Origin of the sequence: Micromonospora sp. NPDC050417 (assembly GCF_044458865.1) — a bacterium.
Taxonomy (GTDB): domain Bacteria; phylum Actinomycetota; class Actinomycetes; order Mycobacteriales; family Micromonosporaceae; genus Micromonospora_G.
On sequence record NZ_JBITIH010000015.1, the window covers coordinates 57,672 to 113,461 of the forward strand.

At 69.4% G+C, this 55,790-nt stretch carries 58 protein-coding genes, 1 tRNA gene and 1 pseudogene (2 of these 60 cut by a window edge); 21 read left to right on the forward strand and 39 right to left on the reverse strand.

What is annotated here, in order from left to right:
• From ACIBF5_RS20035 to ACIBF5_RS20045, 3 genes are all read right to left on the reverse strand, one after another.
• Nucleotides 1–554 carry the 5' portion of an alpha/beta fold hydrolase gene (locus ACIBF5_RS20035; protein WP_396813688.1) on the reverse strand. It extends 358 nt beyond the left edge of the window, so only the first 554 of its 912 coding nucleotides appear in the window; its start codon is at nt 552–554; the stop codon falls past the left edge of the window.
• A complete protein-coding gene (locus tag ACIBF5_RS20040; RefSeq protein ID WP_396813690.1) occupies nt 551–1,603 on the reverse strand; it encodes an alpha/beta fold hydrolase in 1,053 nt (350 codons plus the stop codon). Before ACIBF5_RS20040 ends, ACIBF5_RS20035 begins: the two co-directional genes overlap by 4 nt.
• Before the next feature lie 118 nt (nt 1,604–1,721).
• Nucleotides 1,722–2,267 carry an FHA domain-containing protein gene (locus ACIBF5_RS20045; protein WP_396813691.1) on the reverse strand — a complete coding sequence of 182 codons (546 nt, stop codon included), beginning with the start codon at nt 2,265–2,267 and terminating at the stop codon, nt 1,722–1,724.
• A gap of 265 nt (nt 2,268–2,532) precedes the next feature.
• Here ACIBF5_RS20045 and ACIBF5_RS20050 point away from each other — a divergent pair, with 265 nt between their 5' ends.
• Nucleotides 2,533–4,032 (forward strand): aldehyde dehydrogenase family protein, encoded by a 1,500-nt coding sequence (locus ACIBF5_RS20050; RefSeq protein ID WP_396813693.1) that lies wholly within the window; start codon nt 2,533–2,535, stop codon nt 4,030–4,032.
• Between the two features lie 81 nt (nt 4,033–4,113).
• Entirely contained in the window at nt 4,114–4,773 is a 660-nt protein-coding gene (locus ACIBF5_RS20055) for a class I SAM-dependent methyltransferase (RefSeq protein WP_396813695.1), read from the forward strand.
• 81 nt (nt 4,774–4,854) lie between these two features.
• Here the strand turns inward: ACIBF5_RS20055 and ACIBF5_RS20060 are convergent, their stop codons facing one another.
• Nucleotides 4,855–5,127: a hypothetical protein gene (locus tag ACIBF5_RS20060; RefSeq protein WP_396813697.1), complete on the reverse strand. Its 273-nt coding sequence runs from the start codon at nt 5,125–5,127 to the stop codon at nt 4,855–4,857.
• 164 nt (nt 5,128–5,291) lie between these two features.
• Here ACIBF5_RS20060 and ACIBF5_RS20065 point away from each other — a divergent pair, with 164 nt between their 5' ends.
• Nucleotides 5,292–6,164 carry a helix-turn-helix domain-containing protein gene (locus ACIBF5_RS20065; protein WP_396813699.1) on the forward strand — a complete coding sequence of 291 codons (873 nt, stop codon included), beginning with the start codon at nt 5,292–5,294 and terminating at the stop codon, nt 6,162–6,164.
• A 15-nt stretch (nt 6,165–6,179) separates the two neighbouring features.
• On the forward strand, nt 6,180–6,386 hold the full coding sequence (locus ACIBF5_RS20070; protein ID WP_396813701.1) for a DUF397 domain-containing protein: 207 nt from the start codon (nt 6,180–6,182) through the stop codon (nt 6,384–6,386).
• Between the two features lie 159 nt (nt 6,387–6,545).
• On the opposite strand, the gene nucS is transcribed toward ACIBF5_RS20070, so the two are convergent.
• Nucleotides 6,546–7,205: an endonuclease NucS gene (gene nucS, locus ACIBF5_RS20075; protein ID WP_396813703.1), complete on the reverse strand. Its 660-nt coding sequence runs from the start codon at nt 7,203–7,205 to the stop codon at nt 6,546–6,548.
• Between the two features lie 151 nt (nt 7,206–7,356).
• Between nucS and ACIBF5_RS20080 the strand changes: the two genes are divergently transcribed.
• From ACIBF5_RS20080 to ACIBF5_RS20100, 5 genes are all read left to right on the forward strand, one after another.
• Nucleotides 7,357–7,974: a DUF4126 domain-containing protein gene (locus tag ACIBF5_RS20080; protein WP_396813704.1), complete on the forward strand. Its 618-nt coding sequence runs from the start codon at nt 7,357–7,359 to the stop codon at nt 7,972–7,974.
• Nucleotides 7,975–8,093: 119 nt separating this feature from the next.
• Entirely contained in the window at nt 8,094–9,092 is a 999-nt protein-coding gene (locus tag ACIBF5_RS20085; RefSeq protein ID WP_396813706.1) for a polysaccharide deacetylase family protein, read from the forward strand.
• Nucleotides 9,093–9,169: 77 nt separating this feature from the next.
• The gene (locus tag ACIBF5_RS20090; RefSeq protein ID WP_396813707.1) at nt 9,170–9,691 is read left to right on the forward strand and encodes a levansucrase; all 522 of its coding nucleotides are present in this window, start codon (nt 9,170–9,172) and stop codon (nt 9,689–9,691) included.
• A gap of 64 nt (nt 9,692–9,755) precedes the next feature.
• A complete protein-coding gene (locus tag ACIBF5_RS20095) occupies nt 9,756–10,601 on the forward strand; it encodes an ABC transporter ATP-binding protein (protein WP_396813709.1) in 846 nt (281 codons plus the stop codon).
• Nucleotides 10,601–11,437, forward strand: coding sequence for an ABC transporter permease (locus ACIBF5_RS20100; RefSeq protein ID WP_396813712.1), 837 nt, complete (start codon nt 10,601–10,603; stop codon nt 11,435–11,437). Before ACIBF5_RS20095 ends, ACIBF5_RS20100 begins: the two co-directional genes overlap by 1 nt.
• 23 nt (nt 11,438–11,460) lie before the next feature.
• Here the strand turns inward: ACIBF5_RS20100 and ACIBF5_RS20105 are convergent, their stop codons facing one another.
• Together ACIBF5_RS20105 and murA are read right to left on the reverse strand one after the other, a co-directional pair.
• Nucleotides 11,461–12,309, reverse strand: coding sequence for a 3-hydroxyacyl-CoA dehydrogenase family protein (locus ACIBF5_RS20105; protein WP_396813714.1), 849 nt, complete (start codon nt 12,307–12,309; stop codon nt 11,461–11,463).
• A 161-nt stretch (nt 12,310–12,470) separates the two neighbouring features.
• A complete protein-coding gene (murA, locus tag ACIBF5_RS20110; protein ID WP_396813952.1) occupies nt 12,471–13,952 on the reverse strand; it encodes a UDP-N-acetylglucosamine 1-carboxyvinyltransferase in 1,482 nt (493 codons plus the stop codon).
• 145 nt (nt 13,953–14,097) lie between these two features.
• On the opposite strand from murA, the gene ACIBF5_RS20115 reads away from it, so the two are divergent.
• Both ACIBF5_RS20115 and ACIBF5_RS20120 read left to right on the forward strand, forming a co-directional pair.
• Complete coding sequence (locus ACIBF5_RS20115; RefSeq protein ID WP_396813716.1) at nt 14,098–14,670, forward strand: cob(I)yrinic acid a,c-diamide adenosyltransferase; 573 nt, start codon at nt 14,098–14,100, stop codon at nt 14,668–14,670.
• Nucleotides 14,671–14,806: 136 nt separating this feature from the next.
• Nucleotides 14,807–15,457 carry a class I SAM-dependent methyltransferase gene (locus tag ACIBF5_RS20120; RefSeq protein ID WP_396813718.1) on the forward strand — a complete coding sequence of 217 codons (651 nt, stop codon included), beginning with the start codon at nt 14,807–14,809 and terminating at the stop codon, nt 15,455–15,457.
• 155 nt (nt 15,458–15,612) lie between these two features.
• Here the strand turns inward: ACIBF5_RS20120 and ACIBF5_RS20125 are convergent, their stop codons facing one another.
• The 16 genes from ACIBF5_RS20125 to prmC form a co-directional block, all read right to left on the reverse strand.
• Entirely contained in the window at nt 15,613–16,068 is a 456-nt protein-coding gene (locus ACIBF5_RS20125; protein WP_396813719.1) for a DUF2550 domain-containing protein, read from the reverse strand.
• A 12-nt stretch (nt 16,069–16,080) separates the two neighbouring features.
• The gene (locus ACIBF5_RS20130) at nt 16,081–16,365 is read right to left on the reverse strand and encodes a F0F1 ATP synthase subunit epsilon (protein WP_396813720.1); all 285 of its coding nucleotides are present in this window, start codon (nt 16,363–16,365) and stop codon (nt 16,081–16,083) included.
• 142 nt (nt 16,366–16,507) lie between these two features.
• Complete coding sequence (locus ACIBF5_RS20135; RefSeq protein ID WP_396813954.1) at nt 16,508–17,635, reverse strand: LCP family protein; 1,128 nt, start codon at nt 17,633–17,635, stop codon at nt 16,508–16,510.
• A 191-nt stretch (nt 17,636–17,826) separates the two neighbouring features.
• Nucleotides 17,827–19,263, reverse strand: coding sequence for a F0F1 ATP synthase subunit beta (gene atpD / locus ACIBF5_RS20140; RefSeq protein WP_396813722.1), 1,437 nt, complete (start codon nt 19,261–19,263; stop codon nt 17,827–17,829).
• A complete protein-coding gene (locus tag ACIBF5_RS20145; protein WP_396813724.1) occupies nt 19,263–20,192 on the reverse strand; it encodes a F0F1 ATP synthase subunit gamma in 930 nt (309 codons plus the stop codon). The genes atpD and ACIBF5_RS20145 overlap by 1 nt, the downstream gene beginning before the upstream one ends.
• Before the next feature lie 9 nt (nt 20,193–20,201).
• A complete protein-coding gene (gene atpA, locus ACIBF5_RS20150) occupies nt 20,202–21,854 on the reverse strand; it encodes a F0F1 ATP synthase subunit alpha (protein ID WP_396813726.1) in 1,653 nt (550 codons plus the stop codon).
• Nucleotides 21,855–21,920: 66 nt separating this feature from the next.
• The gene (locus tag ACIBF5_RS20155; protein ID WP_396813728.1) at nt 21,921–22,742 is read right to left on the reverse strand and encodes a F0F1 ATP synthase subunit delta; all 822 of its coding nucleotides are present in this window, start codon (nt 22,740–22,742) and stop codon (nt 21,921–21,923) included.
• Nucleotides 22,742–23,278 carry a F0F1 ATP synthase subunit B gene (locus ACIBF5_RS20160; RefSeq protein ID WP_121156753.1) on the reverse strand — a complete coding sequence of 179 codons (537 nt, stop codon included), beginning with the start codon at nt 23,276–23,278 and terminating at the stop codon, nt 22,742–22,744. The genes ACIBF5_RS20155 and ACIBF5_RS20160 overlap by 1 nt, the downstream gene beginning before the upstream one ends.
• Before the next feature lie 32 nt (nt 23,279–23,310).
• Nucleotides 23,311–23,541 carry a F0F1 ATP synthase subunit C gene (locus ACIBF5_RS20165; RefSeq protein WP_396813730.1) on the reverse strand — a complete coding sequence of 77 codons (231 nt, stop codon included), beginning with the start codon at nt 23,539–23,541 and terminating at the stop codon, nt 23,311–23,313.
• Between the two features lie 68 nt (nt 23,542–23,609).
• Complete coding sequence (atpB, locus tag ACIBF5_RS20170; RefSeq protein ID WP_396813731.1) at nt 23,610–24,404, reverse strand: F0F1 ATP synthase subunit A; 795 nt, start codon at nt 24,402–24,404, stop codon at nt 23,610–23,612.
• 12 nt (nt 24,405–24,416) lie between these two features.
• Nucleotides 24,417–24,659 (reverse strand): hypothetical protein, encoded by a 243-nt coding sequence (locus ACIBF5_RS20175; RefSeq protein WP_396813733.1) that lies wholly within the window; start codon nt 24,657–24,659, stop codon nt 24,417–24,419.
• A 149-nt stretch (nt 24,660–24,808) separates the two neighbouring features.
• The gene (locus ACIBF5_RS20180) at nt 24,809–25,222 is read right to left on the reverse strand and encodes a hypothetical protein (RefSeq protein WP_396813957.1); all 414 of its coding nucleotides are present in this window, start codon (nt 25,220–25,222) and stop codon (nt 24,809–24,811) included.
• A gap of 106 nt (nt 25,223–25,328) precedes the next feature.
• Nucleotides 25,329–26,606: a serine hydroxymethyltransferase gene (gene glyA, locus ACIBF5_RS20185; RefSeq protein ID WP_396813735.1), complete on the reverse strand. Its 1,278-nt coding sequence runs from the start codon at nt 26,604–26,606 to the stop codon at nt 25,329–25,331.
• Nucleotides 26,607–26,730: 124 nt separating this feature from the next.
• Nucleotides 26,731–27,354: a phosphotyrosine protein phosphatase gene (locus tag ACIBF5_RS20190; protein WP_396813737.1), complete on the reverse strand. Its 624-nt coding sequence runs from the start codon at nt 27,352–27,354 to the stop codon at nt 26,731–26,733.
• Complete coding sequence (locus ACIBF5_RS20195) at nt 27,355–27,999, reverse strand: L-threonylcarbamoyladenylate synthase (protein WP_396813960.1); 645 nt, start codon at nt 27,997–27,999, stop codon at nt 27,355–27,357.
• Entirely contained in the window at nt 27,999–28,976 is a 978-nt protein-coding gene (gene prmC / locus ACIBF5_RS20200) for a peptide chain release factor N(5)-glutamine methyltransferase (RefSeq protein WP_396813739.1), read from the reverse strand. Before prmC ends, ACIBF5_RS20195 begins: the two co-directional genes overlap by 1 nt.
• A gap of 74 nt (nt 28,977–29,050) precedes the next feature.
• Between prmC and ACIBF5_RS20205 the strand changes: the two genes are divergently transcribed.
• Nucleotides 29,051–30,613, forward strand: coding sequence for a GGDEF domain-containing protein (locus tag ACIBF5_RS20205; RefSeq protein WP_396813740.1), 1,563 nt, complete (start codon nt 29,051–29,053; stop codon nt 30,611–30,613).
• 54 nt (nt 30,614–30,667) lie between these two features.
• Here the strand turns inward: ACIBF5_RS20205 and prfA are convergent, their stop codons facing one another.
• Together prfA and rpmE are read right to left on the reverse strand one after the other, a co-directional pair.
• Nucleotides 30,668–31,756 (reverse strand): peptide chain release factor 1, encoded by a 1,089-nt coding sequence (prfA, locus tag ACIBF5_RS20210; protein ID WP_396813742.1) that lies wholly within the window; start codon nt 31,754–31,756, stop codon nt 30,668–30,670.
• A gap of 137 nt (nt 31,757–31,893) precedes the next feature.
• The gene (rpmE, locus tag ACIBF5_RS20215; protein WP_121156762.1) at nt 31,894–32,118 is read right to left on the reverse strand and encodes a 50S ribosomal protein L31; all 225 of its coding nucleotides are present in this window, start codon (nt 32,116–32,118) and stop codon (nt 31,894–31,896) included.
• A gap of 213 nt (nt 32,119–32,331) precedes the next feature.
• Here rpmE and ACIBF5_RS20220 point away from each other — a divergent pair, with 213 nt between their 5' ends.
• Both ACIBF5_RS20220 and ACIBF5_RS20225 read left to right on the forward strand, forming a co-directional pair.
• Nucleotides 32,332–33,423, forward strand: coding sequence for an RNA ligase (locus tag ACIBF5_RS20220; protein WP_396813744.1), 1,092 nt, complete (start codon nt 32,332–32,334; stop codon nt 33,421–33,423).
• Nucleotides 33,424–33,427: 4 nt separating this feature from the next.
• Nucleotides 33,428–34,324 carry an AAA family ATPase gene (locus ACIBF5_RS20225; RefSeq protein WP_396813746.1) on the forward strand — a complete coding sequence of 299 codons (897 nt, stop codon included), beginning with the start codon at nt 33,428–33,430 and terminating at the stop codon, nt 34,322–34,324.
• Between the two features lie 187 nt (nt 34,325–34,511).
• On the opposite strand, the gene rho is transcribed toward ACIBF5_RS20225, so the two are convergent.
• From rho to ACIBF5_RS20255, 6 genes are all read right to left on the reverse strand, one after another.
• Nucleotides 34,512–36,497: a transcription termination factor Rho gene (gene rho / locus ACIBF5_RS20230; RefSeq protein ID WP_396813748.1), complete on the reverse strand. Its 1,986-nt coding sequence runs from the start codon at nt 36,495–36,497 to the stop codon at nt 34,512–34,514.
• Between the two features lie 298 nt (nt 36,498–36,795).
• Complete coding sequence (gene thrB / locus ACIBF5_RS20235; protein WP_396813750.1) at nt 36,796–37,833, reverse strand: homoserine kinase; 1,038 nt, start codon at nt 37,831–37,833, stop codon at nt 36,796–36,798.
• Between the two features lie 81 nt (nt 37,834–37,914).
• On the reverse strand, nt 37,915–38,121 hold the full coding sequence (locus tag ACIBF5_RS20240; RefSeq protein WP_396813752.1) for a hypothetical protein: 207 nt from the start codon (nt 38,119–38,121) through the stop codon (nt 37,915–37,917).
• Nucleotides 38,122–38,135: 14 nt separating this feature from the next.
• On the reverse strand, nt 38,136–38,993 hold the full coding sequence (locus tag ACIBF5_RS20245; RefSeq protein WP_396813754.1) for an SPFH domain-containing protein: 858 nt from the start codon (nt 38,991–38,993) through the stop codon (nt 38,136–38,138).
• Nucleotides 38,994–39,074: 81 nt separating this feature from the next.
• Nucleotides 39,075–40,322: an MFS transporter gene (locus ACIBF5_RS20250; RefSeq protein ID WP_396813756.1), complete on the reverse strand. Its 1,248-nt coding sequence runs from the start codon at nt 40,320–40,322 to the stop codon at nt 39,075–39,077.
• Between the two features lie 99 nt (nt 40,323–40,421).
• Complete coding sequence (locus tag ACIBF5_RS20255; protein WP_396813758.1) at nt 40,422–43,661, reverse strand: efflux RND transporter permease subunit; 3,240 nt, start codon at nt 43,659–43,661, stop codon at nt 40,422–40,424.
• Nucleotides 43,662–43,755: 94 nt separating this feature from the next.
• On the opposite strand from ACIBF5_RS20255, the gene ACIBF5_RS20260 reads away from it, so the two are divergent.
• Nucleotides 43,756–44,325, forward strand: coding sequence for a MarR family transcriptional regulator (locus tag ACIBF5_RS20260; protein ID WP_396813760.1), 570 nt, complete (start codon nt 43,756–43,758; stop codon nt 44,323–44,325).
• 12 nt (nt 44,326–44,337) lie between these two features.
• Here the strand turns inward: ACIBF5_RS20260 and thrC are convergent, their stop codons facing one another.
• The 4 genes from thrC to argS all read right to left on the reverse strand — a co-directional run bounded on the left by thrC (nt 44,338) and on the right by argS (nt 49,917).
• Entirely contained in the window at nt 44,338–45,387 is a 1,050-nt protein-coding gene (gene thrC, locus ACIBF5_RS20265) for a threonine synthase (protein ID WP_396813762.1), read from the reverse strand.
• A 137-nt stretch (nt 45,388–45,524) separates the two neighbouring features.
• Nucleotides 45,525–46,862: a homoserine dehydrogenase gene (locus ACIBF5_RS20270; RefSeq protein WP_396813764.1), complete on the reverse strand. Its 1,338-nt coding sequence runs from the start codon at nt 46,860–46,862 to the stop codon at nt 45,525–45,527.
• On the reverse strand, nt 46,859–48,244 hold the full coding sequence (gene lysA / locus ACIBF5_RS20275) for a diaminopimelate decarboxylase (protein WP_396813766.1): 1,386 nt from the start codon (nt 48,242–48,244) through the stop codon (nt 46,859–46,861). Before lysA ends, ACIBF5_RS20270 begins: the two co-directional genes overlap by 4 nt.
• 5 nt (nt 48,245–48,249) lie before the next feature.
• Nucleotides 48,250–49,917, reverse strand: coding sequence for an arginine--tRNA ligase (gene argS, locus ACIBF5_RS20280; RefSeq protein ID WP_396813768.1), 1,668 nt, complete (start codon nt 49,915–49,917; stop codon nt 48,250–48,252).
• A gap of 94 nt (nt 49,918–50,011) precedes the next feature.
• Here argS and ACIBF5_RS20285 point away from each other — a divergent pair, with 94 nt between their 5' ends.
• The 5 genes from ACIBF5_RS20285 (at nt 50,012) to ACIBF5_RS20305 (ending at nt 53,574) form a co-directional block, all read left to right on the forward strand.
• The gene (locus ACIBF5_RS20285) at nt 50,012–50,830 is read left to right on the forward strand and encodes a DUF3105 domain-containing protein (protein ID WP_396813770.1); all 819 of its coding nucleotides are present in this window, start codon (nt 50,012–50,014) and stop codon (nt 50,828–50,830) included.
• An 11-nt stretch (nt 50,831–50,841) separates the two neighbouring features.
• Nucleotides 50,842–51,591, forward strand: coding sequence for a DUF305 domain-containing protein (locus tag ACIBF5_RS20290; RefSeq protein WP_396813772.1), 750 nt, complete (start codon nt 50,842–50,844; stop codon nt 51,589–51,591).
• A 103-nt stretch (nt 51,592–51,694) separates the two neighbouring features.
• A complete protein-coding gene (locus ACIBF5_RS20295; RefSeq protein ID WP_396813774.1) occupies nt 51,695–52,375 on the forward strand; it encodes a winged helix-turn-helix domain-containing protein in 681 nt (226 codons plus the stop codon).
• A gap of 155 nt (nt 52,376–52,530) precedes the next feature.
• Nucleotides 52,531–52,605: transfer RNA gene (locus ACIBF5_RS20300), tRNA-Arg, on the forward strand.
• 471 nt (nt 52,606–53,076) lie between these two features.
• Nucleotides 53,077–53,574, forward strand: a complete 498-nt coding sequence (locus tag ACIBF5_RS20305; protein ID WP_396813776.1) for a hypothetical protein — start codon at nt 53,077–53,079, stop codon at nt 53,572–53,574.
• A 26-nt stretch (nt 53,575–53,600) separates the two neighbouring features.
• Here the strand turns inward: ACIBF5_RS20305 and ACIBF5_RS20310 are convergent.
• From ACIBF5_RS20310 to ACIBF5_RS20320, 3 genes and pseudogenes are all read right to left on the reverse strand, one after another.
• Nucleotides 53,601–53,883, reverse strand: a pseudogene (locus ACIBF5_RS20310) (hypothetical protein); the annotation flags it as partial.
• Nucleotides 53,884–53,913: 30 nt separating this feature from the next.
• Nucleotides 53,914–54,105, reverse strand: a complete 192-nt coding sequence (locus ACIBF5_RS20315; RefSeq protein ID WP_396813778.1) for a helix-turn-helix transcriptional regulator — start codon at nt 54,103–54,105, stop codon at nt 53,914–53,916.
• Complete coding sequence (locus ACIBF5_RS20320; RefSeq protein ID WP_396813780.1) at nt 54,102–54,521, reverse strand: hypothetical protein; 420 nt, start codon at nt 54,519–54,521, stop codon at nt 54,102–54,104. The genes ACIBF5_RS20315 and ACIBF5_RS20320 overlap by 4 nt, the downstream gene beginning before the upstream one ends.
• A gap of 107 nt (nt 54,522–54,628) precedes the next feature.
• On the opposite strand from ACIBF5_RS20320, the gene ACIBF5_RS20325 reads away from it, so the two are divergent.
• Nucleotides 54,629–54,820, forward strand: coding sequence for a hypothetical protein (locus tag ACIBF5_RS20325; RefSeq protein ID WP_396813783.1), 192 nt, complete (start codon nt 54,629–54,631; stop codon nt 54,818–54,820).
• Nucleotides 54,821–54,993: 173 nt separating this feature from the next.
• Here ACIBF5_RS20325 and ACIBF5_RS20330 read toward each other — a convergent pair whose 3' ends face one another.
• Nucleotides 54,994–55,790 carry the 3' portion of an erythromycin esterase family protein gene (locus ACIBF5_RS20330; protein ID WP_396813785.1) on the reverse strand. It continues 406 nt past the right edge of the window, so only the last 797 of its 1,203 coding nucleotides appear in the window; its start codon lies off the right edge, out of view; it ends in the stop codon at nt 54,994–54,996.

The window sequence follows — 55,790 nt, forward strand, 5'->3', positions numbered from 1 at the left end:
CCGCGCCACATCGTGCGATAGGACTCACGGTCCGGGAAAGTCATGGTCAACCGGGTGAAGGCCGGTCCCACCGTCGCCGCGATCGCCGCCGAGACGGCCTGCTCGTCGGCCGAGCTGTCGAGTCCGGGCGGGGCGGGCAGCGGGGCGCCGCCGTCGACCAGCACCAGACGCCGGACCAGTTCCGGGTGACGGTGGGCCAGCTCGACGGCGACGAATCCGCCCATCGAGTGGCCGAGCACGACCACCGGGCCGCCGCCGTACGCCTCGATCACCCGGACCAGGTCGGCCGCGTGCCGGGCCATGCCGTACGGGCCGGGCAGGTCCCGGCTGCCGCCCCGGCCGCGCAGGTCGACCGCGACCAGCCGGTAGTCGACACCGAGCCGTTCCCCCACCACCGACCAGGCCAGGTGGGAGGAGGTGATTCCGTGTACGGCGAGCAGCACCGGTCCGCTGTCGCGTCCCCACTCGCCGACGGTGAGCTCTCCGCCGTCGACCGGCACCGTCCGCCGCAGGTACGGCACGGCCCGGTCCGACCCGTGGTGGCCGCCGCTCATCCGATCAGGTCCAGCAGTGCGGCGGCGAACTCGGTGGGGCGCTCCACGTGCGGCGAGTGTCCACATTCGGGGTAGACGACCTCGCGGTACGTCCCGCCCGCCGCGGCGTAGCGCTCCAGCACGGCCCGGGTCTGGCCGACCATCGGCTGCGGCGGGCACGCGTCGGCGCCGGGCCAGCCGGGGACCAGGCCGAGCGAGCCGAGGTACGCCAGGTCGAAGAGCGAGGTGTCCGAGACGATCGCGTCGACGTCACCGCGTACCCAGGTGATCGGGGGTTTGACAGGTACGGCGACCAGGTCGTCGGCGACCCGGAAGTGGTTCGGTGCCATGGTGTTCAGCACGCCCTGGCGTCCCGGCGCGGTTCCCGGCCAGGTGGCGGTCGTGGTGGCGTCGCCGGGATAGTTCGCCTCACCGGTGGCGGTGCTCAGCATGCTCTCCAGCAGCAGGTCTTCGTCGTCGCCGAGGGTGACCGGGTTGGCCACGTACACGGTCCGCATGACGTTGCGCGGGCTGGTTGGTGCCTGGACGCCCCGGTCCTTGGCTGCCAGCCGGGCGACGAAGTCGGGGTTGGCCGTGCCGGCGCCGGTGCCGGCGAAGTCCGCGCTGATCGGGGTCCCGTCCTCGTCCCGGGTGCCACCGAACCCGTACGGCGAGACCGGTGCCTCCAGTAGCAGCGCGCGGATCCGGTCCGGGTGGTCGATCAGGAGTTGCATGGCGACGCCACCGCCCATCGAGTGTGCGGCCACCACTGGCCGGGCGCCGGGGGCGCCGAAGAGGCCCGGGGCGTCGAGGAGCGCGGCGATGTCGTCGGCGAAGTCACGCAGGCCCCGGGTGGCGTCGACCGGCGCGGCCTCGGTGGTGCCGTAGCCGCGAAGGTCGGGAGCGACCACGCGGAGGGTGGGCGGCAGGTGGCGCAGGAGTGGGCGCCAGAAGTCGGCGGACGAGCAGTTTCCGTGGATCAGCAGCACCGGGCTGCCGTCCGCCGGCCCGGCGACGAGCACGTTCTGGGTGATGCCCCGGGCGACGATGTTCACCTGTTCGGTTTCCATCCCCGCGATGGTGCCACTGCGCGTCTGGTCGGGCAGTGTGGCATCCCCACATAAGCCGGCGGGCCCGATATGGCGGCACCACCCGCCCTTGGGCACCAGGACGATCAGCGCATTTCCATCAGTTCAGCACCAGGTATGCCCAAGCCGCCCATCCCGCCAAGACCGCCCCGCCGCCGAAGAACCAGAGCAGCCGACCAGGACCCCTCCCGGTCGCCATCGCCTGGGTCGGTGCGCCGAGCGCCGCGGCGGTCGCCCGGGCCGATGCCTGCGACGGCTGGTCCGCCGGCCGGAACGCGGGCGGCGGCGAGGTCTGCGTGTACCGGATCGCGCCGACCGGGTCGGTGAGCGCCGCCGCCGGGTCGAAGAAGCGCAGCTCCACGTTCCCGACCCGGATCCGGTCGCCGTCACGCAGCTCCGCCGTACGGGAGATCCGCTGGTCGTTGTGCCAGGTGCCGTTGGTGGAACCGGTGTCGGCCAGCACGGCGCGCCCCTGCGCCAGCTCCAGCATCGCGTGTCGCCGGCTCACCTTCCGGTCGTCGATCACGATGTCGACGCCCTCCTCACGGCCGATCCTGCGGGTGCCGGGGCGCAGCCGGAAACTGGCCCCCCGCATAGGTCCGTTCACCACCGTCAGCAGTGGCAACAGGTGCAACTCGTCCGACATCGACTCTCCGCACAGCTCGCTCACCCCGACCGGCCTCCCCCGGATGCCGGCCACCACGCCCCCCTCGGCGCCCTGATCCAGCCTGACATCGAGCGGTTCCCATCTCCATTAACCTCAGGATGGAGTTGCTCGTCCGGTAGGTGAATTCGGGTGACCGGTTCGGGTCGGTGTGCAAGCCGTTCGATGCGTTCCATCGGGGCTGGTCCGGACAGGTTGAGCGCGTCACCGGCTACCCGTGAGTAATCCTCGGGTTTAAACTCCGGCCATGACGGCTCCGCACGCGCCCGGCGTACCCGTGATCGACCACGGCGAGTTGATCTCCACACACCCCGCCAGTGGCGCGGAGGTGGGTCGGTTCCCGGTAGCCAGCGCCGACGACCTGCTCCAACGGGTGGCCCTGGCGCGGACCGCTGCCACCTGGTGGGCCGAGCTGGGCTTCACCGGACGCCGCGCCCGGCTGCTGCGCTGGCGCTCCCGGCTCGCGCACCGGGTCGAGGAACTCGCCGACCTGGTGCACGACGAAACCGGCAAACCACTCGCCGATGCCATCGTCGAAATCGCCTCCGCGATAGAGCACGTCGACTGGGCCGCGCGCAACGCCAGACGGGTACTCGGTCCCCGCCGGGTCCGCTCCCGACTCATCGTGGCCGAGTTCGCCGCCCGACTCGAATACCAGCCGTACGGCGTCGTCGGCGTGATCGGCCCGTGGAACTACCCGGTGCTGACCCCGCTCGGGTCGATCGCGTACGCACTCGCCGCCGGGAACACGGTGGTGCTCAAGCCGAGCGAATACACCCCGGCGGTCGGCCAGTGGCTCGTCGACAGCCTCGCCGAGGTGGTGACCGAGCAGCCCGTACTACAGGCGGTGCACGGGCTCGGGGACGTCGGTGCGGCGCTCTGCCGTTCCGGAGTGAACAAGGTGGCCTTCACCGGGTCGACCGCGACCGCACGCAAGGTGATGGCAGCGTGCGCCGAGACACTGACGCCGGTCCTGATCGAAGCGGGCGGCAAGGACGCGATGATCGTGGACGGTGACGCCGATCTGGACGCCGCCGCCGACGCCGCCGTCTGGGGGGCGCTGACCAACGCGGGGCAGACCTGCATCGGGATCGAACGGGTCTACGCGGTCGAGGAGATATACAACGACTTCGTGGCCAGGGTGGTGACGAGGGCGGAAAAGCTCACCGTGGGTTCCGAACCCGACGCCCATCTCGGTCCGATCACCATGCCCACACAGGTCGAGGTGATCCGGCGGCACATCGATGACGCCCTGGCTCGGGGAGGCCGCGCGGTGCTCGGCGGACCGGACGCGGTGCAGCCCCCGTACGTCCGGCCGACCATCCTGGTCGACGTGCCCGAGGACGCCCTGGCGGTCCGCGAGGAGACCTTTGGCCCGACCCTCACCATCACTCGGGTCGAAGACGCCGACGCGGCGGTGAGCAGGGCAAACGCGGTTCCGTACGGGCTCGGTGGAGCGGTCTTCGGCAAGCGTCGGCCAGTCGAGATCGCCCGTCGGCTGCGCTCCGGAATGGTCGCGGTGAACTCCGCGCTCAGCTTCGCCGGCATGTCCACGCTGCCCTTCGGCGGGGTGGGCGACTCTGGCTTCGGCCGGGTCCACGGCGACGACGGACTGCGCGAATTCGGCCGGGCGAAGGCGATCACCGTACGACGTGGACCGTCGCTGCTGCCGGCGATGACCTTCTCTCGAACCCCGACACAGGTCTCAAAAATCGCAAAAGCCGTCAAGATTATGTACGGCCGGTGATCCTTACCCATCCGATCGTGGTGGAGGAATAGGCGTTTCAGATATACCGACTCAGGCTGACGTACCCCTACATTCCGTCAAGTGGGGATACACGCATTGCGATCTCGCCTGGTCGAGAACGAGGATTCGTTTGCCGCCCGCAGGCGCAGCAAGCGGGCGACCTGGCTGGTCGAGACGTTCCCCGACCTGGCCCAGATGTCCATCGTCGACCTCGGCGGTCGGGTGGAGACCTGGGCCCGAGCGGCGGTACGCCCAAAACACGTGCACGTGGTCAACCTGGAAGCACCGCCACCGGAGATTCCCGACTGGGCGGAGGTCGACTACGGCGACGCCTGCGCGCTCCCCCCGGCGATCTCCCACCGCCGATACGACCTGGTCTTCTCCAACTCCGTCCTGGAGCACGTCGGCGGGCACGAGCGGCGCGTCCGGTTCGCCGAGTCGGTGCACCTGCTCAGCGACGCGCACTGGGTGCAGACCCCGTACCGCTACTTCCCGATCGAGCCACACTGGATCGCCCCCGGCATGCAGTTCCTGCCGGTCCGATTTCGTACGTTGGTGGCCCGCCGCTGGCCGCTGGCCCACTCGCCGGCAAAGAGCCACGAGGCCGCCATCCAGCAGGTGCTCTGGACCGAACTGGTCGACCGCTCCCAGATGCGGCACTACTTCCCGCAGTCCCAGATCCGGGTCGAGCGCCTCGCCACCCTTCCCAAATCCCTCATCGCCGTCCTCGGCTCCCCGTAAGGAAGGGCCCCTTGTTATCGCTTTTTGTATAGGAAGGGCCCCTTCCTAACGCCCCCGCGGGCTGGAGCGGCGCGGCGGAGGCTAGCGGTAGATGCGTACCCAGTCGGGGCCGTCGTCCCACTGGTCGATGTCCGGCTCGCCGCCGAGGGCGTCGATCGTCTGTCGGACGTCGGCGGGATCGAGCAGTGCCACCTGGGCGATCTCCTCTGGAGTCGCTCCGTACTGGTGGGCCCTGAAGACGGCGAGGCATCGCTCGGCGTCGACCTCTTCGAGGAGACGCCTGAGGTCCCGGACGCGATTTCGGTAGTACGTCCGGCGACTGGCCGGATCGACTGCGGCGGATAGCTTGATCATTCTCATCCCCTGTTCGCTCGCGTAGCGACACCCCGCTCAGCGGCGGGCCTGGAATGGTCCAGTGAAGTAGGCTCCCACTTTCAGTGAGCACCAGACTACACTGGACTCCTAAAATAGGAACCTATTTTCTAAGCGAACCCCGCGTCTGAAGGAGAGATCAGCCGATGACCACTCCGACCATCCAGCGACGACGACTCGGCAACGCGCTCAAGGTGGCCCGTGAACGGGCCGGCAAGACTCAGGACGAGGCGGCCGAACAGATCGACGCCGCAGCCAGCAAGATCAGTCGCTTGGAGTTGGGGCAGAGCGGCATCAAGCTGACCGACCTGTCGATCCTGCTCAAGTTCTACGGCGTCGACGGTGACCAGGTCGAGTCGCTGCGGGATCTGGCCCGCGCGGGACGCCAACGCGGACGTTGGGGCGCCTATCTCAACGCCATCCCCGACTGGTTCCGGCAGTACGTCGATCTGGAGGCCGGCGCATCGCAGATCCGTTGGTACCAGGCGGAGATCGTGCCCGGCCTGTTCCAGACCGGCGGGTACATCCGCGCGGTGCTCACCGCCGGCCAGATGAAGGTGGACGAAGACGAGCTGAACCAGCAGATCGCCCTCCGGAAAGCGCGGTCGAACATCCTCGACCAACCGGATCCACCACAGCTCAACGTCATCCTGAGCGAATCGGCTTTGCGACGCAACGTCGGCGGCTCCGAGGTGATGCGGGAGCAGCTCCGCTACCTGGCCGACGTGGCCGAACGACGCAACATCGAACTACAGGTACTCCCGATGGACGCGCCAACCTACGCGACGACCTCCTTCAGCTTCACGCTGCTCCGGTTCGACCATGACGCCGCTTCTGATGTGGTCTACCTGGAGGACTACACCGACGCAAGCTACCTGGACCGGCTCGACGCGGTGCGGTCATACTCGACGCTGTGGGACCGGTTGTCGGCCGCCGCACTGGGACCGGTCGAATCACGGCACCTGATTCTGCGCCTGGCCGAGCAACACGGCGGTGGTGATCGGGGCCGGTCGATCTAGAGGGAGAGCAGAGTTATGAACACCCCGGACTTCTCCGGCGCGATCTGGCGCAAGAGCCGCCGCAGCGACTCCAACGGCGGTCAGTGTGTCGAGGTGGCGCTCGCCTCCGGGGCCGTCGGCCTGCGCGACTCCAAGGACCCCAGCGGTCCGGTCCTGGTCTTCTCCCCCGACGATTGGGCGACCTTCGTCAGCGCTGTGCGTGGCTCCGTCCTCCATGATTAAGGCAGAGCAAGGATGCCGAGCACGCCGACCACGCCGTCGCGATGGACGTTGACCGGCTCGCGGGTACTGGGTGATCGTCAGTTACTCAGCCGCGCGACACTCCGTACGGAGGGCGGCTGAGCAACTGGCGATCAACGGAAACGACAGCGGAACCGGCGGCTAGAAGAGGGTCAGCTCGTCGCGCTCGATGCCACGCAGGCGGTCGTAGTTGACGGCGACGCAGCGGATGCCCCGGTCGTTGGCGAGCACCCGGGCCTGCGGCTTGATCTCCTGGGCGGCGAAGACACCCTGGACCGGGGCGAGCAGCGGATCGCGGTTGAGCAGTTCCAGGTAGCGGGTCAGCTGCTCCACGCCGTCGATGTCACCGCGCCGCTTCACCTCCACCGCCACGGTGGCCGAGGCGCCGTCGCGGCAGAGCAGGTCGACGGGACCGATCGCGGTCGGGTACTCCCGACGAATCAACGTGAAGCCGTCGCCGAGCGTGGTCGGGTTCGCCGCCAACAGTTCCTGCAGGTGCGCCTCCACCCCGTCCTTGCGCAGGCCGGGATCGACCCCGAGTTCGTACGAGGTGTCCTGGAAGACCTCCTCCAGGGTGATCCGCAGTTCCTCACCGGCCTTGTTGACGACCCGCCACACGCCGGGGGCCTCTTCCAGCCGGCACGGCGGGCTCATCCAGTTGAGTGGCTTGTACGCCCGGTCGTCGGCGTGGATCGACACCGAACCGTCCGCCTTGACCATCAACAACCGGGTGGCCAGCGGCAGGTGCGCCGACAGTCGTCCCACGTAGTCCACCGCGCATCGCGCTATCACCAACCGCACCCGACGAGGGTAGCGGAGCCGGCAGCCGGCCCCCGCCGCGCACGCCGGGTGCCGACAATCAAACGAAGGCCGTCGTACGGGAGCCGTCGAACGAAGGCCGCCAAACGAAGGCCATCGAGCGAAAGTCGTACGGCGGTGAGATGCTGACGCCGTGCTGGAAGCCCTCACCGGTACGGGCCTCGCCGCGTCGGCCGGCCTGAATGCCTACATCCCCCTGTTGACGATGGGACTGCTGTCCCGCTTCACCGGTCTGATCGATCTGCCCAGTGGTTGGCAGTGGCTCTCCAACGGCTGGGTGATCGCGATCCTGATCGCGCTGCTGGCGGTCGAGTTCGTGGCCGACAAGGTGCCGGTGGTCGACCACGTCAACGATCTCGTACAGACGGTGGTCCGGCCGACCGCGGGCGGACTGGTCTTCAGCGCGGGATCAAGTTCGGAGACGGTGACGGTCACCGACCCGGGCACCTTCTTCTCCTCCAACCAGTGGGTGCCGATCGTGACCGGAGTGGCGATCGCGTTCGGCGTACACGCGGTCAAGTCGGCCGCCCGGCCGGTGATCAACGCGGGCACCGCCGGGATCGGCGCCCCGGTGGCCAGCACCGTGGAGGACGTGACCAGCGTGGTGATGTCGCTCGTGGCGATCGTCCTCCCGGTGCTGGTGCTGCTCTTCCTGGTCGGCTTCGCGCTCCTGCTGCCCTGGACGCTGCGCCGCCGACGGGAGCGCAAACGGGAGCGGGAGGCGGCCCGCGCCGCCGGGTACCGCGTCTGACCTGCGACTTCTTTGGTAAGGCCGACCGGTTTCCGGGGAGCGGGTCGGTCTGCCACGGTCGGGTGACGTGCCGGGCTTCCGGTCAATGAGGACCCCTCACGTCTGACATGATCGCCGGCGTGAGCCGACCCCGGTCCCGTCTGTTGCTTGGCGCGCTGGTCGCGGCGGCCGTTCTCGGCACCGCCACCAGCGCGATCGCGCTGGGCGCCGCGTTGTCGCCGCCCAGCCGTGGCCCGGTCTCCGCCGCCGCCTCGTCCGAGGCGAGCCACCCACCCGACCCGGCCGGCCCCCCGACCCCGGCGGCGAGCGGCCGGAACGGAAGCGGCACCACCCAGCCCGACGAACCCACCACCATCGGACCGGGCGCGGCTTCCCCCAACCCGTCGACCGTCGCCGGGGACACCCCGCCCGATCGTGGCGTCCCCGGCGCCACCAGGGCGGGCACCAGGCCGCCGGTGGTCGACCACGGTCCGCGTACGGGGAACCGGGTCGCTCTCACCTTCGATGCGGACATGACCGACTCGATGCTCTACAGCCTGCGTACGGGCAGGGTGAAGTCGTACGCCAACCTGCGCATCGTCGAGCTGCTGGAGCGGGAACAGCTACCGGCCACCTTCTTCCTCACCGGCAAGTGGGTCGAGCGCTACCCGGAGCTGACCCGCCGGTTGGCCGGCAATCCCCGGTTTGAACTGGCGAACCACACGTACGGGCATCAGGCGTTCACCGGCAACTGCTACGACCTGCCCCGGGTACCGAGCCGGAACATGACCGAGGACGTGGCGAAGACGTTCCGGGTGATCGAACCGTACGGCGGCCGGCAGACCCGCTACTTCCGCTTCCCCGGGCTCTGCCACGACGGGGAGGCGCTCGCCTCCCTCGCGCCGCTCGGCGTGACCGTGGTCGACGGAGACGTGGTCAGTGGCGACCCGTTCGCCACCGCCTGGCAGCCGATCGTGCGGGCGGTGCTCGACCAGGTACGCCCCGGTTCGGTGGTGATCCTGCACGTGACCGAGGCGAACGCGGCGATGACCGACGAGGCGCTGCCGCACATCCTGGCCGGGTTGCGCGAACGGGGCCTGGTCCCGGCCACGCTCTCCGAGGTACTGGTCGGATCTTGAGCGATCCCACGGCCGGCGTACCGTGACACCTCGGCCGGCGACGTCCGCCGACGCGAGTGATCGAAGGGTGGGCTCGGATGACCTCGGCGCCTCAGGCGTACCTGCAGTCCCTGTCCGAGCGGTTGACCGCCGACGGTTGTTCGGTCAGCCGGCAGGACTGGAACGGCTTCCCGGTCGTGGTCGGCCGCCGGTCTGACTTCCGGATTCAGTGGATGGCAACCAAACTGCACCTGGTCACCGTCGCCGCGGACGTCTCCCGGATCAGTGCCGAGAGCATCGAGTCCTTCACCACCAACGCGATGGAGTACGCGAAGCGGGACGTCCTGCGCGGCATGCAGAGCGGCGTCGCGGTCTTCCCGACGCTGATCAGCGACGAGGTGGAGCCCGCCGCGTCCCAGTGGGCGGCGCAGCGGCAGCGCATCGGGTTCGCCGCCATGGGTCGGCCGGTGGTGGTGGACACCGCCCGGGGCACCACGAGCTGTTTCCGGGGTACCACCGCGCTGGGGCTGATCTACTCGTCCCACATCCGGCGCAAGCTCGGCCTCTACTTCCCGCCGGAGACGGCCGAGCGGCTCTTCCCACCTGCCGTGGCCAATTGACGCAGCCCACTCCCGCCGGACCCCGGATCCCTACCGGGCGGTACCGGCGCGCATAGTGGTCGACATGAGTGACCAGCTCGCGATCTCCGTACGAGGTCTGCGCAAGTCGTACGGCGAGCACGTCGCCGTCGCCGGTCTGGACCTGACGGTGCGTACCGGCGAGGTGTTCGCCCTGCTCGGCCCGAACGGCGCGGGCAAGACGACCACGGTGGAGATCCTGGAGGGGTACCGGCGGCGCGACGGTGGCGACGTCAGCGTGCTCGGTGTCGACCCGGACACCGCTGGCCGGGACTGGCGCTCCCGGGTAGGAATCGTGCTCCAGGGCACCGGCGAGTTCGACGACCTGACCGTGGGCGAGGTGGTGGACCACTTCGCCGCGTTCTACCCGGCTCCGGAGGCGCCGGAGCGGGTGATCGGCCGGGTCGGGCTCACCGACAAGGTCAACGCCCGTACGCACACCCTCTCCGGCGGGCAGAAGCGCCGGCTCGACGTGGCGCTCGGTATCGTCGGCCGGCCCGAACTGCTCTTCCTTGACGAGCCGACGACAGGGTTCGACCCGGAGGCCCGGCGCGAGTTCTGGGAACTGATCCGTGACCTGTCGGCCGGCGGCACCACCATCGTGCTGACCACGCACTACCTGGACGAGGCGGAGTCGCTCGCCGACCGGGTGGGCGTGATCGCCGCCGGTCAACTGGTCGAGGTGGCCACCCCTGCCGAGTTGGGCAATCGGCAGCAGGCGCTGCCGGTGGTTTCCTGGCGTACGCCGGACGGGATGCCGCAGCGGGCGGAGAGCGAGACGCCGACGGCCTTGATCGCGGAGTTGGCCGGGCGGTACGGCGGCGAGGTGCCGGGGCTCACGGTGACCCGCCCGACCCTGGAAGACGTCTACCTGCGGATGATCGGACAGTGATGAGCACGACCACGGAAGCGACCCGGGTCGCGGCGCCCCGTCGCCCCGGTCCAGCGGCGCTGGGCCTGCGCCAGGGGCGGCTGGAGCTGCGCCAGTTCCTGCGTAGCCGGGAGTCGGTGGTCTTCACCATGCTCTTCCCGGTGGTGCTGATCCTGATCTTCGCGTCGATCTTCAAGGGTGAGATCGGCGGTGGGGTGCGGTTCACGCAGTATTTCGTCACCGGCATGATCGCCACCGGCCTGATGACCGTCGGTTTCCAGAGCCTGGCCATCCAGATCCCGATCGAACGGGACCGGGGCGTGCTCAAGCGCCTGCGGGGCACACCGATGCCGAAGTGGGTCTATTTCGCCGGCAAGGTAATCATGGTCGCGGTGATCGGGGTCGCCGAGACGGTCCTGCTCCTCGCCGTCGCCGTCCTCCTGTTCGACCTGCGACTGCCCGACACCGGCGCCAAGTGGCTCACCTTCGTCTGGGTCGCCGCGCTCGGCATCACCGCCTGCACGCTCTGTGGCATCGCCTTCTCGTCACTGGCCCGCAGTGGCCGCAGCGCGCCGAGCACGGTCACTCCGGTCGCCCTGATCCTCCAGTTCATCTCCGGGGTCTTCTTCGTCTTCACCGACCTGCCGACCTGGATGCAGCAGGTGGCGGCGATCTTCCCACTGAAGTGGATGTGCCAGGGCCTGCGTTCGGTCTTCCTGCCCGCGTCGTTCGGCGCCCAGGAGCCCGCCGGCTCGTACGAGTTGGGCAAGGTGGCCCTGGTCCTCACCGCCTGGTGCGTCGTCGGCCTGGTGCTCTGCCTCCGCACCTTCCGCTGGACCACCAAACGTGACGGCTGACCGGGCCACCGCCCACCGCAACCTCAGTACGAGTAGAACCCCTGGCCGGTCTTGCGGCCCAGGTCGCCAGCGGTGACCATGCGCTGGAGCAGCTCCGGCGGGAAGAACTTCTCGTCACCCGTGTCGGTGTAGATGTTCTTCGTCGCGTGCAGCAGCACGTCCGCCCCGGTCATGTCGGTGGTGGCGAGCGGGCCCATGGCGTGCCCGAAGCCGAGTTTGCAGGCGGTGTCGAGGTCTTCGGCCGAGACCACCCCGGAATCGACCAGCTTGATCGCCTCCATCACCAGCGCGGTGATCAACCTGGTGGTGACGAAACCGGCGATGTCCCGGTTGACCACGACGCAGGTCTTGCCGATCTCCTCGGCGAAGGCGCGGGCGGTTGCGAGCGTTTCGTCACTGGTCTTGTAGCCGCGCACCAGCTCGCAGAGCTGCATCATCGGCACCGGGGAGAAGAAGTGGGTGCCGACGACGGACTCCGGCCGCTGGGTCACCGCGGCGATCTGGGTGACCGGGATGGCCGAGGTGTTGGTGGCGAGCACCGCGTCGGGCCGGCAGATCCGGTCCAGTTCGCGGAAGACCTCCTGCTTGAGTTCCAACCGCTCGAAGACCGCCTCGACGACCAGGTCGGCATCGGCTGCGGCGTCCAACTCGGTGGTCGTGGTGATCCGGGCGAGAGTCGCCTCCACCTCACCGGCCTCGATCTTGCCCTTGCTGGCGAACTTCTCCAGCGAGGCACGGACGCCGTCCAGTCCGCGCTTGGTCGCCACATCGTCCAGGTCACGGAGCGTCACCTGCCAACCCGCCTGCGCCGCTACCTGGGCAATGCCCGAGCCCATCAAACCGGCTCCGATGATCGCGAGTCGACCCGTCATCTGCCTGCTCCCTCCCCTGGTACGCCTTCCGTCAACCGCACTCTATCCGCCCACCTGAACGACACCTCAGGAGAGGCGACGAAGGTCGATGCGCGCGGTTGGCCAGCGGGCGAGGACCGGTGTCCGAGATGAGGACCGGTGCCGGAGGAGGAGGCTCCGCCTCAGAGGGTGAAAGCCTGCTCTGCCGGTGCGGTGGTCCGCTCGACCTCCACACCGAGCGCACGCAGGTCTGCGACGAAGTCCGGATAGCCCCGGTCGACGTGGTGCACATGCGAAATCTCGGTCACCCCGTCCGCGCAGAGCCCGGCGATCACCAGGCCGGCACCGGCCCGGATGTCGGTGGCCCGTACCGGGGCACTGGAGAGACGCTCTTGGCCGCGTACCACCGCGTGGTGCCCGTCGGTCTTGATGTCGGCACCGAGCCGGGCCATCTCGTTCACGAACATGAACCGGCCGTCGAAGATGTTCTCGGTGATCAGGGACGCGCCCTCGCTGACCGAGGCCATCCCGATCGCCATCGGCAGCAGGTCGGTGGCGAAACCCGGAAACGGCAGGGTGACCACGTCGACCGCGCGTGGTCGCCGGTCCATCCGGACCCGGAAGGCATCGGTACGGGTCTCGACCAGTCCACCCGCGGAGATCACCTTGTCCAGTGCGATCTCCAGGAAGCTGGGGCTGGCACCGGTCACGGTCACGTCCCCCTGGGTCATCGCCGCCGCGAACGCCCAGGTACCGGCGACGATCCGGTCGCCGACCGTACGGTGCCGCACCGGGCGCAGCTCGCTGACGCCCTCGATCCGGATGGTGGAGGTGCCCGCGCCCTCGATCCGGGCCCCCATCGCGGAGAGCATCGCGCAGATGTCCACGATCTCGGGCTCCCGGGCCGCGTTGTCGATCTCCGTGGTCCCCTTGGCCAGCACCGCCGCCATGACCAGGTTCTCGGTCGCGCCGACGCTGGGAAAGTCCAGCCAGATGGTCGCGCCGTGCAGCCCGTTCGGCGCCGAGGCGATCACGAAGCCGTGTGAGCCGGATATTTCCGCACCCATCCTGGCCAGCCCCGACACGTGCATGTCCAGACCCCGCGAGCCGATCGCGTCCCCACCGGGATGGGCCACCCGGACGTAACCACGCCGGGCCAGTAACGGGCCGAGTACGCAGATCGACGCGCGCAGCCGGCGTACCAGGTCGTAGTCGGCATCGGTACCCGGCTCCGCCGGTACGTCGATGGTGACCGTACGGGCCCGGCCGGGCGCCGCGCCGAGGTCGACCGCCGCCTGCGCCTCACCGCTGGGGGTGGTGGCGACGTCGCGAACCGGGCCGGCGCCGTCCACGGGCGGCACCTCCGCCGGTACGCCGTCCCCCACACCGACCACCGGGATGCCGTCGATGGTCCCGGTCGACGCGCCGTTGTCCTCCCCGAAGGTGACCTCGCAGCCGAGCCGGCGCAACACCTCACCCATGATCGCGATATCAGTGATCCGCGGTACGTTCGTGATCACGCTGCGGCCGGGGGCGAGCAGGGCCACCGCCATCAGTTTGAGCGCGGAGTTCTTGGCGCCCACGACGTGCACCTCACCGGCGAGCCGGGCACCGCCACTGACTCTGATCACGTCCACGTCGGCCATCGTAGAGTCGGCCGCCACCCCGGCGGCGACCCCGGCGGACAGGTCGGTCGGCACACCCGCATCGCCGCCGGTCGGCCAACCGCCGGCCCTTGCCGGGTCGACTCCGCCACCCGGCACCGTCTGGGTGGGCTGTTCGCCGTCGGACCTCCGTACGCTGTCCGTCATGGCCGTTCACCTCACCCGCATCTACACCAGGACCGGCGACGCCGGCCAGACCAGGCTGAGCAACAACGAGCAGGTCGACAAGACGGATCCGCGGATCGCGGCGTACGCGGACGTGGACGAGTGCAACGCCGCGCTCGGGGTGGCGCTCGCGCTCGGGCACCTCCGCGACGACCTGGTCGCGGTGCTGGCCGCAGTCCAGAACGACCTGTTTGACGTCGGAGCCGACCTGGCCACCCCGATCGAGCCCGACCCGGCGTATCCGCCGCTGCGGGTGACCGAGGAGTACGTGACCCGGCTGGAGGGCTGGTGCGACGAGTACAACGCGGAACTGGCCAAGCTCGACTCCTTCATCCTGCCCGGCGGCACCGCTGGGGCGGCCCTGCTGCACGTCGCGCGGACGGTGGCGCGGCGAGCCGAACGCGCTGCCTGGGCACTCGTGAACCACGATCAGGAACGAACCAGCATTCTTCCGGCAAAGTATCTCAACCGGCTATCTGATCTGCTGTTCATCCTGGCAAGAACGGCCAATCCGGACGGGGATGTGCTATGGGTGCCCGGCGGCAAACGATAACCAGCGGCGTCGCCAACAACGGCACACGAGCGGAGCGGAGCCTCGCCGCCACCGGTAGACCCGCCTCGTGCCGCTGATCGAAGATCAGACCATCCGGACGACCGATTCTGCGCTCGGATCGCCTATTTTGGTGGCCGTGGCCAACGAGAAATTAACGTTCCTGACCCAGTTTGTCCGTCAGCCGATGTCGGTCGGCGCGGTCGCGCCCAGCTCGGCGGCGCTGGCCGACAAGATCACCGCACCGGTTCCACGTACGGGCGATCCGGTGGTGGTCGAGCTCGGACCCGGCACGGGCGCCTTCACCGGCGAGATCCAGCGCCGGCTTGGCGGCCGTGGTCACCAGTTGGCGATCGAGATCAACACTGACTTCGCCGGCGCCCTGAGCCGGCGCTACCCGGCGGTGGAGGTCATCTCCGACGACGCCCGGAAACTGCGTGAACTGCTGGCGGCCCGGGGCCACAGCCAGGCGGACGTTATCGTCAGCGGTCTGCCCTGGGCCGCGTTCTCGTCGGACCTCCAGCACAACCTGCTCGACGCGGTCGCCGACGGGCTCGCCGACGACGGCGCCTTCACCACCTTCGCCTACCTCTTCGCCATCTGGACCCCGCCGGCCCAGCGGCTGCGCACCGCGCTACGAGCCCGGTTCGAAGAAGTCACCATGGGCCGTACGGTCTGGGCGAACCTGCCGCCGGCCCTGGTCTACCACTGCCGGCGTCCGATCCGGACGGACGCGTACGGCCCCGGCCGGTCCCCGCTGCGAGTCGGTACGGCCGACACCCTGGACTGACCCACTCCGTTTCCGGCTGCCCGCCCGGCGGCAACGGCCGACCTCCGAGCGACTCGGGCAGCGCCCGCTCGTGTGGTGCCGCTACCGCCAGCGCCCGGTTCCCGATGATCGGGGCCGGGCGCGTTGGTCTGCGGGAGCCTCGAACGGCATACGCCTCAGGCGGCGGGCCAGTCCTGTGCCCCGAGACGCGGCGAGACCGCCCCGGGTGGGGCGGCCTCAAGCCAGGAAAGGAACCCGGTCACCGTGGATTGCGCCATCGCGATCTCCACCGGTGCCTGGTGACTGGTACAGCGGAGGATCACCCAGTCGGCCGGCATGGAGAACCGCTCCTGGCCCTCCGGCAGGCGGCGCCGCTCGACCGCGAGACCACGACGGGCGAGCACCCGCTTCGGCCGGATGGCGAAGCTGAACATCCGGTACCAGCGCAGTTCGTCATCGGTGAAACGACCGAACCCGGGCGACCAACCACGGCCGTCGAGCATCGTCGAGACCCGTACGCTGAGCCGGATGATGCCACCGGATCGAGTCACCAGGGCACGCCGGACGAAGAGCACCAGCAGGCCGGCGAACACGACCAGTACGCCGACCCCGATCCATTCCAGAACCAGCACCGACGTGCCGGGTCAGCGCGTCGCGGCGGCGGTGACCGCGGTGGCGCTCTCTGCCAGAACCGTGACGCCGGAACCGGTCACCGAGAGGAAGCCTCCGGCGACCTCGAAAGTGATCTGCTCGCCACCGGAGAGCTTGATCCGGACCTGGCCGGGCTCCGCGAGCTGGCCGAGCAGAGGAGCATGGCCCGGCAGCACTCCGAGTTCGCCTTCGGTCGTCCGTGCGACGACCATTTCGGCCTCGCCGGACCAGACCTTCTCCTCGACGGCTACGAGCTCGACGTGTAGCTGATTTGCCACGCTGTCTCCTTGTACGGCGACGGGATTGCACAGAGTCTAGTCGCGCATCCGGTCGGCACCCACGGCGGGTGCCGGGAAGCGCCACCGGGGTACCGCGGCAGGTGGCCGGGCGAACGCCCCTCACCTGCGACGGGCCGCGGTGTTACTTGTCTTTGTTGATCAAATCAGGATGTGCGGCGACATACGAGTCCAGGGTGTCCGCCTGCACCGAGGCGAAGAAGTCCGGGGCCGGATCCTGCAACTGCTCACCCTGGTAGTTGCTCCCGCTGCCGAGGGCGGCGTGCGGCAGCTTGATCAGGGTCATCGAGTCGGACCGCAGGTCACGCAGGGCGAAGGCCCAGTCGGCGACACTGTGCCCGCGACCGTTGAAGATCAGGGACTGACCGGCGGCACGCAGCACCGCGTCGAGCTTGAGCGGGTTGGTCACCACGTCCCGGCTGAGCGCCTGGCTCGCCATTGCCCGGATGAACTGCTGCTGGTGACGCTGGCGCCCATAGTCGCCGTCGACCAGGGTCTTACGCTGCCGTACGTAGTCCAGCGCCTGCCAGCCGTTGAGGTGGGCCTCGCCCTTCTTGTACTCGCGCTGCGGGCCGATGTAGCCCTCGCCGTTCGGGTTGCCCGGTCGCGGGCTGCCGTCCGGCTGCAGGTGCTCGGACTTGGTGTCGGCGTCGATGTACATGTCGACACCGCCCATCGCGTCGACGATCTTCTTGAAGCCGCTGAAATTGAGGATCGCACCGGCGTCGAACCGCTTGATCCCGGTGTAGTTGCTGATTGTGGTCTGCAACAACTCGAAGCCGCGTGCCGCGTCCGGGTTCTTGCCGGCCACGATGCTGCCGTGCGACATCGCCGAGTTGAGTCGGTCGTTACCACCGGGGTAGTTGGCCTTGGGGAACGCTGGGATGTCCACCCGCAGGTCCCGGGGCAGGGAGAAGAGGTACGCCCGGTCCATTCCGGCGGGTATGTGCAGGATCATGATTGAGTCGGCCAGCGGCGGCGTCGACGGCTGCCGTGGGTCGATGCCGACCAGCAGGATGTTGACCGGGCCCTTGATGTCCGAGACCTTCGGAGGCGGAGTGGCGGCTGTCTCGTCGCCGAACAGGTCGGCGCTCGCCACCGCGCCCTGGTAACGGGAGAGCAGCGCCTCGAACCCGACCAGTACGACACCACTGAGCAGCATCAGCGCCGTACCGAAGATGATCGAGACCCGCGCCCAGCGCGGCACCGCCGATCGTCTCCTGCGCTTGCCGTGGGTGGTGGTCGGACCCATGTCGGTCACCCGGCGTCTCCCGTCCTCGCCTGCCTGGTCAGGCCGCCCCCTCGCGGGCACGACGTTGCAGAGCGTAGCGCTGGAATCTGGGGAAGCCCTCGGAAGATCAACTCCGTCGACGGAAGGGTGGGGGCGACAAAAAAGGGACCGTGTCGGCTATCGCCGGCACGGTCCCTTTCTGTGTACGGAAACTAGTCCTTCATCAGCTCGCGAGCGTTGCGCTCCAGGTCGTCGAGACCACCGCACATGAAGAATGCCTGCTCGGGGAAGTGATCGAACTCACCCTCGCTGATCTTCTTGAACGCCTCGACGGTGTCCTTGACCGGCACGTACGAACCCTTGATGCCGGTGAAGACCTCAGCCGCGTAGGTGTTCTGCGAGAGGAAGCGCTCGATCCGGCGGGCCCGGCCGACCGTGATCTTGTCTTCCTCGGAGAGCTCCTCGATACCGAGGATGGCGATGATGTCCTGCAGGTCCTTGTAGCGCTGCAGGATCCGCTTCACCTCGGAGGCGACGGTGTAGTGCTCCAGCCCGACGTACTCCGGCGCGAGGATCCGCGAGGAGGACGCCAGCGGGTCCACCGCCGGGTAGATGCCCTTGTCGGAGATCGACCGCTCCAGGTTGGTGGTCGCGTCCAGGTGGGCGAAGGTGGTCGCCGGCGCCGGGTCGGTGTAGTCGTCCGCGGGGACGTAGATCGCCTGCATCGAGGTGATCGCCTGACCCCGGACCGACGTGATCCGCTCCTGCAGCTCGCCCATCTCGTCGGCGAGCGTCGGCTGGTAACCCACCGCACTCGGCATACGGCCGAGCAGGGTGGAGACCTCCGAGCCGGCCTGGGTGAAGCGGAAGATGTTGTCGATGAAGAGCAGCACCTCCTGCTTCTGCACGTCCCGGAAGTACTCCGCCATGGTGAGCGCGGAGAGGGCGACCCGCAGACGCGTGCCCGGCGGCTCGTCCATCTGGCCGTAGACCAGGGCGGTCTTGTCGATGACGCCGGACTCGGTCATCTCGTGGATGAGGTCGTTGCCCTCACGGGTCCGCTCCCCCACCCCGGCGAAGACCGAGGTACCACCGAAGTTGTTCGCCACCCGGATGATCATTTCCTGGATGAGAACGGTCTTGCCCACGCCCGCGCCACCGAAGAGGCCGATCTTGCCACCCTTGACGTACGGGGCGAGCAGGTCGAGCACCTTGATGCCGGTCTCCAGCATCTCGGTCTTCGGCTCAAGGTCGGCGAAGGCCGGGGCCTTCCGGTGGATGCCCCACCGGTCGGACACCTGGAGCTTCTCGCCTTCCTTGAGGTTCAGGCACTCGCCGATCGCGTTGAACACGTGACCCTTGGTGCCGTCACCCACCGGAACCATGATCGGGCTGCCGGTGTCGCGTACCTCGGCGCCGCGGACCATACCGTCGGTCGGCTGCATCGAGATGGCGCGGATCATGTTGTCGCCCAGGTGCTGGGCGACCTCGAGGGTCAGCGTCTTGTCTCCACCGGAGAGCGAGACGGTGACGTTGAGGGCGTTGAAGATGTCGGGCATCGCGTCGCGCGGGAACTCGGCGTCGACGACCGGGCCGATGACCCGTACCACCCGACCGGTGGCGGTCTTCGTCTCTACTGGTGCAGTCATCACACTTCACTTCCCGACGCGGCCAGCGCGTTGGCGCCGCCGACGATCTCACTGATCTCCTGGGTGATCCCGGCCTGGCGGGCCGAGTTCATCTCACGGGTGTACCTGCCGATCATGTCCTCGGCGTTGTCGGTCGCGCTCTTCATCGCGCGCCGACGGGCCGCAGACTCGCTCGCCGCCGATTCGATCAACGCCGCGTAGATGCGGGTGTTGATGTACTTCGGCAGCAGCGCGTCGAGCAGCGCCTCCGCCTCCGGCTCGAACTCGTACGCCGGGAGCAGGCCCTCGGACCGGGGCCGGTCCTCGACCTCCATCGGGCCGATGATCCGGGTGACCGGGTTCTGCGTCATCAGCGACTTGAACTCGGTGTAGACGATGTGCAACTCGTCCACGCCGAGCACGCCGTCGATGCCGGCGTCGCCGCCCTCGTCGTCCGCGCCGTGGGTGAACGCCTTGATCAGCGTCTCTCCCACCTCGCGGGCGTCGGCGAACGTGGGCTGCTCCGAGAAGCCGGTCCAGCTCGCCGCCACGGGACGGTTGCGGAACTTGTAGAACCCGACGCCCTTACGACCGATGACGTAGAGCACCGGCTCCTTGCCGTCGTTACGCAGCCGGGCCAGCAACGACTCGGCCGTCTTGATCGCGTTGGAGCTGTAACCGCCGGCCAGGCCGCGGTCACTGGTGACCACCACGACCCCGGCCCGCCGAACCCGCGGGCGGGCGGTGAGCAGCGGGTGATCGATCGCCGCGTTGGACGCCAGCGCGGTGAGCACACCGGTGATGGCCTGGGCGTACGGCAGTGATGCCGCCACCCGGGCCTGGGCCTTGGCGATCCGGCTCGTCGCCACGAGCTCCATCGCCTTGGTGATCTTCTTCATCGACTTCGCCGAGCGGATTCGTTGACGAAGAACGCGAACCTGGGCCGCCATTGCTCAGCCCTACTTCTCTGCCGGCTGGTCGGTCCCGCCGTCGCGGTACCGGGTCACGGTCTCGCGGTTCTCGTCGCCCTCGAGCGGCGCGGCGGCCGGGTCGTTGACCTTCACCTCGTCCTGGTTACCCAGGAACTGCTGCTTGAACCGGCCGATGGCCTCGTCAAGGGCGTTGGTGATGTCGTCGTTCCAGTTGTTGGCGGCGATCGACTGCATGGTCGGCGCGTAGTTGCGGCCCAGGAAGTCGAGGAACTCGTTCTCGAACCGGCGGACGTCGGGGACCGCGATGTCGTCGAGCTTGCCCTCGGTGCCGGCCCAGACCGACACCACCTGCTGCTCGACCGCGAACGGCGAGTAGTTCGGCTGCTTGAGGAGCTCGACCAGGCGGGCGCCACGCTCGAGCTGGTTACGGGAGGCCCGGTCCAGGTCGGAGGCGAAGGCCGCGAACGCCTCCAGCTCGCGGTACTGGGCCAGGTCCAGCCGAAGCCGGCCGGCGACCTTCTTCATCGGCTTGACCTGCGCCGCGCCACCGACCCGGGAGACCGAGGTACCGACGTTGATCGCCGGCCGGACACCCTGGTTGAACAGCTCACCCTCAAGGAAGATCTGCCCGTCGGTGATGGAGATGACGTTGGTCGGGATGAACGCCGAGATGTCGTTGCCCTTGGTCTCGATGATCGGCAGACCGGTCATCGAACCGCCACCCAGCTCGTCGGAGAGCTTGGCGCAGCGCTCCAGCAGGCGGGAGTGGAGGTAGAAGACGTCACCCGGGTAGGCCTCGCGGCCCGGCGGGCGACGCAGCAGCAGCGACACGGCGCGGTACGCCTCGGCCTGCTTGGTCAGGTCGTCGAAGACGATCAGGACGTGCTTGCCGCCGTACATCCAGTGCTGCCCGATGGAGGAGCCGGCGTACGGAGCGATGTACTTGAAGCCGGCCGGGTCCGAGGCGGGCGAGGCGACGATGGTGGTGTACTCCATCGCGCCCTGCTCCTCAAGCAGGCCCTTCACGGAGGCGATGGTGGAGGCCTTCTGGCCGATCGCCACGTAGATGCAGCGGACCTGCTTGGTCGGGTCGCCCGACCGCCAGTTGTCGCGCTGGTTGAGGATCGTGTCGATGGCGACCGTGGTCTTGCCGGTCTTCCGGTCACCGATGATCAGCTGACGCTGACCCCGGCCGATCGCGGTCATCGCGTCGATGGCCTTGATCCCGGTCTGCAGCGCCTCGGTGACACCCTGGCGGGCCATCACGTTCGGGGCCTGCAGCTCCAGCTCACGGTAGCCCTCGTTGGCGATCTCACCGAGGCCGTCGATCGGGTCACCGAGTGCGTTGACCACACGACCGAGGAAGGCGTCGCCGACCGGGACGGAGAGCACCCGGCCGGTGCGCTTGACGCGCTGCCCCTCCTCGATGCCGGTGTAGTCACCGAGCACCACGGTGCCGATCTCGCGGACGTCGAGGTTCAGCGCCACACCGAGCGTGCCGTCCTCGAACTCCAGCAGCTCGTTGGCCATCGTCGAGGGGAGTCCCTCGACGTGCGCGATGCCGTCACCGGCGTCGGCGACGGTGCCGACCTCCTCGCGGGAGATGTCGGGCGAATAGGAGGAGACGTAGCGCTCCAGGGCGCCGCGGATCTCCTCCGACGAGATGGTCAGCTCGGCCATCCTCTGCTTCCTCTATTCAGGGCCCGGAGTTAACTCAGAGCGGCAGCTAAGTACGGCGTTCTGCGTTCAGCGCTTGCTGAGCGCGTTACGGGTTTCGGTGAGTCGGCGCAGGATGGTGCCGTCGTAGAGATCGGCACCGACCTGGACGCTCAGCCCGCCGAGCACGTGCGGGTCGACCGTCTGCTTGACGGCGACCTCCCGACCGTAGATCTCGGTCAGCTTGGTGCTCAGCCGGCGCTCCTCATCCTCACCGAGGGGCGCCGCGACGGTCACGTAGGCCACCTGCCGGTCGCGGCGGTCGGCGGCCAGCTCCACCAGGCGGGTGAGCCCGTTGGAGAAGGACCGTCCGCCGAACCCGGCCAGGGCCACCTCGGCGAGGCGGATGGTCGACGGCTTGGCCTTGCCCGAGAGCAGTGTCCCGACCAGTTCGGCCCGCTGCGCCACCGGCGCGATCGGGTCGGAGAGGGCGTTGCTCAGAGCGGTGTCCGCCCCGACCACCTGACCGAAGCGGAACAGCTCGTCCTCGACCTCACCGAGGTCGCCGGCCCGGTCGGCGCTGGCGAGCAACGCCTCGACCCCGAGCCGCTCGGTCCCGTCCAGCAGTTGGGACGGGGCCGACCAACGGCCGCCCACCAGTACGGTGAGCAGCTCCTTGGCGTCCGAGGTGACCTTGTCGCCGATCAGGCTGCCCAGCAGGGCGCCCCGCTCCTCACCGGTTCGAGCCGGGTCGGACAGGGCCCGCCGCAGCCGCGCCTCACGGCGCAGCAGATCGGCCACGGCGAGGATCCCGTCGGCGGTGTCGGTGATCGCCGACGGCTGGGCGGTCTGGGCGTACGCGTCCAGACGTTCCGCGGCGGCGCCGTACGACTCCCGGCTGGCGGCCTGCATCAGCGGGCCCCCGCGCTCTCAAGGCCGGTCAGGAACCGCTCGACCGTGCCCTTCTGACGCGCCTCGTCGGCCAGCGACTCACCGACGATCTTGCTAGCCAGGTCGACGGCGAGCGTGCCGACCTCCGCGCGCAGTTCGCGCACGATGGTCTGCCGTTCGGCGGCGAGCTGTTCCTTGCCGAGCGCGATGATCCGGTCGGACTCCTCGCGCGCCTTGGCCAGGACGTCCTGTCGGATGCCCTCGGCGTCGGCCCGCGCGTCGTCACGGATCTTGGCGGCGTCGGTACGCGCCTCCGCCAACTGGGCCCGGTACTGCTCGAGCAGCTGGTTGGCCTCGGCCTGCGCGACCTCGGCCCGCTTGATGCCACCCTCGATCGCGTCGACGCGCGCCTGGAAGGTCTGCTCCATCCGCGGGAAGACGAACTTCATCAGCACGAAGCAGAGGATCGCGAAGGCGACCGAGCCAACCACGATCTCCTGCCAGAGCGGGAGAATCGGGTTGTGCTCTGTCGCGCCTTCAGCAGCGAGTGAATACATATGAACCCTCCGTTGACGAAGGCCGGCGGGACCTAGAGCGCGCCCTGCCAGATGAAGCCGAACGCGATGCCGAGCAGGGCGAGCGCCTCGATCACGGCGAAGCCGATCCAGACGTAGGGCAGGGTGATCCGCGACGACTCAGGCTGACGCGCGGTCGAGTTGATGTACGCGGCGAAGACCAGGCCGACGCCGATACCCGGGCCGATGGCGGCAAGGCCGTAACCGATGGCGGCGACGCTGCCCTCTACTGCGGCGATGTCCATTAGTGGGTTCCTCCTGGTTATCACGCGTGACGGTCACGCGGGACGACAACGGTTGTGCGGTTGTGGAATCAGTGCTCTTCGGCGACAGCGCCCTGGACGTAGCTGGCGGTCAGCACGACGAAGACGTAGGCCTGCAGGACGATGACCAGTCCTTCGAGGAAGGTCAGCGCGACGGTCATCACCCAGGAGAGCACCGAGACCGGAGCCAGCAGCGGAGTCGCGTTGATCATCGCGAAGCCACCGAGGGTGAAGACCAGCAGGAGCATGTGGCCGGCGAACATGTTCGCGAACAGACGCACGGCCAGTGAGAACGGGCGGACCAGGAACGTCGAGAAGAACTCGATCGGGATCAGCAGCGGCAGGATGTACCACGGCGCCGGCGGGATCAGGGAGTGCTTGAAGAACTTCCCCGCTCCGTGGTGCCGGATACCCACCCAGATGAACATCACGTAGCTGATCGCCGCGAAGATCGCCGGGAAGGCGATGTGCGAGTTCGGCGAGATCTGGATCAGCGGAACGATGCTGAACAGGTTCGTCAGCAGGATGAAGCAGAAGAGCGTGGTGAAGTAGGGCGCGAAGGCGACTCCGCGGTGCCCGATCATCTCCACGGCAATGTTGTTGCGGACGAAGCCGTAGATCGACTCAGCGAACCACTGCTTCTTGGTCGGCACCAGCTGCGGGTTCCGGTAGCTCAACAGGAAGAAGAGGATGAGCAATCCGGCCGCGAGCCAGACCAGCAGGGTGATCTTGGTGACCCAGAGCGAATGTTCGCCCCAGGGGGCGATGCTGGGCAGGAAGAAGTCCCCCACGCTGGGTGGAAACGGGGAATCGCCCTCCGCGAGGACGACCGTTTGTCCGATCACCGCGTCCCTTCCCTAGTTAGGCGGCGCGCCGAGCCGGCGGATGACCAGGTAGATCCCCCCGGCCGCGCCGAGCACTACCCCAATTCCGATGGCGACGCCACCGGTATCGAGCCATCGGTCGACCAGCCAGCCGATGAGTCCCCACACCAACATCCCTGCGATCAGGTACGCGAGCGCGGTCCATCCCTGACCGGCGTTGGGCGGCGGATAGTCGCCCGAGCCGTCAGCGGAGTGGGGGGTTTGGTCACCGGCCATGACGGGGCGAACGATATCAGCCAGAAAGACGAGGCAAGGAGGCACCCCCCGCACAACCGATGTGTGTGGGCGTCTTCGGGCGCGGCGTCGTCTGGAGGCACGCTACTCCGCTTCGGCCCGCTGGGAAATGACCGATCACGGACAGTCTTTTACGCGCTGGTCGCCTCGGCGAGTCGCCGAAGGTGAACGGTACTGATCCACCAGATGTGCACACCGGTCCAGACGACCACCGCGACGGACAACCCGAGCGCCAACGGCACCAGTCCTGGCCAGCCCGTAGCCGCCGCGGCGGCCATCAGCACCCCGAACACCGAAAATTTGGCCACGTACATCGCCAGACCGAACGGTAGGACCAACTGCGGGTCCAACGAATCGGCCCAGGCGACAACCAAAGTGGAGGATGTATAACTGAGAGTGACCACAGCAACGCCGATCGCCGCACCGATGGCACCGGCCGTACCGACGGTGAGGCCGCCGACGAGCGCGGACAGGGCGATCAGCGCCGCCGAGGCGGCCAACAGCGGCGGCAGATGCCGCAGTCGCCAGTAGCGGTCCGCCGGCACGACCGGCTCCGCGACACCTGCGACCGACCCCGGGTCGACGTTCTGTTCGGTCGGGACAGGGTCTGGGGTCTCGTCCGGGACGGCCTCGGCCCGGTCCCGCGTCAGCTCAGCCACGGGGGTACGCCGGGAAGCTCGCGACCAGGTCCGCGACATCGCGGGCGACCTCGGTCAGAGTGTCGGCGCCCCCCGCGGCGGCCGGGTCGGTCCGGATCGCCCGGGAGATCAGTGTCGCGATCTGCCGCATCTCGCCCTCTCGCATACCTTGTGTGGTGACGCTCGGCGTGCCGACCCGGATCCCGGAGGCGACCGCCGGCTTACGCGGGTCGTACGGAATCGCGTTCTTGTTCAGGGTGATCGTCGCCCGGTCCGCCCGCTCCTCCGCGTCCCGCCCGGTGACGTCCAGCCCACGCAGATCGACCAGGGCCAGGTGGGTGTCGGTGCCCCCGGAGACGGGACGCATCCCCTCCGCCGTCAACCCGTCGGCCAACGCCCGCGCGTTCCGGACCACCTGGGTCGCGTACGCCTTGAACTCGGGTTGCGCGGCCTCGCGCAACGCGACCGCCTTCGCCGCGACGGCGTGCATCAACGGCCCACCCTGGGTGAAGGGGAAGACAGCCTTGTCGATCCGGTCGGCAAGCGACTCCCGACAGAGGATCATTCCGCCGCGTGGCCCCCGGAGCACCTTGTGGGTGGTGAAGCAGACCACGTCCGCGTGCGGCACCGGCGACGGAATCGCCCCACCGGCAACCAGGCCGATGAAATGCGCGGCGTCCACCATCAGGTACGCCCCGACCTCGTCGGCGATCTCGCGGAACCGGGCGAAGTCGATCAGACGGGGGTAGGCGGTGGCGCCACAAATGATCAGCTTCGGTCGGTGCGCGATCGCCAGGTCGCGTACCTCGTCATAGTCGATCAGCTCGGTGTCCCGGCGCACGGTGTAGCCGACGGGCGCGAACCACTTACCGGAGAAGTTGACCCGGCTACCGTGGGTCAGGTGACCGCCGTGCGGCAGTTCCATCGCCAGCACCGTGTCACCCGGCTGCACCAGCGCCGCGTACGCGGCCAGGTTCGCGCTCGCCCCGGAGTGCGGTTGCAGGTTGGCGTGCTCGGCGCCGAACAGCTCCCTGGCCCGGGAGATACCGATCTCCTCGGCCCGGTCCACCTCGGCGCAGCCGCCGTAGTAGCGCCGGCCCGGATAACCCTCGGCGTACTTGTTGGTCAGCGTCGAACCGAGCGCGGCCAGCACCGCCGGCGAGGTCAGGTTCTCGCTGGCGATCAGTTGCAACCCGCCCCGCAGCCGGTCCAGTTCACCCAGGACCACGCCCGCGATCTCCGGGTCGGTGGCCGCCAACTCGTCGAAGTCGGGTCCAAAGAACGTGCTCATCGTGGTCTCCTCGTCGGGTGCGCCACCGCTGTGGAGTGTACGGAGGACCCTCCGTGTAATCCACGCACGCCCTGCTCAGGGGTGGGATGGACGACCACGTTCGGGGCCACGACGGCGACCCGGCTCAGGGCAGCAGCGTGGCGGCGAGCGGGTCCACCGTCTCTTCGATCTCGTCGGCGACCCGGCGGAAGGACTGGTCGCCCCGCCCCCACGGATCGTCGAGGTCGTCCGTCGGCAACGGCTCGCTGCCCTGCCGGGCCGCGTCGACCGCCGCCACCAGCTCGACCCCACGGGCGTAGACCGCCTCGGGGGTGGCCGCCGCGGCCGGCAGCCGGGAGAGGTCCGCGGTGGCGAGCAGCCGGCCGAACTCACCGAGCACGAAGGTACGCGCGGCCGCGTCCGGGCGGAGCGCGACGACGTACTCCTGCTGGTCTGCGGTGGCGGTCAGGACCAGGTCGGCGGCGTCGATCTGGTCCGAACGGAGCTTGCGGGCGGCGAAACCCTCGACGGCACCGCCGCGCAACAGAACCTGACGGGCGGCGGGCGGGTTCATCTCCTCGCCCGCGTGCCAGCCGCCGGTGCCGGCGCTGTGACTGTGCAGCAGCTCGTCGGCGAGCGCCTGGTCGACCGGCGTACCGTCCGCGTGTCGGGCGAGCCGCTCGCGGATCGCAAAGGTGAGCAGCCGTTCGGCCATCGGCGAGCGGCAGATGTTGCCCATGCAGACGTGCAGGACGGTGAACGGCGGCACTCAGCCCCCCTGGGCCTGAAGGTCGGGCACGACGTCGCGGAGCTTCTCCCACGGGATCGCCCCCTGCCGGACCACCCGGGGCACCTCGCCGGTGAGGTCGACGATCGTGCTCGGCACCGGGTCCGGGCAGGGCCCGGCCTCCAGGTAGGCCCGGACCGCGTAACCAAGCTGGTCGCGGGCCTCCTCGGCGGTGACCGCCGCCGGCTGTCCGTGCTTGTTCGCCGAGGAGACGGCCATCGGGCCGGTCTCCCGGAGCACCTCCAGGGCCACCGGGTGCAGCGGCATCCGGACGGCCACGGTGCCGGAGGTGTCGCCGAGGTCCCACTGCAGGCTCGGCGAGTGCTCGACGATGATCGTCAGTGCCCCCGGCCAGAAGGCCGCGACCAGGTCACGGGCGGCCTGCGGCAGGGTGAAGACCAGCCCGTCCAGGGTGTGCCGGGAACCGACCAGGACCGGCGAGGGGACGTTACGGCCCCGCCCCTTGGCGTTCAGCATCGCGGTGACGGCGTAGGGCGTGAACGCGTCGGCGCCGACGCCGTAGACCGTGTCGGTCGGCAGGACGATCAGTTCACCGTTCTTGACCGCCTCGATCGCGGCGGCGATCCCACGGTCGCGCTCGGCGAGGGACCGGCAATCGTAGAGCATCACGAGGAGCCAGTCTGCCACGCCGGAGCGGCTTCGTCGGCACTGGTGCCGGCCGAACGACGTGCGGTGACGAACCGGGGCCGACCAGCCAGGTCGGGATGGTCCCGTACCTCCGCGAAGGCGCCGTGCGCGCGGAGCAACGCCGGCACCGCCTCGGCGTGGGTGTCATCGTGCTCGATGCCGAGCAGCCCACCGGGGCGCAGCAGGGCCGCGGCGCGGTCCAGCACCGGACGGATCACCGCCAGGCCGTCCGCGCCACCGAAGACCGCCTCCGCCGGGTCGTGATCGGCCACCTCCGGGGGTACGGCGATCGCCTCCGGCACGTACGGCGGATTGCAGAGCAACACGTCCACCCGCCCGGCCAGATCGGTGAGCAACCCCGGATCGGTCACGTCGCCGGCCACCACCTCGATCGGCCGGTCCCCGGCGGCGGCCCGCTCGGCGGCGTTGCGGCGCAGCCAGACCAGCGCCTCGGTGGACCGCTCGACCGCCACCACCCGGGCGCCCGGCACCTCGTCGGCGACGGAGAGTGCGATCGCACCGCTGCCGCTGCAGAGGTCGACCACGACCGGATCACCCGCCCCACCCGTACCGCTGGCCTCGCCGGCTATCCGTTTCGCCGCGTCGACGCCGACACCGGCGAGCAGTTCCGTCTCCGGTCGGGGGATGAAGACACCGGGTCCGACCGCCAGCTCCAGGTAACGAAACGGTGCCGATCCGAGCAGGTGCTGCAACGGTTCACGGCCGGCCCGCCGGGCCACCAACGCCCGAAACCGCTCCAGTTGGGCGGGGGTGAACCGGGCGGTCAGCGCCAGTCGTCCCCGCGAGATGTCCAGCACGTACGCGGCCAGCAACTCGGCCTCGACCCGTGCCGGTCCGATCCCGGCCGCGCTCAGCACCCCGGTCGCGTCGGCGACCGCGACCGAGGGACGCAATCGTTCTGACCCTTCGGCGGGCTGCTGTAGGAAATCTGTCACGCCATAATCATGAGACGTCGGGTGGGGCACCGGTGACGGGTGCCGGCCGTCCGCGATTCGTAGGAGGTTTGCGCGTGAGCTGGCTCGACCAGGTCAAAGACCAGGCCGAGGTCCTCATGCACGCCCGCAGCCTGATGGAGGCTGGCCGGTCGGCCGCGGCGTGTCAGACCTTCGAGCAGGTCATCGGCACCACCGACGACCCGTACTCGCGCGCCGACGCACTGGTCCAACGCCTCTCCGCGCTGATCAACCTGGGTCGCACCGCCGAATACACCACCGCGGTCGAACGGGCCTTCGAAGCCGCCCGGGACCTGACCGAGCCGTACCTGCACGGGCACCTGCACGCGCTCGCCGCGCTCGCCGCCCACGACCACGGGGCGCTCGACCGGTGCGTCACCCACCTGGTCCGCAGCGCCCAGGCACTGACCGCGGTGGAGGACCCGGACCGGGAAACCGCGTGGGGCTGGCACGACCTGGCGATGGCCTACTCGTACCTCAGCTTCCACGGTTACGCGCTCGCCGCGATCGAACGGGCCCGCCAGCTCGGCGCCGCCGCCGGGATACCGGACGAAACCTTCGCCGCCCCCGGGATCAGGCTCCGCAACGCGGTCACCCTCGACCACCACGGCGACAGCGACGGCTGCCTGCGGGTGCTCCGCGACATCGGCGGCGACCTGGAGCGGTTCATCTCCGTCGGCGGCGGCGAGCGGCTCCGACCGAGCAGCCTCTGCGCGTACGGCTACGCGGTCGCCCGGCGGGCCGCGCTCGGCGAGTCGACCGAACTGCCGGCCGGGATCTCCGCCGCCGCCCTACTCGGCCAGGGCGGGGACGGCGCCCGCGCCCGGGACATGCGGCAGCTCGGCGAGGCGTGTCTGGCGATCGCGGCCGGGCGTCCGATCGAGGCGATGACCCGACTGGAACGACTCACCGTCGCCGCCGAGACACTCGGCGCGGCCGAACACGCCCGGTTACGGAGCCTGGCGTACAGCAGGGCCGGCGACCATCCGGCCGCGCACCGGGCGGACCGGTTCGCGTTCCGGCTCGCCGCGCAGCGCAACGACCGCCTCCGGGACGTCTACGTGGACGGGATCGCGGCCCGGATCGACCACGAGGAGCTGCGCCGCGAGGCAGCCCGGTACGAGGACGAGGCCCTCACCGATCCGCTCACCGGCCTGCCGAACCGCCGCCGGCTGGAGCGCTACGTCGCGGCGATGGTCGGCCGGGGCGAGCGGGCGGTGATCGGGGTCTGCGACCTCGACGGGTTCAAGGCGGTCAACACCGCGCACGGCCACCACTCCGGGGACCTGGTACTGCAACGCATCGCCGGGGTGATCAACCGGGTGATGCGGCGCGGCGACTTCGTGGCCCGCTTCGGCGGCGACGAGTTCGTGGTGGTGCTGCCGAGCGCCGGCATGGCCGAGGCCGCCGAGGTGGGGCGCCGGATCAGCACGGCGGTACAGGCCGAGGACTGGGCCGCGCTGGTACCGGGCACACCGGTCGGGGTCAGTGTCGGCTTCGCCGAGGTGAACGGCACCGCCGCCGGGCTACGGGAGGCGCTCGGCACCGCCTTCAGGGTCGCTGACCGGGAGATGCTGCGGGCCAAGAGCCAGAGCCGGCCCCGCGCCACACTCTCCTGACCACTGCCCGGCGGCGCCGCTTCGGCCCGCCGGGGATGTGTGCCGTCGGACGGGTCAGCGCCGGGAAAGCTCGTTCTCGCCGGCCAGCCGGGCCGCCCGGTCCGCCTCCGTGAGCGCGCCCAGTACGGCCTCCAGGTCGCCGGCGAGCACCAGGTCAAGGTTGTAGGCGGTGTAGCCGATCCGGTGGTCGGTGATCCGGTTCTGCGGGTAGTTGTAGGTACGGATCCGCTCGGAGCGGTCGACCGTACGCACCTGCGAACGGCGGGCGTCGGAGGCAGCGGCGTCAGCCTGCTCCTGGGCTGCGGCGAGCAGCCGGGCACGCAGGATGCGCAGCGCCTGTTCCCGGTTCTGGAGCTGGCTCTTCTCGTTCTGGCAGGAGACCACGATCCCGGTCGGCAGGTGGGTGATCCGCACCGCCGAGTCGGTGGTGTTGACCGACTGGCCGCCGGGGCCGGACGAGCGGAACACGTCGATGCGCAGCTCGTTCGGGTCGATGGTGACGTCGACGTCCTCCGCCTCGGGCAGCACCAGGACACCGGCGGCACTGGTGTGGATCCGGCCCTGGGACTCGGTCACCGGCACCCGCTGCACCCGGTGTACCCCGCCCTCCCACTTCAACCGGGACCAGACCCCGTTGCCGCCCTCCGGTACGCCCTTGGTCTTGACCGCGAGCGAGATGTCCTTCACCCCGCCCAGGTCGGAGTCCTGCACCTCAAGCACCTCGGTCACCCAGCCGTGCCGCTCGGCGTACCGGGTGTACATCCGGAGCAGGTCACCGGCGAAGAGCGCGGACTCGTCCCCGCCCTCACCCGCCTTGATCTCCAGGATCACGTCCTTGGCATCGTGCGGGTCACGCGGGGCGAGCAGTTCGGCCAGCCGCTGTTCCAGGACAGGCAGCGAGTCGGCCAGCGTCTCCGCCTCGGCGGCGAAGGAGGCGTCCTCGGCGGCGAGTTCGCGGGCGGCGTCGAGGTCCGACCGGGCCTGTGTCAGCTCACCGGCGGCCTTGTGGATCGGGGTCAGCTCCGCGAACCGGCGTCCGACCCGCCGGGCGACAGCCTGGTCGGCGTGGATGGCCGGATCGGCCAGCCGCTTCTCCAACTCCGCGTACTCGTCGAGGAGTCCCGCCAACCGCTCACTGCTCATTGCCCGTACTCCTTATGGCGACCGGAGGAACGCGGCCTGTGCCGGCCGGGAAAACCGCGGCGGGATTCCTTCCGCGGGCAGATACGGACAGCGCCCGCGACCCGGTACGAACCGGGACGCGGGCGCTGTCGACGCAGCTACTTGGCCTTCTTGGCCTGAACCTTGGCGTACTTCTGCTGGAACTTCGCAACCCGGCCGGCGGTGTCGAGAACGCGCTGCTTACCGGTGTAGAACGGGTGGCAGGCGCTGCAGGTCTCGACGTGGATCGAGCCGCCCTTGGCGGTGCTGCGGGTGGTGAACGTGCTACCGCAGGAACAGGTCACCTCGGTGGTGACGTACTCCGGGTGGATGTTGGGCTTCATGTCGCCTCGGTCCCTTTCGTCAAGTGGTCGCCGGGTCGCCGTCACTGCTCGTCACGATCGCGTGGCGCGCTCGGGCGTGAACCGGAACCGGTGGCCGATTGACCAGTGTGCCATGGGCCTCGACCCACCCCGAAATCGGGCTGCACACCGGATCCGTGGTGGTTAACGTACCTCCACCCCTACGCATTCCCCTGACGCCGGAAGGCACACCCCGTGACCACCCCTGTGCACGTACCCGAGACCCCGATCGACCGTCTCTTCGACCCCTCGGACCTGGCCACCGCCGTCACCGAGGGGCACGTACGCGCGCAACGCCACCCCGAACTGCCGCTGAGCGTCTACAACTACACCGAGGCGGCCAGCTACGCCGGTGTCTGGACACCGGTGACGTTGGCCTGCCGGGGGCTGATCGTGGACGACGTGACCGGGGCGGTGGTGGCCCGGCCGTACCCGAAGTTCTTCAACCACGACCAGCCGGAGGCACCGGACCTCCGGTTCGACGCGGCGGTGACGGTGACCGACAAAGCCGACGGTTCGCTCGGTGTGATCTACCCGACTCCGGACGGGTACGCGGTCGCCACCCGGGGCTCGTTCAGCTCGGACCAGGCCCGGCACGCCACCGACCTGCTCCGCGCCCGGTACCCCGGGTTCGTACCGCCGGCCGGACTCACCGTACTGGTCGAGATCATCTACCCGAGCAACCGGATCGTGCTCGACTACGCCGGCCTGGACGACCTGGTCCTGCTCGGTGCCGTCGAGATCGGCACCGGGCGAAGCCACGGCCCGGCGGCGGTGCCCGACTGGCCCGGACCGGTGGTGGACACGCTGCCGTACCGGACCCTCGCCGAGGCACTGGCCGCACCCGCGCGGGAGAACCGGGAGGGGCTGGTGGTGCACTGGCCGGACACCGACCAGCGCGTGAAGATCAAATACGCGGACTACGTACGCCTGCACCGCCTGGTGTTCGGCCTCAGCGCCCGAAGCGTCTGGGACATCATGGTCAACGGCGGCAGCCTGGCCGCGCTGGTCGAGCCGCTGCCGGACGAGTTCCACGTCTGGGTGGAGAAGGTCGCGACCGAACTGACCGCGACCGTCCAGGCCCGCTCCGACGCCATCGAGTCCGCGTACGGTGAGATCGTGGCCGGGCTACCGGACGGCTGGACCCGGCGCGACTTCGCCGGACGGGCCCTGGCCCACCCGGAACGCGCCGCCCTCTTCCTCCGTCTCGACAACCGGGACTACCGCTCACTGCTCTGGCAGCAGGCCCGGCCAACCGGCGACCGCACCCCGCACAGCCCGGAGTAGAGAAATGACCCGACTGATCCTCACCCGAGGGCTGCCCGCCTCCGGCAAGACCACCTTCGCCCGCAAACTCCAGCCGGGGGTGGTCCGGGTCAACCGAGACGACCTGCGCCGGATGCTGCACGGCACCCGCCTCTTCACCCAGTGGGCCGAAGGGCAGGTCACCGCCGTGCAACGGGCGCAGGTCGAGGCGCTGCTCCGCGCACGGGTCGACCTCTGCATCGACGACACCAACCTGCGGTCGAAGACCGTACGGGAATGGGCCGAACTCGGCGCCCGGTTTGACGCCACCCTGGAAGTGCACGACTTCACCGACGTACCCGTCGACGAGTGCGTACGCCGCGACGCCGACCGGCCGGAGCAGGACCGGGTAGGCGAGGGGGCGATCCGGCGCATGCACGAGCGTTACCTGGCCGGGCGCAACCTTCCGCTGCCGGTGCCGTACGTGACCCCGGGCGGCCCGGCCACCGTCTACCAGCCTCCCCCGGACAAGCCCGAGATCGTGCTGGTCGACATCGACGGCACGGTGGCGCTGATGGGGGCGCGCAGCCCGTACGACATGAGTCGGGTCGGTGACGACCTACCGAACCCGTCGGTGATCGCCGCGGTCCGGGCGATGCACGCGGCCGGCTACGGCGTCGTGTTCTGCTCCGGTCGGGACGACTCCTGCCGGGTCGAGACCGAGGCATGGCTCGACCTGCACGTGGCCGTACCGCACCTGGGCCTGTTCATGCGTCCGTACGGCGACAGCCGCAAGGACGCGGTGGTGAAGCGGGAGATCTTCCAACGGGAGATCCACCCCCGATACCAGGTGATCGGCGTCTTCGACGATCGGATGCAGGTTGTCCGCATGTGGCGTGACCTGGGCCTGACCGTCTTCCAAGTCGCCGACGGCAACTTCTGAGGTGTAAGGAAGGGCCCCTTGTTATCGCTTTTTGTATAGGAAGGGGCCCTTCCTAACGCCCGGGCGCGGGCGACCCGGCGGGCGCGGGCGGCGGGTGGGCGCGGGCGTGGGGCGGGCGCGGGCGGCGGGTGGGTACGCGAAAGGGCACGGCCGGAGCGGCCGTGCCCTTACCTGTCGTCGCGGCGGGTTACTCCCCCGGGGTCGACTTCGCGATCTGCATCAGGAACTCGATGTTGGTACGGCTCTGCTTGAGCCGGTCCAGCAGCAGGTCCAAGGCGGCCTGCGAGTCCAGCGAGTGCAGCACCTTGCGGAGCTTGTGCGTGATGGCCAGCTCCTCCGGCGCGAGCAGGATCTCTTCCTTACGCGTACCGGACGGGTGGATGTCGATGGCCGGGAAGACCCGCTTGTCGGCGATCTTCCGGTCCAGCTTCAGCTCCGCGTTACCGGTGCCCTTGAACTCCTCGAAGATGACCGTGTCCATCATGGACCCGGTCTCCACCAGGGCGGTGGCGAGGATGGTCAGCGAGCCGCCGTTCTCGATGTTGCGGGCCGCACCCAGGAACCGCTTGGGCGGGTAGAGCGCGGTCGAGTCGATACCACCGGACATGATCCGGCCGCTGGCCGGCGCCGCCAGGTTGTACGACCGGCCCAGCCGGGTCACCGAGTCGAGCAGGACGACCACGTCGTGGCCGAGTTCGACCAGGCGCTTGGCCCGCTCGATCGCCAGCTCCGCGACGGTGGTGTGGTCCTGCGGCGGCCGGTCGAACGTGGCCGCGATGACCTCGCCCTTGACCGAGCGCTGCATGTCGGTGACCTCTTCGGGCCGCTCGTCGACCAGCACCACCATCAGGTGGCACTCCGGGTTGTTGTGCGTGATCGCGTTGGCGATCGCCTGCAACACCATGGTCTTACCCGCCTTCGGCGGGGAGACGATGAGCGCCCGCTGGCCCTTGCCGATCGGCATGACCAGGTCGATGACCCGGGTGGTGAGGATGTGCGGCTCGGTCTCCAGACGGAGCCGTTCCTGCGGGTAGAGCGGGGTCAGCTTGTAGAACTCCGGCCGCCGCTTCGCCTCGTCCGGCTCCATCCCGTTGATGGTGTCGAGCCGCACCAACGGGTTGTACTTGTCCCGGCGCTGCTCGCCGTCGCGGGCCGCACGGACCGCGCCGGTGACCGCGTCACCGCGACGCAGGCCGTACTTCTTGACCTGGGACATCGACACGTAGACATCGTTCGGGCCGGAAAGGTAGCCGGTGGTCCGGACGAAGGCGTAGTTGTCGAGCACGTCGATGATGCCGGCGACCGGGACGAGCACGTCGTCCTCGTTGACCTGGGGCTCACGGCCACCGGTCGTCTCGGTGCCCTCCGGCCGGTCGTTGCGCCCCCGACGACGGTCACGGAACCGGCTGCGACGGCTGCGACGGCCACCGCCCTCACCGTCGTCGTCGATGTCGTCGTTGCGGTCGTTGTTGCGGTCACTGCCGCGCTCGACGTTGCGCTCGTTGTTCCGCTCGCCGTTGCGCTCGTTGTTCCGCTCGCCGTTGCGCTGACCGCGCTCGGCCCGGTCGTTGCGCTCGCCCCGCTCGGCGCGGTCACCACGCTCGGCACGGTCGCCCCGCTCAGCGCGCTCGCCCCGCTCGGCCCGGTCACCACGCTCGGCGCGGTCGGCACGATCCCGGCCCCCACGGGCCTCGCCCCGCTCGGCCCGGTCAGCACGCTCGGCGGTCTCCGCCGCCGGCTCCTCGGCCTTCGCCTCGGTAGTGGTGGCGGCGGTCGCAGCAGCGGCACGGTTGGACCGGCGAGAGGAACGCTCCCGCCCGGTCGGCTCGGCGGTCGCCGGCTGGGACTCGTCCGCGCCACGCCGTTCGGCGGTGTCGCGCACCTCGGCACGTACCTCGTCGCGCGCCGGAGCGGCCGCGGCGGCGACCTCGGCCCGGGGACGCGGCGGGCTACCCGCGGCAGCGCCGCCCTGTCGCTCGGAGATCGCGCTGATCAGTTCGCCCTTGCGCATCCGGGCGGTACCGGAGATGCCGAGCGACGCGGCCAGGCTCTGCAGCTCCGGCAGCAGCATCGCCGACAAGCCGGTGCCAGTCCGGCGGCGACGGACGGGACCCGCGGTGGCTTCGCCAGCGACGTTGGAAACATCCGACGTCACGTCGGTGGTGTCGCTCAATGGATTCCTTCCCTCGATAAGGCCGGGGCTACCCGGGATCGACTAACAAGGTGGCCGGGCGGCCTCGGTACACCCGCCTCGCGTCGCGCGTAACGGGAGTCTGTAACACAGCAGCCGGTTTTCCCGACTCACCAAAGGTCGGTGAGCAGTCTTCGCCGTCTGCGGCGACCGGTTGGAAAAACTGCGGTGCGGCGTGGGCCTAAGCAAGGGTGAGACGGGCTAACCGCCGAAAGCTTCGGGGGTGCACCGACCCGCAGGAGATCGCATGCTTCGCGGCTGTGCTAAGTCTAGAGCGTAATCAACTCTTCCGACCTGCGGCAACAGGGTCCCGCTCGGCGTGTCCAAGTCTAACCCTATCAACCAGGGCGCCGGTCACGTCTACTGGCAACAACCGAACGGACCAACCGATTCCCGGGTCGAACTCCTCCGGCACCGTGGACAGGGCCAACACCGTCGGACCGGCCCCACTGACCACCGCCGCCACACCTGCCTCGCGCAACGCCGTGACCAGGGCGGCTGTTCCCGGCATGCCGGCCGCCCGGTAGTCCTGGTGCAGCCGATCCTCGGTGGCCGGGAAGAGCAGCGACGGGTCCACGGTGAGCGCGTGCACGAGCAGCGCCGCCCGTCCGGCGTTGCGCGCGGCGTCGCCGTGCGGCACCGTGGCCGGCAACGCCGCTCGGGCCACGGCCGTGAGGCCACGTTCTTCCGGTACGAAGAGAACGGGCGTGACGGCGTCGGACGGCCGCAGCGTGACCGCACGGGCCCCGGCAGCCTCAATTGGCTCGATGGCCACAGCGTTCACATTGGCCACGTCGGAACTCGCCACGGCGGAAGCAGCGGAACTCGCCACGGCGGGAACAGCGGTTTCGGTCCAGGCGATGGTGAAGCCGCCGAGCAGGCAGGGCGCCACGTTGTCCGGATGTCCCTCGATCTCGGCCGCCAGCCGTAGCGCACCCGCGTCGTCCAGCCGGTCCGCGCCGTCGACGACCAGCGCCCGTGCCAACTCGACACCCGCGACGATCGCCGCCGACGAAGAACCGAGGCCACGGGCCTGCGGTATGCCGTTCACGCAGTCCAACGCGAGTCCTCGCGGCTGACCACCGAGCAGGTCGAAGGTGGCGCGCATGGCCCGTACCACCAGGTGGGTGTCGTCGTCGGGAAGTTCGCCCGCACCGGCACCGGTCACCGTGACCTGGCAGCCGCCGGCGGTCACCCGCGCGCTGACGTGGTCGTGGAGCGCGAGCGCGAGGCCGAGCGAGTCGAAGCCCGGTCCGAGGTTGGCGCTGGTCGCGGGCACTCGGACCCGGACCGGCTCGGAAACGAAGGACAACCCCATCCGGTCATGCTAGAGCGGGCGGCCGGCAGGTCTGCCGGACGCCCGCGAGGTGATCAGCATTCGGACGGCGGGTCGCCGTTTCTACTCGTCGGGGTCGGTCGGAGCCGGCGGTACGGCGTCATCCGGCCGCGCCGACCGTTTCGGTTGCCGCCCGACGCCGCGCAGTGCGAGTCGTAGGGCGTACTCGATCTGGGCGTTGATGCTTCGTAGGTCGTCGGCGGCCCACTTGGCGATCATGTCGTACACCTGTGGATCGAGTCGGAGCAGGAGTTTCTTGCGTTCGGCCATCAGCCGGACCGCCTCTAGCTGTAGAGAGACCCGGCGTTGACCACCGGCTGGGCTGCCCGGTCTCCGCAGAGTACGACGAGCAGGTTCGCCACCATCTGCGCCTTGCGTTCCTCGTCCAATTCGACCACGTGCTCCTCGCGGAGCCGCTCCAGGGCGTTGGAGACCATGCCGACCGCGCCCTCGACAATCTTGAACCGGGCCCCGACGATCGCGCTCGCCTGCTGGCGGGCGAGCATCGCCTGGGCGATCTCGGGAGCGTAGGCCAGGTGGGTGGTACGGGATTCGAGCACCTCGACGCCGGCCATTTCGGAGCGTTCCCGCAGTTCGTGGGTGAGTTCCTCGCTCACCACCGCACTGTCGCGCAGGCTGGCCCGTCCGGAGTCGTGTGCCTCGTACGGGTAGCTGGTGGCGAGGTGGCGGACCGCCGTCTCGGCCTGGACGGCGACGTACTCGACGTGGTCGTCGACCGAGAAGACGGCCTTGGCCGCGTCGACCACCCGCCACACCACGACGGCGGCGATCTCGACCGGGTTGCCGTCGGCGTCGGAGACCTTCAGCCGGGCGGTTTCGAAGTTGCGTACGCGCAGCGTCACCTGGGTACGGGCGGTCAGCGGCCAGGTCCAGTGGAAGCCGGCGTCCCGAATGGTGCCGACGTATCGGCCGAAGAACTGGACCACCTGGGCGTTGTTGGGGTTGACGATGGTGAAGCCGGTGCCGGCCACCGCGACGACCACGAGGTAGCTCGCCGCGCCGGCGATCAGGGCCGCGTCACTGGCGCCGGTGGCGGCGATGACACCGACCGCCGCGCCGGCGAGCAGCACCAGCAGCGCGACCATGGCGAATCCGGACATTCGGTAGACCACTCGCTCCATGACATCTCCTTAGTAGCAAAGTGATATCACCAAGATAGCGTTCCACCGACGGTCGAGCAAGGGCGGAACGAACGCAGACCGCTACCCGACAGCGTTCGCCGGCACGACGGCGTCCGTACCGGAGAGGGAGAGCCGGCGGGTGGCGATCCGCCAGCCGACCGCGTACACCAGGGTGACCAGGCCACAGCCGGCGAGCACCACCCGCTCGTCGACGTGGTCCACCACCGCGGCGACCGCGAGCTGGCTGATCGAGATGGCGAACGTGGCCAGCATCAGGTCGATGGCGAACACCCGACCACGTAACCGGTCGGGCACCTCGCCCTGCAGCGCGAAGTTGGAGAGCACCCAGTTGCTTCCACCGGCGAAGTGGGCGACGAAGACCAACGCCAGGACCAGCGGGAACCAGTCGACCACCGACACACCGAGGTAGGCCAACCCGTAGCCGGACATCGACAACGCCAGCCCCGGCAACAGCCAGGACCGCCGGTTCAGCACCCGGCGCATCAGCACCGGACCGGCGACCGACCCGGCACCCCGCGCGGCGAAGAGAAGCCCGGCGCCGACCGCGCCCACCCCGTACACGCCGGCCAGCAGCGGGAAGACGGTGAGCACACCGTTGCCCAGCCCGACCGCCGACTTCACCGTCACCAGTGCCCGCAGTCGTGGCCGGGCGGAGATGTAACGCAACGCCTCACCCAGCGCCGCCCAGCCCCGCTGCGCCGGCTCGGCGTGGTCGCGCGGAGCCTGCAACGGGCGACGGATCAGCCCGGCCAGGCCGGCGGCCACGGCGAGCGCCGCCGCCGCGACCCAGAAGCAGGCGTACGGACCGACGGCCTCGCTGAGCAGCCCGCCGAGCGAGGCACCGACCACCGCCATCGTGCCCCAGGCGGCTCCGGCGACCGCGTTGCCGACGGCGAGATCCTCCGGCGCCAGCACGTTCGGCAGGGCCGCCTGTGCCGCGGGCGAGTAGAACGCCTTCGACACCGCCACCGCGCCGACCGCGACCAGGGCCAGCCAGGCCGTGCCGGCACTGCGTACCGCGAGCAACAGCAGGATCGCGACCAGCGCGCTCAGGTTCGCCACCATCATGATCTTCTTGCGGTCGAGCCGGTCGGCGAGCATGCCGCTGTACGGCAGCATCAGCGCGGTCAACCCGGTGTCGACGGCGAGTACCAGCGCTCCCCAGACGCCGCTGCCGGTGAGCTGCGGCAGCAGGACCAGCAACGGCACCATGACAAACCAGTCGGCGCCAAAGACCACCAGTTCGGCGCAGAAGAGGTTGCGGAAGTCACGGTTTCGGACGAGAACCTGCAGTGGAGACGACGACACGTCCCCGGACCCTACTCCCGCGACAGCCCTGGAAACGCGTCGTCCCGGACCAGTAGATCATCGGTCCGGGACGACGCTGTACTGACGAGCGGCTGGCGGCTACTCGGTCGGCGGCAACGGCGAACGCTTGGTCCGCGGCAGCCGCAGCACCTCGAACTGGTCCGTACCGTCGACGAGCGCACCGGACGGCCGAGAGGCCGGCTCGGAGGCGGAGGTGCCCGCCGACGATCCCGATCCCGACACGCCCGCTCCGACCAGCACCGGTTCACGCTCCGACCCGGTCGGGGCGGCGCCCGTGCCCTGGCCACGCCGCAGCCGGCGCCGCTCCTTGCGGCCCTCGACCATCGTGTAGAGGGTCGGGACCAGCAGCAGGGTGAGCAGGGTGCTGCTGAGCAGACCGCCGATCACGACCACGGCGAGCGGCTGGGAGATGAACCCGCCTTCGCCGGTCAGGCCGAGCGCCATCGGCAGCAGGGCGAAGATGGTCGCGATGGCGGTCATCAGGATCGGCCGCAACCGGCGCCGGGCTCCCTCGACCACCGCCTCCTGAACGCTCAGTCCCTGTTCCCGGTACTGGTTGATCAGGTCGAGCAGGACGATCGCGTTGGTCACCACGATGCCGACCAGCATCAGTGCCCCGATCAGCGCCGGCACGCCCAGCGGCGTACCGGTGACCAGCAGCAGGATGATCGTGCCGGTGGCCGCGAACGGGATCGAGACCAGCAGGATCAGCGGCTGGATCAGGCTCCGGAAGGTCGCCACCATGATCACGAAGACGATCGCGATCGCGGCGAGTACGGCGAGTCCCAGGTCGGCGAAGGCGTCCGCCTGGTCCGCGCTGACACCACCGAGGGTGAAGGTCGCCCCCGGTACGTCCAGCGCGTCGAGCTTCTTGGTCAGCTCGGCGCTGGTGGCGCCGAGGTTCGCGCCGGTGGCCGTACCGGTGACGGTGACGCTGCGCTCGCCGTCGATCCGGGTCACCGAGACCGGGCCAGCCACCTCGTTGACGGTGGCGAGGTCACCAAGCTTGACCGGACCGACCGGGAGCGCCTTGAGCTGCTCCACCGTGGCCGGAGCGGCACCGAAGCGGAGCACCACGTCCTGCTGGTCGTTGTCGAAGGTGACCTGTCCGAGCGGGCTGCCCCGGAACGACTGCGCGACGAGCTGCCCGACGGCCGCCTCGGAGAGCCCGAACTGGGCCGCCTTGGCCCGGTCCACGGCCACGTCGATGCGGGGCGCGCTGTCGGCCAGGCCGGACTCGATGTCCTCCACGCCCGAGGTGTCGGCCATCGCCTGCCGCGCCTGCTCGGTGGCGCGGGCGAGGACGTCGTTGTCGGACGCCTGTACGACGACCGCGACCTGGTTGGTCGACTGGCCGCCCCCACCGAAGGTGATCTCACCGGCGTTGCTCAGCTTGTCGAACTCGGACCGCAGGGTGTCCTTGAGCGGGCCTGCCTCGGTCCCCTCCTTCAGAGCGACCGAGAAGCTCGCGGTGGCCGCGCCGCCGCCCCCCTCCCACGGGTTGCCCCCGCCGCCGGCGGTCACCTGGTACGTCTCGATCCCGTCGTGCCGGGCCAGGATCCCCTCGATCTGCTTGGCCGCCGCGTCGGTCGTGGCCAGGCTGGTACCGACCGGCATCTTCTGGCTGATGCTGATGGTGTCCTGGCCGGAGTCGTCCAGGAAGTTGGTCTTGAGCTGGGTGGCGAGGCCACCGGTCGCGAAGAGCACCACCAGCCCGATCAGCAGCGTCGCCACCCTGCGCTTGGTGGCGAACCCGATCAGCGGCAGGTAGGCCCGCTGCAACGGGCTACGCAGCTCCTTCTCCTCGGCCGCCGCGCGGACGGCCGCCTCGCCCTCGCCAGCGGCTGCCGGCTTGAGGAACCAGTACGCCAGCACCGGAATGACGGTCAGCGACACCAGCAGGGAGGCGAGCAGTGCCACCGTGACGGTGATCGCGAACGGGGCGAAGATCTGGCCGACGAAGCCACCGACCAGGGCGATCGGCGCAAAGACGGCGACCGTGGTGAGGGTGGAGGCGGTCACCGCGCCGGAGACCTCCCGGACACCGGTGATGATCGCGTCGCGCTTGTCCTCGCCGTACCCGAGGTGTCGTTTGATGTTCTCCAGCACGACGATCGAGTCGTCCACCACCCGGCCGACCGCGATGGTCAACGCGCCGAGGGTGAGCAGGTTGAGCGAGTAGTCGCCGATCCAGAGGGCGATCAGCGCGACCAGCACGGAGAGCGGGATGGAGACCGCGGTGACCAGGGTGGACCGGACCGACAGCAGGAACACCAGGATGACCAGGACCGCCATCACCAGGCCGAGCAGGCCCTCGGTGGTCAGGCTCTCGATCGACTTCTCCACGTACGGTGCCTGGTCGAAGACCACGGCCATCTCGGAGCTCGACGCCTTGCCGAGGTCGGCGAGCTTCTCCCGGATCTCGTGCGAGATCTGCACCGCGTTGCCGTCCGGCGACGCGGTGACCTGGATGCCGAGGCTCTCCTTGCCGTTGGTCCGGGTGAACGCGGTCGCGGGGGCGACCTGCTGCTCGACGGTGGCGATGTCGCCGAGCTTGGCCGGGGCGGCACCGGGGTTGGTCGGGCTGACGAAGATGCCGCGCAGTTCCTCGATGGTGGCGATCCGGGAGCCGATCTGGACCGTACGCGCCTGGGCGCCCTCGACCAGGGTGCCGGCCGGGATGGCGACCCCGTTGGCCTTGAGCGCGGCGCCGATGGCGGTCGGCGCGATGCCGGTCGCGGCGAGCTTGGCCGGGTCGGGGGTGATCACGACCTGCTGTTCGGGGGCACCGGTGACCTCCACCGTGCGCACCCCGTCGATCCCCTCAAGTTCGGGCACGACCGTGGTCCGGAGCCGCTCGGCCAGGGCCTGCTTGTCCCCGGCGCCGCTGGCGGCGAGCACCACCGCCGGCAGGTCGTCGGTGCTACCGGCGAAGACCAGCGGGTCGACACCTTCCGGCAGTTGGGTGCTGATCCGGTTGAGCGACGTCTCCATCTTGTTCACGACACTGTCGAGGTCGGTGCCGAACTCGTACTCGACCTGGACGGTTGCCGCGCCTTCCCGGGAGGTCGAGGAGACCTTGGTGAGGCCGGCGATTCCCTGGATGCTGTTCTCGATCGGCTCGGCGACCTGCGCCTCGACGATCTCGGGCGAGGCGCCCGGGTAGCTGGCAACGATGAAGGCCGCCGGGAACTCCAGCGACGGTAGGAGTTGCTGCTTCAGCGAGGGTACGGCGAACAGCCCGAAGCCCGTGATCACCACCGCGATGAGGGCGACCAGCCCTCGGTTGGCGAGACTGAGTCTGGCAAACAACGACATGGGCGAGCTCTCCTGGAGAAAGTCAGGGCGCGACACGAATATTTTGCCTGATACGAACAATTAGCCTGAGGCCGGGGGTGGCTGCTAACGTCCGGTGGCCAGTGGCACCGACCTCCGTCACCGCCACCACCGCGACGACAGGGAGGCGGGCGAAGCGTTGACCGACCGGGCCCGGCTCATCACGGCCATCATGGACAGCCAACGCCGGATGCAACATCTGCTCGCCTCGGAGCGCTCGGATCCACTCCTCTCGCTCCACCTGACCCTGCCGCAGCTCAAAATACTGCTGCTGCTCTCGTTACGGGGCAGTGCGTCGGGCCGGGAACTCTCCGACACCGTCGGGGTCAGCCTGGCGACCATGACCGGCATCGTGGACCGCCTCGTCGCGCAGGATCTCGTGGTACGAGGTGAGGATCCGCGCGACCGGCGGGTCCGCCGGGTCGAACTGAGTCCGTCCGGCCGCACCCTCATGGAGGGCATCGTCACCGCCGGGAACACCCGGATGCAAAGTATCCTCAGCCGGCTCTCAGTCGACGAACTGTCGATCGTCGAACGGGCTACCGCCCTGGTCGCGGGCGCCGCCGAGGCCGAACGCGCCGCCGAAGCCGAACGGACCGCCGAAGCCGAACGCGCCGCCGAGGTCGAACGCGCGGCCGAACGGTAACCCGGCGGGCGGTCAGGCCAGGTCGAGCGCGCGGGCGGCGGCGATCACGTCGTTCCGGATGGTGATCGGCGAGGGGGCGGTGGAGATCGCCCACTCCGGATCCTTCAGCCCGTGCCCGGTCACCGTGCACACGATCGTCGATCCAGCCGGAACCCGACCCGCCTCGGCCTGCTGGAGCAGACCCGCCACGCTCGCCGCGCTGCCCAGTTCCACGAAGGCGCCCACCTCACGGGCGAGCAACCGGTACGCCGAAAGGATCTCCCGGTCGGTCACCGCCGCGATGAGCCCACCCGAGGCGTCCCGCGCGTCCAACGCCCCGGTCCAGCTCGCCGGGTTGCCGATCCGGATCGCGGTGGCGATGGTGGAGGGCTCGCGGACCGCCTCGCCGTGCACGATCGGCGCGGCACCGGCCGCCTGGAAGCCGTACATCTTCGGGTGTCGGGTGGCGTTGCCGGCCGCCACGTCCTCCCGGTAGCCCAGCCAGTACGCGGTGATGTTGCCGGCGTTGCCGACCGGCAGGCAGTGGATGTCCGGAGCGTCGCCGAGCGCCTCGACGATCTCGAACGCGGCCGTCTTCTGGCCGTGCACCCGGTCCGGGTTGACCGAGTTGACCAACGCCACCGGATAGTCCTGGGAGAGCTTGGAGGCGAGTGCCAGGCAGTCGTCGAAGTTCCCCTCGACCTGCAACAGCTTCGCCCCGTGCACCAGCGCCTGGGCCAGCTTGCCCAGCGCGATCTTGCCCTGGGGCACCAGGACCGCGCAGCTCAGCCCGCCCCGGGCCGCGTACGCCGCAGCCGAGGCACTGGTGTTGCCGGTGGAGGCGCAGATGATGGCCTTGTTGCCGGCCTCGACCGCACGGGAGACCGCCACGGTCATCCCCCGGTCCTTGAACGAACCGGTCGGGTTGGCGCCTTCCACCTTCAGATATACGTCACAGCCGGTACGGGCGGAGAGCACCGGCGCGGGCAGCAACGGGGTGTTCCCCTCGTGCAGCGTGACGACCGGCGTGGCGTCGGTGACCGGCAACCGGTCCCGATAGGTCTCGATCAAACCCCGCCACATGTCGCTCTCCTCGTCGATGTGCTGCCGTCGCGCGGGACGGACACCGGGTGAAGGTGGGTCAAGCGTGACCCAGGGTGCCGGTCGTCGCGTCCGCGCGCCTACCGTTACCCACCTGGCGGGACGGCCGCCGGCCCCGGTCAGACACCGCCCTCGACCCGGAGCACGCTGGCGATCGAACGGACGATGTCGAGCTGACGCAGTTCCTCGACGGTCGCGGCGAGCGCGGCGTCCGGTGCGGCGTGGGTGACGATCACCAGGATCGCGTCGACGCCCCTGGCTGCCGGGCTCGTGCCACCGGCACTCGACGCCGATGCCTGGCGGACGGTGGCGATCGACACCTCGTGCCGGGCGAAGACCCCGGCCACGGTGGCGAGCACACCGGCGCGGTCGGCCACGTCGAGACTGATGTGGTAGCGGGTGACCGCCTCCCCCATCGGCCGGATCGGCAGTGCCGCGTACGAGGACTCGCTCGGGGTCCGCACGCCGGCGAGCCGGTTACGGGAGACCGCCACCACGTCGCCGAGGACGGCGCTCGCGGTGGGCGACCCGCCCGCTCCCCGGCCATAGAACATGAGCTGCCCAGCGGCGGCGGCCTCCACGAAGACCGCGTTGAAGGCGTCCCCGACGCTGGCCAGCGGGTGGCTGCGGGGGATCATCGCCGGGTAGACCCGGACGCTGATCGACTCGGCACCGGTGGAGTCAGGGCCGCGCGAGGCGATGCAGAGCAGCTTGATCGTGCAGCCCATGGCCTTGGCGCTGGCCACGTCGGCGGCGGTGACCTCGGTGATCCCCTCACGGTAGACGTCGGCGGCGCTGACCCTGGTGTGGAAGGCCAGCGAGGCGAGGATGGCGGCCTTGGCCGCCGCGTCGAAACCCTCGACGTCGGCGGTCGGGTCCGCCTCGGCGTACCCCAGCTCGGTCGCCTCGTCGAGCGCCTCGGCGAAGCCCGCCCCGGTGGCGTCCATGGCCGAGAGGATGAAGTTCGTGGTCCCGTTGACGATGCCGGTGACCCGGGTGATCGTGTCCCCCTGCAACGACTCGCGCAGCGGGCGCAGCAGCGGGATCGCCCCCGCGACCGACGCCTCGTAGTAGAGGTCCGCACCGCTCTCCGCAGCGGCGTCGTGCAGGGTGCCGCCGTCCTCGGCGAGCAGGGCCTTGTTCGCGGTCACGACGCTCTTGCCGGCCCGCAACGCTTCGACCAGCCAGGTGCGGGCCGGCTCGATGCCGCCGACCATCTCCACCACCACGTCGACGTCGTCCCGCTTGACCAGGCCGAGCGCGTCGGTGGTGAAGACCTCCGGGTCGACCGGGAGCCCGCCCCGGTCCCGCCCCTGTCGACGGACCGCGATGCCGGCGATCTCCAGCGGTGCGCCGATGCGGGCGGCCAGGTCGGCCGCCTGCTCATGCAGCAGCCGCACCACCTCGGCGCCGACCGTGCCACACCCGAGCAGCGCCAAGCGGAGAGGTCTTGTCATCCCACATCCAATGCCAGCAGATCGTCTTCGGTTTCCCGCCGGACGATCACGCGTGCCTCGTCGCCGCGGACCGCCACCACCGGGGGCCTCGGGACATGGTTGTAGTTACTGGCCATGCTCCGGCAGTAGGCACCCGTGCCGGGCACGGCGAGAAGATCTCCGGGCTGTACGTCGGCGGGCAAGAATTCATCCTTCACCACCACGTCCCCGGACTCGCAATGCTTTCCCACCACCCGGGCGAGAATCGGCTCGGCGTCCGAGGCCCGGTTGGCCAGGGTGGCGGAGTACGAGGCGCCGTAGAGCGCGGTACGGATGTTGTCGCTCATCCCACCGTCGACGCTGACGTACGTCCGGAGGCCATCGACGTCCTTGACGGTGCCGATCTCGTACACGGTGAACATCGCCGGGCCGATGATCGCCCGCCCCGGCTCGAAGCTCAGGTGCGGCTTGGCCAGTCGCAGTCCTTCGCACTCGCCGTCGACGATCTTGTGGATCCGCTTCGACAGCTCGTGCGGGGTCGACGGGTCGTCCTGGGTCGTGTACGCGATGCCGAAGCCGCCGCCGAGGTCCAGCTCGGGCAGTTCGACGCCGCGGGCGTCGCGGATCTGCGCCTGGAGGGCGAGCACCCGCCGGGCCGAGACCTCGAACCCGCTGGTGTCGAAGATCTGCGACCCGATGTGCGAGTGCAGCCCGCGCAGCTCCAGCACGTTGTCGTCGAGGATCCGGAGCGCGGCGGCGACGGCCGCCCCGCCGGCCAGCGAGAAGCCGAACTTCTGGTCCTCGTGCGAGGTGGCGATGAACTCGTGCGTGTGCGCCTCGACCCCGACGGTGACCCGGATCAGCACCCGGGGCCGGACCCCGCGCTCCCGGGCCAGCTCGGTCAGGCGGTCGATCTCGTCGAACGAGTCGACGATGATCCGACCCACCCCGGCGTCCAGCGCCCGGGTCAGCTCCGCCACCGACTTGTTGTTGCCGTGGAAGCCGATCCGCTCGGCCGGCATGTCGGCGGCGAGCGCCACCGCCAGCTCACCGCCGGTGCAGACGTCGAGGTGCAGCCCCTCCTCGGCGATGATCCGCACCACCGCCTTGCTGAGGAACGCCTTGGCGGCGTAGTAGACGTCCTCGCCGGCGAAGGCGGCACGGAAGTCCCGGCAGCGCGAGCGCAGGTCGTCCTCGTCGAGCACGAAGAGCGGCGTACCGAACATCTTGGTGAGCGCACCGATCCGCAGCTTGCCGACGGTCAGCTCACCGTCGTCGTCGCGGGTCACGGTCCGCGGCCACAGTTGCGGCAGGAGGGCGTTCACGTCCTCGGGCGTACGCAGCCAGGCGGGTCCCCGGTTGCCGAGGTCGCCGTGCAGCGCCCCCGCCTCGTGAGCACGCATTTCCGTTACATCCTCTCCGGGGCCGAGACCCCGAGCAGTTCCAAACCATTGACGATGACCTGACGAGTGGCGTCGACCAGCCAGAGCCGGGCGCGGTGCAGATCGGTGATCTCCTCGTCGCCCTTCGGTACCACCTGGCAGTTGTCGTAGAACCGGTGGAACGACTGCGCCACCTGCTCCTCCAGATAGCGGGCGACCCGGTGCGGCTCGCGCAGCTCGGCCGCCGAGGCGACCACGGCCGGGTACTCGGCCAGCGCCTTGAGCAGCTCGTTCTCCTTCTCGTGGTCGAGCAACTCGGGCCGGAACGCATCCGGCTCACCCCGAGTGAATCCGACCTCGGCGGCATTCCGGCTGATCCCGGCGGTACGGGCGGCGACGTACCGGACGTAGTGGACCGGGTTGTCGTTCTTGGCCCTGGTCCAGAGTTCGACGTCGATGTCGATGGGCGAGTCGCTGGAGTAGCGGGCCAGGGCGTACCGGGCGGCGTCCACTCCGATCGCCTCGACCAGGTCCTCCAGCGTAACCACGGTCCCGGCCCGCTTGGACATCCGGACCGGCTGACCGTCCCGGACCAGGTTGACGAGCTGCCCGATCAGGATCTCCAGGTTCTGCTCCGGGTTGTCGCCGAAGCAGGCCGACATCGCCTTCATCCGCCCGATGTAGCCGTGGTGATCGGCACCGAGCATGATCACGACCCGGCCGAAGCCCCGCTCCCGCTTGTCCAGGTAGTAGGCGCAGTCGGCGGCGAAGTAGGTCCACTCGCCGTTGGACTTGCGCAGCACCCGGTCCTTGTCGTCACCGAAGTCCGTGGTCCGCAGCCAGGTGGCGCCGTCCAGCTCGTACGTCCGGCCCTGCTCGGTCAACCGGGCCAGCGCGAGGTCCAGCTCACCCCGGTCGTGCAGGTCCTTCTCGTTGAAGTAGACGTCGAAGCGGACCCCGAACTGGTCCAGCGAGGAACGGATCTCGTCGAACATCAGCGCGACGCCCTCGACCCGGAACACCTCCTGGGCGACCGCCTCCGGCCGGTCGAGCACGTCCGGGTGCAGCGCCCGGACCGCCTCGGCGATCTCGGCGATGTACGCCCCGCCGTAGCCGTCCTCGGGGGCCGGCTCACCCTTCGCGGCGGCGAGCAGCGAACGGGCGAACCGGTCGATCTGCGAGCCGGCGTCGTTGAAGTAGTACTCCGTGGTCACGTCCGCACCGGTGGCGCGGAGCAGGCGGCTGAGCGCGTCGCCGACCGCCGCCCACCGGACCCCGCCGATGTGCACCGGACCGGTCGGGTTCGCCGAGACGAACTCCAGGTTGATCCGCTCTCCGGCGAGGGCGTCGCCGCGTCCGTACTCCCGGCCGGCCTGGACCACGACGCGGGCGAGCTGCCCGGCGGCGGCGGCGTCGAGACGGATGTTGAGGAAGCCGGGTCCGGCGATCTCGACCGATTTGATGCCGACCGCCCGGGTCAGCTCGTCGGCGAGGCCCGCCGCCAGCTCACGCGGCGGCACCCCGACCCGCTTGGCCAGTTGCAGTGCGAGCGTCGAGGCGTAGTCGCCGTGCTCTGGGTTGCGGGGTCGCTCCAGGGTCACCGACTCCGGCAGCAGGGAGGGGTCGAGCCCACGGGAGATGAAGACCGCCTGGGCGGCGGTACGGACGACCTCGGCAAGATTGGCGGGAGTCACCGAAACATGTTACCGGGGGTAGACTCAGTCACTCGGCGGACACCCTGCGCCTTTGTGACCCGCCACCCCTGACCGACCGACCTGACGAGGCACCATGAGCATCAGCACCCAGGGTGGCGATCAAAGCCGTCCCTCCGTGGTCAGCACCGGTAAGAAGCCGGCGGCCGGTGGCAAGCCGGCGGCGGGTGGCAAGCCAGCGGCCGGGAACTCCGGTGGCACTCGGCCCGGCGGAGGTCGGGGCGCGGGTGGCGGCAAGGGCCCGCGTAAGCCGATCGCTCCGGTCAAGGTCAGCCAGGGCCGCAACTGGGGCCCGATCGCCCTCTTCGTCGCCGTCGGCGTGCTCGCCGTCGGGATCATCGGCTGGGGTGCCTTCGCCGTGTTCCAGGGTGCCAAGCCCTGGGCGGAGCAGGCGGCCGGCATCGACGGAATCAAGAACTACCGGGAATCGTCGGACAAATCCCTGACCGCCTCGGAACACGCGTGGGGTCCGCTGACCTACTCGCTTACCCCGCCGGTTGGTGGCAAGCACAACTTCAACTGGCAGAACTGCATGGGTGACGTCTACGACGCCCCGATCGCCAGCGAGCACGCGGTGCACAGCATGGAGCACGGCGCGGTCTGGGTCGCGTACCGGACGGGCCTTCCGGCCGAGCAGATCGGCAAGCTGGCCGAGAAGGTACGCGGCAACGAGTACATGCTGATGAGCCCGATCGACAACCTGGACAAGCCGATCTCGCTCCAGGCGTGGGGCTACCAGCTCAAGGTCGACAACGCGGACGACGGCCGGATCGACACCTTCATCCGGGCGCTGCGCACCAACGCCACGATCGAGCCGAACGCGACCTGCTCCGGCGGTATCACCGCGACCGGCACCACCCCGCGTGACCTCGGCAAGGACGGCGCGCAGCAGTAGTTAGGAACCCGATGGGCGCATCAACCCGCTCCGACGCGCCGGCTTCGGCCGGCGCGTCGGGCGCCGGGGTCCAGGACCCCGAGGAGTTCGAGTACGACGGCGACGAGGGCGGTGACGACTACGTCGACGACCCGGGCGACGACTCGGCCGTCGGCGATGGCCGCCGCCGGTTCAGCACCGGTTGGGTGACGATCGCACTCGTGGTGGGGCTGGCCCTCGGCGTCGCGGTGGGGCTGCTCATCCCGGGCCTGACCCGGCCGGGAGACACCTCGGTCGAGGCCGGCTTCGCCCGCGACATGTCGACCCACCACGCCCAGGCCGTCGAGATGTCCCTGCTCGCCCACGAGAAGGCCACCGACCCGGACGTACGGACCCTCGGCGCGGACATCGCGCTGACGCAGCAGGGTCAGATCGGCACCATGCAGACCTGGCTGCGCAACTGGCACCTGACCCCGACCGGTTCCCAGCCCCGGATGGCCTGGATGCCGGATGGCGGCGGCACGATCCGGGACGGTCTGATGCCCGGCATGGCCACCGACGCCGAGCGGGCGCAGTTGCGTGCCGCCACCGGTCGGGACTTCGACGTCATGTTCCTCCGGCTCATGCTCAACCATCACCTCGGTGGCATCCACATGGCCGAGGCGGCGCTGGAACTCTCCGACGACGAGCAGGTGCAGGCGCTCGCCGAGACCATGGTGGCCGGACAGAAGAAGGAAATCACCGCAATCCAGGCGCTGTTGGACAAGCTAGGCGCCAAGTAGTCCCTTCTAGCCCGATACGCGGCGTTATGCCCGACTGTGCACTTTGGGGAGTTTTCTCCGTAGATATCGTGACCAGTCATGATCCGGGCTCGTTGCCCCAGACGTGGGGGTTGTTCTTAAAGACGCGCGACGTTCCGTCACCAGCTGGTGCCGGCGGCACACCATCGGCGGCGACGGCGCGGTGGCCGCTCGCCGGGGGCAGCGGTCAGGCCCGGCAGAGGCGCTCAGCCGCGATCAGGAACTCGAACTGATCGACGCGCTACGAGGGCGCTACCCCGACCAGTTCGGGCTCGACGACCCGCTCTGGACCCGGCAGAGCGTCACCGCCCTGATCGAGCGCCAGTTCGGACTCACCATCGACCCGGCCACCGTCGGCGAATACCTGCACGCCTGGGGACTCGGACCACGGGAGCCCACCGACCGCGCCTGCGGCCTCTGCGTCGACGCCGTACGGATCTGGGTGCGCCAGGAGTACCCGGCGATCGTCCGCTCCGCCCAGGAGCACCGGGCCGAACTCTGCTGGCTAGGGCGTACCCGGCTGCACGGGGTGGCACCGGCGGCGGACGTGATCTCGGCCATGTCGCAGCGGGGGCGGGTCAAGTTCATGATCACGACGCCGACGGTGGATCCCCCACTGCCCCGGGACTTCCTGCTCCGGCTCAGTGGCGCCGACGGGCGGTTGGTGCACGTGGTGGTGGACGGATCCTGGGGGCGGGGCGAGTGGCCCCGACGGCTCCCGCCCCGGATCGCGCCGTACGCGTTGCCTTCTTGTGGGCGTTCTTGACGGGTGGGGGTTGGGGGCGGCATACCCCACTCTGGGCGGTCAAGCTTGATCCCGTCGTGGGGTACGCCGCCCCCAACCCGGACACGTTGTCCACGTCCGGCGGATACCGATTCGGTGCTCGGGGCGGGTGTTTGCTACTCTTTCCCGGTCGCTGAGCCCCCGTAGCTCAGGGGATAGAGCACCGCCCTCCGGAGGCGGGGGCGCAGGTTCGAATCCTGCCGGGGGCACCAGGGGTAATCAGCACGAGAAGGCCCGTGACCAGGGGAAAACCCGGTCGCGGGCCTGAATCGTCTTCCGGCTGCGTCCCGCCGTCAGTGGTGTGCGGCGGGCGTCGCCCCGCCGACACGACGCGCGTGCACCGAGGGCTACCGCCACCCATGAACCTGACGCCATCCTGACCGACCCCCTCGCCGTAGGTATCGCGCCGAGGGCGGGTCGAGCGTAATGCCTGCGGTGCTTCTTTACACCCATGCTGAACGATCAAGACAGTACCTTGTCCATCGACTGGACTCCATACTTCTTCGTATCCACTCGGCCCGGGAGGCTATGTGAAGATTGTTGGCCCTTTGAGACGGCATGTCCTACGTCTTGGCATCCTCACCACCATCGCCCTGTTTACCGCTGCGGGATTCGCCACGCCGGCCAGTGCCGCCGTGGTAGGACCACCTCGCGGCTGGTGTAAGGCGAGCACCGCAAACACAGTGTGGTACGAGATCACGGCGGCCGAGGTCAACCCGACGGTCACCCACTTCATGAGCATCAACATCACGACCGGCACGACCGGCGAGCGCACCGAAACCCTTCGCAAGGTCAACTCGGTGAGCACGACCCTCGGCGCCAGCACCGAGATCAGCACCCAAGCAGGAGCGGTCTTCGCGAAGGTTTCGGCAAAGGTCGGGTTCAGCGTCCAGAGCGTCACCGGCAGCACCGACGAGGAAACGACCAGCATGCGCTGGACGTTCGACGAGCCCGGGTACTACGGCCTCTACAAAGGCACCCGTGCCGTTTCCGGGACGGTGCAGTCATTCCTGTGTCTGAGTTTCGACAGCCCGTTCGGTGGTGTGGGCTACAACATCCTGAACATGGGCAGCCAGCAGTACACGACCTTCGACAACATCGAAATTGGCACCATCCGCTGCGGAGATCCCGTCCCTGCGGGCACTCTGCGATTCAAGGCACGCCTGCAACTCGGCTGCTGACGCCGACCATATGCACGAGATTTGTCTCAGCGGCGCCGAAGGTCTTCGGCGCCGCTTCCTTTCCTCGGCGAAGCCCACAGCGTGCGCGACACTGACGACTCCGGACGGCTCTCGTACTCGCAGACCCGTCGGCGGTGCAGCATCAACGTGCCACTCGTTTGCTCGACCACCCACCGCTTGGCCCGGCACCCTCTTGCCGGCGCCCTTGCTCGTCGTCGCGGCCGGGACGCGGTTCGCGGCGCGGATCGACTGGGTGCCCAGCACGACCACGGTCGGATCCTCGGCCCAGCCGGCTTCCTCCCGCGCCTGGCCGCACCACCGAGGCGGCAAAGTGCGTCATCAGTCGTCGTCGAAGATCTCCTCTATCGTCAGACTGAACAGCTTGGCGAGACGGAACGCGACGGGAAGGCTCGGGTCGAACTTTCCCGTCTCGATCGCATTGATCGACTGTCGTGACACGCCGATGCGCTGAGCCAGGTCAGCTTGTGTCCATGAACGTTCGGCTCGGAGGGCCGCGATGCGGTTCTTCATCGGTACCGGATCCAGCCGACGACGAACGCGATCAGGTACACGGTGCCCAGGAGCACAGCGAATAGTGCGACGTTGAAGTCGTAGTCGAGGAGACCGGCGGCGTCTGCTGTGACGTAGGCGAAGCCGGTCACCCAGCCCACGCCGAGTGCTGCCGCCAGAGCATCTTGCGTGATCTGGCGCCATAAGTCGTCGAGTGCGCGAAGGAAGCGGGCGAAGGCGGCGATCCAGGTGGCGCCGACGAGAATATTGGCCGCGACTGCGGCCCAACTCGCCGCCGAGTGCTTCGTGTCCCAGACGAACTCAGGGCCGAACCGGGCCACGGCGAGAGTCGCCACCCAGACGAATGTCCAGAGCACAAGTTGGGCGGATGCCTTGTTCGAGGCCCGGTAGCCCGCGGCCTTGTCGTGCGTTTCCATGAGCTGCGTCCTCCCCTGGGGTGAGTCAAGTTAACTTGACTCACCCTCTCGGAGTCAAGCAAGCTTGACTCACTTCACCAGGGGCGCACGAGGATGAGGAGGCAGGCGTGGCCGGCTACAAGGTTCAGAACCGATACGTCAAGGCAGGGCTCATCACCGATGCGGAGGACAAGATCGAAGAGGTCATCCAGCCGGTCCTGGATGATGGAGTGACGAACGGTTGGGCTCTCCACTCGTTCCAAGCCACAGCCGCGGCGAAGGGCACCAACCTCGTGTTCATCTGGCAACTGCCTGACTGACGATCGCACCGGTTAGTACACCCAGCGGCAGCTTGTACCCCGCTCGCACTCCTCGATGACCACGGCGTAGCGGACGACAAAGGCCCGTGACACCCACCCGGGCCGTTGTCGTATCCCAGGGCGTACCGGATCCGGCACCGTCCGGAGCCATCCGTGGGTGGGGGGCGTACGCGTCAGCTTGGCTGGACGTCCTTGACGTACACGATTGCGTCGTTGTTGGTCAGGTGGGCGGGGTCCAGCGGGGCGTAGCCGAACCATGGGGACACGCGACGGGCGGGTCGCGGGTCGACGAGGGCTGCGGCGAGTTGGCGGGCGTCGAGGACGTACTGGTCCTCCGGGAGTGCGTACAGGTGCCCTTCGATCGTTTCCGGGGGTGGGGTGTCGACTCCCTGGTGACGGATCGTGCCGAGGGCCGTGGCCAGGAAGGCGTACTCCTCGCCCAGGTGGGCGCTGACGATCGCCCCAGCGCTCCACCACTCCAGCGGCAGGCCACCCAGCCGCATGCTGCTCTTGTCGCGCTGGAGATGAGCGTTGTGGGCGTGGATCAGCGTCGGGCCCCGCTCGGCGAGGGCCAGCAGGTTGGCGGCCATCATCGAATCCCGCAGCGCGCAGAGCCGCGCCAGGCGGTTCGGCGACGTGTCGGCCGACCAGTAGTGGTAGCGCAGCAGGCCCGTGGCGGTGCGCCCGTACAGGCGCGCCCGGTCCCACTCCTCCCGCGAGGACGCCGCGATGAGGTACGGCGTCTGCGTGTCAAGCAGGGCCACCAGGTCGTCGGCGAGCACCCGCACCTCCCTGACCTCGGCCGACTGCCCCACCGACCGGGACGGGTCCATCAACCCGGCGGGATCGGTCCACCGGTCGTCGGCACCGAGCAGGCGGTCGAGCGCTTCGGCGGTGCAGGGAAGCAGGTCCGGCTCCGCCCAGGTCGCGAGGTAGGCGTGGAGTGCGGTGAGGGCCTGCCGGGGGCTCG

What these genes read in the sequence shown, in the direction of transcription:
- ACIBF5_RS20040 (WP_396813690.1), bottom strand. Translation starts at nt 1,603, where the DNA reads ATGGAAACCGAACAGGTGAACATCGTCGCCCGGGGCATCACCCAGAAC.
- rpmE (WP_121156762.1), bottom strand. Translation starts at nt 32,118, where the DNA reads ATGAAGCCCAACATCCACCCGGAGTACGTCACCACCGAGGTGACCTGT.
- ACIBF5_RS20090 (WP_396813707.1), top strand. Translation starts at nt 9,170, where the DNA reads ATGACCTCGGCGCCTCAGGCGTACCTGCAGTCCCTGTCCGAGCGGTTG.
- ACIBF5_RS20285 (WP_396813770.1), top strand. Translation starts at nt 50,012, where the DNA reads ATGAGCATCAGCACCCAGGGTGGCGATCAAAGCCGTCCCTCCGTGGTC.
- ACIBF5_RS20045 (WP_396813691.1), bottom strand. Translation starts at nt 2,267, where the DNA reads ATGTCGGACGAGTTGCACCTGTTGCCACTGCTGACGGTGGTGAACGGA.
- ACIBF5_RS20240 (WP_396813752.1), bottom strand. Translation starts at nt 38,121, where the DNA reads ATGGCCGAACGCAAGAAACTCCTGCTCCGACTCGATCCACAGGTGTAC.
- ACIBF5_RS20060 (WP_396813697.1), bottom strand. Translation starts at nt 5,127, where the DNA reads ATGATCAAGCTATCCGCCGCAGTCGATCCGGCCAGTCGCCGGACGTAC.
- ACIBF5_RS20050 (WP_396813693.1), top strand. Translation starts at nt 2,533, where the DNA reads ATGACGGCTCCGCACGCGCCCGGCGTACCCGTGATCGACCACGGCGAG.
- ACIBF5_RS20175 (WP_396813733.1), bottom strand. Translation starts at nt 24,659, where the DNA reads ATGGCCGGTGACCAAACCCCCCACTCCGCTGACGGCTCGGGCGACTAT.
- ACIBF5_RS20315 (WP_396813778.1), bottom strand. Translation starts at nt 54,105, where the DNA reads ATGAAGAACCGCATCGCGGCCCTCCGAGCCGAACGTTCATGGACACAA.
- thrC (WP_396813762.1), bottom strand. Translation starts at nt 45,387, where the DNA reads ATGTGGCGGGGTTTGATCGAGACCTATCGGGACCGGTTGCCGGTCACC.
- ACIBF5_RS20105 (WP_396813714.1), bottom strand. Translation starts at nt 12,309, where the DNA reads ATGACGGGTCGACTCGCGATCATCGGAGCCGGTTTGATGGGCTCGGGC.
- ACIBF5_RS20115 (WP_396813716.1), top strand. Translation starts at nt 14,098, where the DNA reads ATGGCCGTTCACCTCACCCGCATCTACACCAGGACCGGCGACGCCGGC.
- ACIBF5_RS20145 (WP_396813724.1), bottom strand. Translation starts at nt 20,192, where the DNA reads ATGGCGGCCCAGGTTCGCGTTCTTCGTCAACGAATCCGCTCGGCGAAG.
- lysA (WP_396813766.1), bottom strand. Translation starts at nt 48,244, where the DNA reads ATGCGTGCTCACGAGGCGGGGGCGCTGCACGGCGACCTCGGCAACCGG.
- ACIBF5_RS20245 (WP_396813754.1), bottom strand. Translation starts at nt 38,993, where the DNA reads ATGGAGCGAGTGGTCTACCGAATGTCCGGATTCGCCATGGTCGCGCTG.
- ACIBF5_RS20165 (WP_396813730.1), bottom strand. Translation starts at nt 23,541, where the DNA reads ATGGACATCGCCGCAGTAGAGGGCAGCGTCGCCGCCATCGGTTACGGC.
- glyA (WP_396813735.1), bottom strand. Translation starts at nt 26,606, where the DNA reads ATGAGCACGTTCTTTGGACCCGACTTCGACGAGTTGGCGGCCACCGAC.
- ACIBF5_RS20320 (WP_396813780.1), bottom strand. Translation starts at nt 54,521, where the DNA reads ATGGAAACGCACGACAAGGCCGCGGGCTACCGGGCCTCGAACAAGGCA.
- ACIBF5_RS20065 (WP_396813699.1), top strand. Translation starts at nt 5,292, where the DNA reads ATGACCACTCCGACCATCCAGCGACGACGACTCGGCAACGCGCTCAAG.
- atpD (WP_396813722.1), bottom strand. Translation starts at nt 19,263, where the DNA reads ATGACTGCACCAGTAGAGACGAAGACCGCCACCGGTCGGGTGGTACGG.
- ACIBF5_RS20255 (WP_396813758.1), bottom strand. Translation starts at nt 43,661, where the DNA reads ATGTCGTTGTTTGCCAGACTCAGTCTCGCCAACCGAGGGCTGGTCGCC.
- ACIBF5_RS20100 (WP_396813712.1), top strand. Translation starts at nt 10,601, where the DNA reads ATGAGCACGACCACGGAAGCGACCCGGGTCGCGGCGCCCCGTCGCCCC.
- atpA (WP_396813726.1), bottom strand. Translation starts at nt 21,854, where the DNA reads ATGGCCGAGCTGACCATCTCGTCGGAGGAGATCCGCGGCGCCCTGGAG.
- ACIBF5_RS20290 (WP_396813772.1), top strand. Translation starts at nt 50,842, where the DNA reads ATGGGCGCATCAACCCGCTCCGACGCGCCGGCTTCGGCCGGCGCGTCG.
- ACIBF5_RS20225 (WP_396813746.1), top strand. Translation starts at nt 33,428, where the DNA reads ATGACCCGACTGATCCTCACCCGAGGGCTGCCCGCCTCCGGCAAGACC.
- prfA (WP_396813742.1), bottom strand. Translation starts at nt 31,756, where the DNA reads ATGAGCAGTGAGCGGTTGGCGGGACTCCTCGACGAGTACGCGGAGTTG.
- ACIBF5_RS20135 (WP_396813954.1), bottom strand. Translation starts at nt 17,635, where the DNA reads ATGGGTCCGACCACCACCCACGGCAAGCGCAGGAGACGATCGGCGGTG.
- ACIBF5_RS20095 (WP_396813709.1), top strand. Translation starts at nt 9,756, where the DNA reads ATGAGTGACCAGCTCGCGATCTCCGTACGAGGTCTGCGCAAGTCGTAC.
- ACIBF5_RS20270 (WP_396813764.1), bottom strand. Translation starts at nt 46,862, where the DNA reads ATGACAAGACCTCTCCGCTTGGCGCTGCTCGGGTGTGGCACGGTCGGC.
- ACIBF5_RS20195 (WP_396813960.1), bottom strand. Translation starts at nt 27,999, where the DNA reads ATGCTCTACGATTGCCGGTCCCTCGCCGAGCGCGACCGTGGGATCGCC.
- thrB (WP_396813750.1), bottom strand. Translation starts at nt 37,833, where the DNA reads ATGGGGTTGTCCTTCGTTTCCGAGCCGGTCCGGGTCCGAGTGCCCGCG.
- ACIBF5_RS20155 (WP_396813728.1), bottom strand. Translation starts at nt 22,742, where the DNA reads ATGCAGGCCGCCAGCCGGGAGTCGTACGGCGCCGCCGCGGAACGTCTG.
- ACIBF5_RS20160 (WP_121156753.1), bottom strand. Translation starts at nt 23,278, where the DNA reads ATGTATTCACTCGCTGCTGAAGGCGCGACAGAGCACAACCCGATTCTC.
- ACIBF5_RS20070 (WP_396813701.1), top strand. Translation starts at nt 6,180, where the DNA reads ATGAACACCCCGGACTTCTCCGGCGCGATCTGGCGCAAGAGCCGCCGC.